The sequence below is a fragment of the Chryseobacterium sp. NFX27 genome, from assembly GCF_049887855.1.
GTDB lineage: Bacteria > Bacteroidota > Bacteroidia > Flavobacteriales > Weeksellaceae > Chryseobacterium.
Map to the genome: position 1 here is coordinate 172,896 of NZ_JAGEKK010000004.1, position 57,671 is coordinate 230,566.

56 protein-coding genes and 1 riboswitch (2 of these 57 cut by a window edge) are annotated in these 57,671 nt (G+C 37.7%); of the genes, 20 read left to right on the forward strand and 36 right to left on the reverse strand.

The features are described from left to right. The 5 genes from J4Q03_RS06390 to J4Q03_RS06410 form a co-directional block, all read right to left on the reverse strand. Positions 1-323: the 5' portion of a GSCFA domain-containing protein gene (locus J4Q03_RS06390; RefSeq protein ID WP_426047375.1), read on the reverse strand. Its footprint begins 637 nt before the window's first position; the window shows 323 of its 960 coding nt (coding positions 1-323); the start codon lies at positions 321-323; its stop codon lies beyond the left edge, outside the window. A gap of 86 nt (positions 324-409) precedes the next feature. Further along, entirely contained in the window at positions 410-1,381 is a 972-nt protein-coding gene (locus tag J4Q03_RS06395) for a polyprenyl synthetase family protein (RefSeq protein WP_426047376.1), read from the reverse strand. Between the two features lie 101 nt (positions 1,382-1,482). Next, positions 1,483-2,625, reverse strand: coding sequence for an anion permease (locus tag J4Q03_RS06400; protein WP_426047377.1), 1,143 nt, complete (start codon positions 2,623-2,625; stop codon positions 1,483-1,485). 19 nt (positions 2,626-2,644) lie between these two features. Further along, the gene (locus tag J4Q03_RS06405) at positions 2,645-3,283 is read right to left on the reverse strand and encodes a DUF47 domain-containing protein (protein ID WP_116013646.1); all 639 of its coding nucleotides are present in this window, start codon (positions 3,281-3,283) and stop codon (positions 2,645-2,647) included. 149 nt (positions 3,284-3,432) lie between these two features. Next, on the reverse strand, positions 3,433-5,142 hold the full coding sequence (locus tag J4Q03_RS06410; protein WP_426047378.1) for a DEAD/DEAH box helicase: 1,710 nt from the start codon (positions 5,140-5,142) through the stop codon (positions 3,433-3,435). A gap of 502 nt (positions 5,143-5,644) precedes the next feature. On the opposite strand from J4Q03_RS06410, the gene J4Q03_RS06415 reads away from it, so the two are divergent. Beyond that, positions 5,645-6,307 (forward strand): DUF2461 domain-containing protein, encoded by a 663-nt coding sequence (locus J4Q03_RS06415; RefSeq protein WP_426047379.1) that lies wholly within the window; start codon positions 5,645-5,647, stop codon positions 6,305-6,307. A gap of 246 nt (positions 6,308-6,553) precedes the next feature. Here the strand turns inward: J4Q03_RS06415 and J4Q03_RS06420 are convergent, their stop codons facing one another. From J4Q03_RS06420 to J4Q03_RS06470, 11 genes are all read right to left on the reverse strand, one after another. Further along, positions 6,554-7,612 carry a diphosphomevalonate/mevalonate 3,5-bisphosphate decarboxylase family protein gene (locus J4Q03_RS06420; protein WP_426047380.1) on the reverse strand — a complete coding sequence of 353 codons (1,059 nt, stop codon included), beginning with the start codon at positions 7,610-7,612 and terminating at the stop codon, positions 6,554-6,556. A 187-nt stretch (positions 7,613-7,799) separates the two neighbouring features. Next, positions 7,800-9,569 carry an AMP-dependent synthetase/ligase gene (locus tag J4Q03_RS06425; RefSeq protein WP_426047381.1) on the reverse strand — a complete coding sequence of 590 codons (1,770 nt, stop codon included), beginning with the start codon at positions 9,567-9,569 and terminating at the stop codon, positions 7,800-7,802. Beyond that, on the reverse strand, positions 9,566-10,579 hold the full coding sequence (locus J4Q03_RS06430) for an NAD-dependent epimerase/dehydratase family protein (RefSeq protein ID WP_426047382.1): 1,014 nt from the start codon (positions 10,577-10,579) through the stop codon (positions 9,566-9,568). Before J4Q03_RS06430 ends, J4Q03_RS06425 begins: the two co-directional genes overlap by 4 nt. 397 nt (positions 10,580-10,976) lie before the next feature. Further along, a complete protein-coding gene (locus J4Q03_RS06435; protein ID WP_426047383.1) occupies positions 10,977-11,981 on the reverse strand; it encodes an MvdD family ATP-grasp ribosomal peptide maturase in 1,005 nt (334 codons plus the stop codon). Beyond that, positions 11,974-12,930 (reverse strand): MvdC/MvdD family ATP grasp protein, encoded by a 957-nt coding sequence (locus J4Q03_RS06440; RefSeq protein ID WP_426047384.1) that lies wholly within the window; start codon positions 12,928-12,930, stop codon positions 11,974-11,976. The genes J4Q03_RS06435 and J4Q03_RS06440 overlap by 8 nt, the downstream gene beginning before the upstream one ends. Positions 12,931-13,011: 81 nt before the next feature. Continuing rightward, positions 13,012-13,239, reverse strand: a complete 228-nt coding sequence (locus J4Q03_RS06445) for a microviridin/marinostatin family tricyclic proteinase inhibitor (RefSeq protein WP_426047385.1) — start codon at positions 13,237-13,239, stop codon at positions 13,012-13,014. A gap of 53 nt (positions 13,240-13,292) precedes the next feature. After that, positions 13,293-13,529 carry a microviridin/marinostatin family tricyclic proteinase inhibitor gene (locus J4Q03_RS06450; protein WP_426047386.1) on the reverse strand — a complete coding sequence of 79 codons (237 nt, stop codon included), beginning with the start codon at positions 13,527-13,529 and terminating at the stop codon, positions 13,293-13,295. 38 nt (positions 13,530-13,567) lie between these two features. Then, positions 13,568-13,813, reverse strand: coding sequence for a microviridin/marinostatin family tricyclic proteinase inhibitor (locus J4Q03_RS06455; RefSeq protein ID WP_426047387.1), 246 nt, complete (start codon positions 13,811-13,813; stop codon positions 13,568-13,570). A gap of 114 nt (positions 13,814-13,927) precedes the next feature. Beyond that, on the reverse strand, positions 13,928-14,707 hold the full coding sequence (locus J4Q03_RS06460) for an alpha/beta fold hydrolase (protein ID WP_426047388.1): 780 nt from the start codon (positions 14,705-14,707) through the stop codon (positions 13,928-13,930). A gap of 114 nt (positions 14,708-14,821) precedes the next feature. Beyond that, positions 14,822-15,541 (reverse strand): pyridoxine 5'-phosphate synthase, encoded by a 720-nt coding sequence (locus J4Q03_RS06465; protein WP_426047389.1) that lies wholly within the window; start codon positions 15,539-15,541, stop codon positions 14,822-14,824. A gap of 136 nt (positions 15,542-15,677) precedes the next feature. After that, entirely contained in the window at positions 15,678-16,946 is a 1,269-nt protein-coding gene (locus tag J4Q03_RS06470; RefSeq protein WP_426047390.1) for a mechanosensitive ion channel family protein, read from the reverse strand. A 121-nt stretch (positions 16,947-17,067) separates the two neighbouring features. Between J4Q03_RS06470 and J4Q03_RS06475 the strand changes: the two genes are divergently transcribed. Together J4Q03_RS06475 and J4Q03_RS06480 are read left to right on the forward strand one after the other, a co-directional pair. Then, positions 17,068-17,559, forward strand: a complete 492-nt coding sequence (locus J4Q03_RS06475) for a DUF456 domain-containing protein (protein WP_426047391.1) — start codon at positions 17,068-17,070, stop codon at positions 17,557-17,559. 11 nt (positions 17,560-17,570) lie between these two features. Further along, positions 17,571-18,080: a hypothetical protein gene (locus tag J4Q03_RS06480; RefSeq protein WP_426047392.1), complete on the forward strand. Its 510-nt coding sequence runs from the start codon at positions 17,571-17,573 to the stop codon at positions 18,078-18,080. Here the strand turns inward: J4Q03_RS06480 and J4Q03_RS06485 are convergent. The 3 genes from J4Q03_RS06485 to J4Q03_RS06495 all read right to left on the reverse strand — a co-directional run bounded on the left by J4Q03_RS06485 (position 18,067) and on the right by J4Q03_RS06495 (position 20,379). Further along, a complete protein-coding gene (locus J4Q03_RS06485; protein ID WP_426047393.1) occupies positions 18,067-18,708 on the reverse strand; it encodes a uracil-DNA glycosylase in 642 nt (213 codons plus the stop codon). The two genes, J4Q03_RS06480 and J4Q03_RS06485, sit on opposite strands and share 14 nt — an antisense overlap. Positions 18,709-18,842: 134 nt before the next feature. Continuing rightward, a complete protein-coding gene (locus J4Q03_RS06490; protein WP_426047394.1) occupies positions 18,843-19,844 on the reverse strand; it encodes an acyltransferase family protein in 1,002 nt (333 codons plus the stop codon). 28 nt (positions 19,845-19,872) lie between these two features. Continuing rightward, complete coding sequence (locus J4Q03_RS06495) at positions 19,873-20,379, reverse strand: GNAT family N-acetyltransferase (RefSeq protein WP_426047395.1); 507 nt, start codon at positions 20,377-20,379, stop codon at positions 19,873-19,875. A 59-nt stretch (positions 20,380-20,438) separates the two neighbouring features. On the opposite strand from J4Q03_RS06495, the gene J4Q03_RS06500 reads away from it, so the two are divergent. The 4 genes from J4Q03_RS06500 to J4Q03_RS06515 all read left to right on the forward strand — a co-directional run bounded on the left by J4Q03_RS06500 (position 20,439) and on the right by J4Q03_RS06515 (position 25,273). Next, entirely contained in the window at positions 20,439-22,586 is a 2,148-nt protein-coding gene (locus J4Q03_RS06500; RefSeq protein ID WP_426047396.1) for an endonuclease MutS2, read from the forward strand. Between the two features lie 407 nt (positions 22,587-22,993). Then, positions 22,994-23,656, forward strand: coding sequence for an ATP-binding cassette domain-containing protein (locus tag J4Q03_RS06505; protein ID WP_426047397.1), 663 nt, complete (start codon positions 22,994-22,996; stop codon positions 23,654-23,656). 91 nt (positions 23,657-23,747) lie between these two features. Beyond that, on the forward strand, positions 23,748-24,545 hold the full coding sequence (locus J4Q03_RS06510; RefSeq protein WP_426047398.1) for a hypothetical protein: 798 nt from the start codon (positions 23,748-23,750) through the stop codon (positions 24,543-24,545). A 51-nt stretch (positions 24,546-24,596) separates the two neighbouring features. Then, positions 24,597-24,775, forward strand: a riboswitch (cobalamin riboswitch). A 114-nt stretch (positions 24,776-24,889) separates the two neighbouring features. Next, entirely contained in the window at positions 24,890-25,273 is a 384-nt protein-coding gene (locus J4Q03_RS06515) for an acyl-CoA thioesterase (RefSeq protein ID WP_426047399.1), read from the forward strand. A 159-nt stretch (positions 25,274-25,432) separates the two neighbouring features. Here the strand turns inward: J4Q03_RS06515 and J4Q03_RS06520 are convergent, their stop codons facing one another. Then, a complete protein-coding gene (locus J4Q03_RS06520) occupies positions 25,433-26,023 on the reverse strand; it encodes an HD domain-containing protein (protein WP_426047400.1) in 591 nt (196 codons plus the stop codon). Positions 26,024-26,040: 17 nt separating this feature from the next. Further along, positions 26,041-26,724: an XAC2610-related protein gene (locus tag J4Q03_RS06525; protein ID WP_426047401.1), complete on the reverse strand. Its 684-nt coding sequence runs from the start codon at positions 26,722-26,724 to the stop codon at positions 26,041-26,043. Positions 26,725-27,015: 291 nt separating this feature from the next. On the opposite strand from J4Q03_RS06525, the gene J4Q03_RS06530 reads away from it, so the two are divergent. The 5 genes from J4Q03_RS06530 (at position 27,016) to J4Q03_RS06550 (ending at position 31,644) form a co-directional block, all read left to right on the forward strand. Further along, a complete protein-coding gene (locus J4Q03_RS06530; protein WP_034728860.1) occupies positions 27,016-27,345 on the forward strand; it encodes a PadR family transcriptional regulator in 330 nt (109 codons plus the stop codon). Positions 27,346-27,356: 11 nt separating this feature from the next. Continuing rightward, the gene (locus J4Q03_RS06535; RefSeq protein ID WP_426047402.1) at positions 27,357-29,078 is read left to right on the forward strand and encodes a PspC domain-containing protein; all 1,722 of its coding nucleotides are present in this window, start codon (positions 27,357-27,359) and stop codon (positions 29,076-29,078) included. A gap of 309 nt (positions 29,079-29,387) precedes the next feature. Beyond that, complete coding sequence (locus J4Q03_RS06540) at positions 29,388-29,990, forward strand: 1-acyl-sn-glycerol-3-phosphate acyltransferase (RefSeq protein ID WP_426047403.1); 603 nt, start codon at positions 29,388-29,390, stop codon at positions 29,988-29,990. Between the two features lie 59 nt (positions 29,991-30,049). Beyond that, positions 30,050-30,481 (forward strand): PaaI family thioesterase, encoded by a 432-nt coding sequence (locus J4Q03_RS06545; RefSeq protein ID WP_426047404.1) that lies wholly within the window; start codon positions 30,050-30,052, stop codon positions 30,479-30,481. A 197-nt stretch (positions 30,482-30,678) separates the two neighbouring features. Continuing rightward, the gene (locus J4Q03_RS06550; protein ID WP_426047405.1) at positions 30,679-31,644 is read left to right on the forward strand and encodes a chorismate-binding protein; all 966 of its coding nucleotides are present in this window, start codon (positions 30,679-30,681) and stop codon (positions 31,642-31,644) included. Between the two features lie 182 nt (positions 31,645-31,826). Here J4Q03_RS06550 and J4Q03_RS06555 read toward each other — a convergent pair whose 3' ends face one another. The 11 genes from J4Q03_RS06555 to J4Q03_RS06605 form a co-directional block, all read right to left on the reverse strand. Continuing rightward, the gene (locus J4Q03_RS06555; protein ID WP_034728849.1) at positions 31,827-32,021 is read right to left on the reverse strand and encodes a hypothetical protein; all 195 of its coding nucleotides are present in this window, start codon (positions 32,019-32,021) and stop codon (positions 31,827-31,829) included. Positions 32,022-32,026: 5 nt separating this feature from the next. Then, positions 32,027-32,629 (reverse strand): MarC family protein, encoded by a 603-nt coding sequence (locus J4Q03_RS06560; protein ID WP_426047406.1) that lies wholly within the window; start codon positions 32,627-32,629, stop codon positions 32,027-32,029. A gap of 43 nt (positions 32,630-32,672) precedes the next feature. Further along, positions 32,673-34,412 (reverse strand): BatD family protein, encoded by a 1,740-nt coding sequence (locus J4Q03_RS06565; RefSeq protein ID WP_426047407.1) that lies wholly within the window; start codon positions 34,410-34,412, stop codon positions 32,673-32,675. Beyond that, entirely contained in the window at positions 34,412-35,161 is a 750-nt protein-coding gene (locus J4Q03_RS06570; RefSeq protein WP_426047408.1) for a tetratricopeptide repeat protein, read from the reverse strand. Before J4Q03_RS06570 ends, J4Q03_RS06565 begins: the two co-directional genes overlap by 1 nt. Positions 35,162-35,262: 101 nt before the next feature. Further along, a complete protein-coding gene (locus tag J4Q03_RS06575; protein WP_426047409.1) occupies positions 35,263-36,270 on the reverse strand; it encodes a vWA domain-containing protein in 1,008 nt (335 codons plus the stop codon). Continuing rightward, a complete protein-coding gene (locus tag J4Q03_RS06580; RefSeq protein WP_426047410.1) occupies positions 36,270-37,262 on the reverse strand; it encodes a VWA domain-containing protein in 993 nt (330 codons plus the stop codon). The genes J4Q03_RS06575 and J4Q03_RS06580 overlap by 1 nt, the downstream gene beginning before the upstream one ends. Next, positions 37,255-38,151 (reverse strand): BatD family protein, encoded by an 897-nt coding sequence (locus J4Q03_RS06585; RefSeq protein WP_426047411.1) that lies wholly within the window; start codon positions 38,149-38,151, stop codon positions 37,255-37,257. The genes J4Q03_RS06580 and J4Q03_RS06585 overlap by 8 nt, the downstream gene beginning before the upstream one ends. Before the next feature lie 44 nt (positions 38,152-38,195). Then, positions 38,196-39,059: a DUF58 domain-containing protein gene (locus tag J4Q03_RS06590; RefSeq protein WP_426047412.1), complete on the reverse strand. Its 864-nt coding sequence runs from the start codon at positions 39,057-39,059 to the stop codon at positions 38,196-38,198. 63 nt (positions 39,060-39,122) lie between these two features. Beyond that, positions 39,123-39,581 carry a GNAT family N-acetyltransferase gene (locus J4Q03_RS06595; protein ID WP_426047413.1) on the reverse strand — a complete coding sequence of 153 codons (459 nt, stop codon included), beginning with the start codon at positions 39,579-39,581 and terminating at the stop codon, positions 39,123-39,125. Next, entirely contained in the window at positions 39,581-40,585 is a 1,005-nt protein-coding gene (locus tag J4Q03_RS06600; RefSeq protein ID WP_426047414.1) for an AAA family ATPase, read from the reverse strand. Before J4Q03_RS06600 ends, J4Q03_RS06595 begins: the two co-directional genes overlap by 1 nt. A gap of 284 nt (positions 40,586-40,869) precedes the next feature. Further along, positions 40,870-42,165, reverse strand: coding sequence for a hypothetical protein (locus J4Q03_RS06605; protein ID WP_426047415.1), 1,296 nt, complete (start codon positions 42,163-42,165; stop codon positions 40,870-40,872). 135 nt (positions 42,166-42,300) lie between these two features. Here J4Q03_RS06605 and J4Q03_RS06610 point away from each other — a divergent pair, with 135 nt between their 5' ends. The 7 genes from J4Q03_RS06610 (at position 42,301) to J4Q03_RS06640 (ending at position 50,634) form a co-directional block, all read left to right on the forward strand. Further along, positions 42,301-43,638: a peptide-N-glycosidase F-related protein gene (locus tag J4Q03_RS06610; RefSeq protein WP_426047416.1), complete on the forward strand. Its 1,338-nt coding sequence runs from the start codon at positions 42,301-42,303 to the stop codon at positions 43,636-43,638. 220 nt (positions 43,639-43,858) lie between these two features. Beyond that, entirely contained in the window at positions 43,859-44,332 is a 474-nt protein-coding gene (locus J4Q03_RS06615) for a DinB family protein (RefSeq protein ID WP_426047417.1), read from the forward strand. Between the two features lie 117 nt (positions 44,333-44,449). Continuing rightward, complete coding sequence (rlmB, locus tag J4Q03_RS06620) at positions 44,450-45,199, forward strand: 23S rRNA (guanosine(2251)-2'-O)-methyltransferase RlmB (RefSeq protein WP_426047418.1); 750 nt, start codon at positions 44,450-44,452, stop codon at positions 45,197-45,199. A 97-nt stretch (positions 45,200-45,296) separates the two neighbouring features. Beyond that, positions 45,297-46,346, forward strand: a complete 1,050-nt coding sequence (locus J4Q03_RS06625; protein WP_426047419.1) for a DUF6263 family protein — start codon at positions 45,297-45,299, stop codon at positions 46,344-46,346. 154 nt (positions 46,347-46,500) lie between these two features. Then, positions 46,501-46,728, forward strand: a complete 228-nt coding sequence (locus J4Q03_RS06630; protein ID WP_426047420.1) for a hypothetical protein — start codon at positions 46,501-46,503, stop codon at positions 46,726-46,728. Between the two features lie 34 nt (positions 46,729-46,762). Further along, positions 46,763-49,303, forward strand: a complete 2,541-nt coding sequence (locus J4Q03_RS06635) for a YfhO family protein (protein ID WP_426047421.1) — start codon at positions 46,763-46,765, stop codon at positions 49,301-49,303. A 26-nt stretch (positions 49,304-49,329) separates the two neighbouring features. Then, positions 49,330-50,634 carry a glycosyltransferase family 4 protein gene (locus tag J4Q03_RS06640; protein WP_426047422.1) on the forward strand — a complete coding sequence of 435 codons (1,305 nt, stop codon included), beginning with the start codon at positions 49,330-49,332 and terminating at the stop codon, positions 50,632-50,634. A gap of 91 nt (positions 50,635-50,725) precedes the next feature. Here the strand turns inward: J4Q03_RS06640 and J4Q03_RS06645 are convergent, their stop codons facing one another. Then, entirely contained in the window at positions 50,726-51,370 is a 645-nt protein-coding gene (locus J4Q03_RS06645; protein WP_426047423.1) for a hypothetical protein, read from the reverse strand. A gap of 115 nt (positions 51,371-51,485) precedes the next feature. Between J4Q03_RS06645 and J4Q03_RS06650 the strand changes: the two genes are divergently transcribed. Beyond that, on the forward strand, positions 51,486-52,448 hold the full coding sequence (locus J4Q03_RS06650) for a YpdA family putative bacillithiol disulfide reductase (RefSeq protein ID WP_426047424.1): 963 nt from the start codon (positions 51,486-51,488) through the stop codon (positions 52,446-52,448). 69 nt (positions 52,449-52,517) lie between these two features. Here the strand turns inward: J4Q03_RS06650 and J4Q03_RS06655 are convergent, their stop codons facing one another. From J4Q03_RS06655 to J4Q03_RS06665, 3 genes are all read right to left on the reverse strand, one after another. Next, positions 52,518-54,548, reverse strand: a complete 2,031-nt coding sequence (locus J4Q03_RS06655; RefSeq protein WP_426047425.1) for a TonB-dependent receptor — start codon at positions 54,546-54,548, stop codon at positions 52,518-52,520. A gap of 62 nt (positions 54,549-54,610) precedes the next feature. Further along, the gene (locus tag J4Q03_RS06660; protein ID WP_426047460.1) at positions 54,611-55,780 is read right to left on the reverse strand and encodes an MFS transporter; all 1,170 of its coding nucleotides are present in this window, start codon (positions 55,778-55,780) and stop codon (positions 54,611-54,613) included. Positions 55,781-56,058: 278 nt separating this feature from the next. After that, positions 56,059-57,671: the 3' portion of a glutamine--tRNA ligase/YqeY domain fusion protein gene (locus tag J4Q03_RS06665; RefSeq protein WP_426047426.1), read on the reverse strand. Its footprint extends 61 nt past the window's final position; the window shows 1,613 of its 1,674 coding nt (coding positions 62-1,674); its start codon lies off the right edge, out of view; it ends in the stop codon at positions 56,059-56,061.

Here is a 57,671-nt window from a genome sequence, read left to right on the forward strand (position 1 = left end):
ATTCCGGCATTTATTCTGTCCAGAGTTTGGTGAACATATCTTCTGTCGAAGCTGCTGTGATGATCCAGAGAAATAAATTCGTCATTAAAAGTAATCAGCTCATCTTCTGTATAAAACTCCGAATCATGGAGTCTTTTAACGGCATTACTGATCGAAAACGGATTAAAAATAGTTCCAAACGGATTATTAACTGTCTGTAGCTGTCCCTGCCCCAGTAAATCGGTCATTTCTGAAGCAAAGCACGAACCTATTGAAAATATTTTATCTTCAATCTCAATCTTTTTTTCTGATTCCGGGATGTCAACTTCAGTTCTGAATTTCATTAGTAAGGGATTAGGGATTAGAAATCAGGGTTTAGGAAACTGCAATAAATAACTAATCCCTATGCCTTAATTCCTGCTACCTTTATTTAACTTTCTCTTCTCAACAGATAATTAGCCAGTTCTATGAAAGGTTTTTTCTTTTCTTCAGGAATGTTGATCTTCTCCAGGTAGCTCTGCCCTATTTCATTGTGCTTTTCGATCAGGCGCAATGCTTTCTCATCTACTTTGGTTCTTCTGAAGATCTTTTCCACTCCATATACTTTATCAATATTATCGGTTTTCTTACCATACCAATGATCCAGCTCTCTTCTTTCTTCCTCTGTTGCATGTTCTCTGGCTAAAAGATAAAGCACCGTTTTTTTATTTTCATAAATATCTCCGGCATGCTTTTTACCAAACTGAGCCTGGTCTCCGAATACATCAAGATAATCATCCATAATCTGGAAAGCAATTCCGATATGTTTTCCGAAATTGAATATCGCTTTGGCATCTTTAAAATTAGCTTTTGCAATAAGCGCTCCTATTTCAAAGGAAGATGCACTCAGAACTCCTGTTTTATAAGTAATCATTCTGATGTAATCATCATATGTTACATTCTCCTGGGTTTCAAAATTGATATCGTATTGCTGTCCTTCACACAGCAGAAGTCCTGTATGGGTAAAGATCCTGACACATGCCTTGAAAATTTCAGGCTCAAGGTCTTCGAAAAACTTATAAGCTTTCAGCATCAGCCCGTCTCCGGAAAGGATCCCAACATTGATTCCGTGAAGAGTATGGATCGTAGGTTTATTTCTTCTTAAAGGAGCCTCATCCATAATATCGTCATGGATAAGGGTGAAATTATGGAAAAATTCAATGGCCAGTGCAGGTTTTATTGCTTGTTTAAGATCTCCCCCGAACAGGTCGCAGGCCATCAGTACCATAATAGGACGAAGACGCTTTCCGCCATGGGAAATGATGTAGTTCATCGGGTCATAGAGTTCTGCAGGCTTGTCTTTAAAAGTATACTTAGTGATGGCTTCAGCAACAATCTGCTGGTATCTGTCTAAAAATTCCATAAATTTAATAGTTTAAACAAAAATACAATTTTTCAAGGCTTTATAAAACAAAAAACTTTGCCCGAGGGACAAAGTTTATATGATGCATCTGAATTTTTAAATTAAGTCAGAAATGTTACTATAAGGTACGTAATTCCTGCAACAATTGCTGAAATAGGGATCGTAAGTACCCAAGCCCAGAGAAGGCTTACTGTGATTCCCCATCTTACAGCAGAAACTCTTTTTGTTAATCCAACACCGATGATAGAACCTGTGATCGTATGCGTGGTAGATACAGGTATACCAAAGTGATCCGTGATAAATAATGTGATTGCTCCTGCAGTTTCTGCACTTACCCCTTCAAGAGAAGTTACTTTTGTGATTTTAGTTCCCATCGTTTTGATGATCTTCCATCCTCCGCTCATGGTTCCTAAACCAATAGCAAGGAAAGAAACTAAAGGAACCCAAAGGTAGTGCTGGGCAAAATAGTCAAAACGGCCCGCTGAAGGAATGCTCAGGTATACAGGATCCTGCAGCATCTCAACATGGTAGTAGATCAGCGCTGCCCCGATGATCCCCATTACTTTCTGGGCATCATTCAGACCGTGTCCTAAGCTGAATAAAGCTGAAGAAGCCAGCTGTAATCTTTTGAAAGACTGATCTGCCTTATGCGGATTTGACTTTTTGTACAGGTGAACAATAATTAACGTAATAATGATTGAAATAATCATCCCTATTACCGGTGCCATAAAAATGAACAGGAAGATAGGAATTACTTTCTCAAATTTTACAACACTCTGTGTCGTTACCTGATGAAGAGCATGCTTGCATGTCTCGAAGAAGCCTAAATCCGGTTGTGCTGCTGCCACATCATGATAATCCAGCATGAATGCGTTCATCAACGCTGCTCCTAAAAAGCCACCAATTAAGGTATGTGATGATGAGGAAGGAATTCCAAACCACCACGTTAAAAGGTTCCATGCAATAGCGGCAACAAGACCTGAAAATATAACTTCAAGGTTGATAAAATTCTCATTAACGGTTTTGGCAATGGTATTACCAATTTTAAATTCACCAATAATATAGGCTGCAATAAAAAATGCTGCGAAGTTCCAGAGCGCTGCCCAAAGTACAGCCTGAAAAGGAGTTAAAACCTTTGTAGAAACAATGGTTGCAATTGAGTTGGCTGCATCATGAAAACCATTAATATAGTCGAAAATTAAAGCCAAAGCAATAATAACCGTAAGTAAAATCGGAAATTCCATTTCTGTAAGTTATAATTGTTTAAGCGTATTTAATCATGATGTTCTCAATCGTGTTGGCAACATCTTCTGCTTTGTCAGTTACTATTTCAAGATAATTAAGTACAGATGAAACTTTGATAATGTTAATGGCATCATTAGTTTCAAAAAGATCTACCATTGAGTTGGAAAGCAGGTCATCTGCAATGTTTTCAATAGAGTTCACTTTGATACATGCTTCTTTTACCTGGTCCATATTCTTAAAGCCTTTAAGGTTTTTCATAGCATTCTGAATCTCAAGACAAGCCTTGTGGATCAATAATGAAAAATCTGAATAAGCCTTCATTTCAGGCGATTTGTATAGGAAGATGTATTTTGTGGAAGCATAGATGTAATCAGCGATATCATCAAGGCCGGTTGCCAGGGTGTGAATATCTTCACGGTCGAACGGCGTAATGAAGTTTTTTCCTAATTCAACAAAGATCTCATGGGTAAGTTCATCGTTTTTATGCTCATAGTCACTCATTCTTTTTAACATGGTATCATCGTTAAGATCGAAATCTTTGATGCCGTGATTAAAGTCTTCAGACATTGCAACTAGGTTCTCCGTTACTTTTTCAAAAAGCACAAAGAAGATTTTATCTTTTGGTTGAAAAGCGTGGAAAATATTACCAATTCCCATTTTTATGTATTTATAATTTGAGTGCAAATTTCCTAAAAAAGGATTTGCCCTGAAACAATATAACATTAAGTTTTGTTAACATTAGGTTAACACCTGATTATCAAATAAAAAAACCGGCTAAAAGCCGGTTTAATATATCTTGAGATGCCTTAGTTTGCTACTTCAGCTCTCATTTCTTTTCCTTTAAATTTCATTGAAGGAATATTACTCATTACATTTTCCTGGAATGATTTTTCCACTTCAAAGAAAGAGAATTTCTCCAGGATTTCAATATCACCGATTTCTGCTCTTTTTTTGCTTTTTCCGGCTGTCGCTTTATTGATGATATCTAATACATCAAGCTTTTTCAACTGATCTTTTTTTCCAAGGTTGAAGAAGAATCTCACCATGTTTTCATCCTTTCTTCTAGGTTTTCCTCCACGGTCTCTGCCATCTCTGCTTCCTCGGGTGTCACGATCTCCACGGTCTCTTCCTCTGTCCCTGTCTCTGTCACGTCCTCTGTCTCTTCTTGAGTAATCATCATCTCTGGTGCTCAGTTTCTGTTCAACAAGGTCGTGCTTATCTTTGTAGTACAACGCAAGATCTTTCAACTGGAACTGTAACAATTTATGAACAAGTTCTTCTTTAGTGAAAGCGCTTAGATCAGGAATTAAACTGTCGTTAAATTCAAAGATATCTTCTTCGTGCTCTGTAAATAATTTTTCGAAAACTCCTCCAACCTGAGCTTTGATAATATCATCACCCGTTGGAATAAATTTCTCTACAATATCAATCTTTGTTGTAGATTTGATCTGCTTTAATTTTCTGCTTTCTTCAGGCTTAATTAAAGAAATTGAAATACCGTCTTTTCCTGCTCTACCGGTTCTTCCGCTTCTGTGAACGAATACTTCCGGATCATCAGGTAAAGAATAATGGATAACGTGTGTTAAAGAGTTTACATCCAATCCTCTTGCGGCAACGTCAGTCGCTACAAGGATATCAATGTTTTTCAGTCTGAATTTCTTCATTACCGTATCTCTCTGCGCCTGGGAAAGATCCCCGTGAAGAGCATCCGCTGCATAACCATTCTGCATTAAGAAATCTGCCACTTCCTGAGTTTCCATTCTTGTTCTGCAGAAAAGAATAGAATACTGGTTAGGGTTTGCATCAATTAATCTCTTAAGAGCTTCTTTTTTCTGACGGTAACCTACCACATAATATTCATGCTTAATGTTCTTTTTAACCTCGTTAATAGAACCTACAGAAATACGGTGCGGGTTGGTAAGATAATTTTTAGAAATTCTCTCCACTTCTTTGTTCATCGTTGCCGAGAATAAGAAAGTCTGCTTTGTGTCCGGTGTTTCACTTAAAATTGTTTCCAACTCATCTTTGAAACCCATAGAAAGCATTTCATCAGCTTCGTCTAAAACTAACCAATGAATGGCAGAAAAATCAAGTGCTTTTCTGTTGATAAGGTCGATTACTCTTCCTGGAGTACCCACAATAATTTGCGGTTTGTCCTTTAAAGAGCGAATCTGATCCATAATACTGCTTCCACCGTAAACCGCTGTGGTTTTGATGTCTTTCATGTACTTGGAATAATTTTTTATGTCTTTAGAAATCTGAAGACATAATTCCCGTGTCGGACAAAGGACCAAAAATTGGATTTTGCGACTCGTTTCGTCAATCATATCCAAAATCGGAAGCGAAAACGCTGCTGTTTTGCCTGTCCCTGTCTGCGCAAGTGCGATCAAATCGCGAATATCTGAAAGAATGAAAGGGATAGTCTGTTTTTGGATTTCTGTCGGGCTTTCGTAACCCAGTTCGCCAACTGCCTTAAGGATATCAGGACTTAAATTGGACTCCGTAAATAAATTCATTAAATATTTTAAAATTTTTGCAAAGATACAACAAATATTTGATTTGTTTTTGAATAAAGTTTTAAATATGTAATCTTTAATTCAGAATCCTTTAATATTTTGTTATTTTTTTAAAAATTAAATCCAAAAAAACACGGCCTACGTTAAAAACATGTTAAACATTATTTTTTTTTATTAAATTGGATTGATTTTTTCGGTATTATTTATGAATTTTTAAAAATAACATGATTCATGGTAAATTTTTCTTTACAAACCTCTTTATTTCCGATCCAGATGATTTCCCTTAACCGTCATAGTTTTTAGATATTTATTGCTTAATCACTAAGTATAATTTTATTCTACATCCTGCTATTTTTTTAAATTATATTTATTTATTTTAACTGCAATAATTGCCTGCTTTTATTTTAAAGCATGGGCTGCATTCTTTAATTTTGCCAGCATAAGTTTATTTTTTAACTTGGTTTAAATAAATCCAACAGCGCAATCATCTAAACATTAAAACATGAATATTATAAAACCGGAAACCCTGACTTTTCTAAGAGGTCTTACTGTTAATAATAACCGTGAATGGTTTAATGAAAATAAAGCTGTTTATACGGCAGCACAGGAAAATGTTATTGCCTTTCTGGAGGGACTGATCAAAGAAATGTCCGGTTTTGATGAGGAATTAGGAAAAATTGACGGCAAAAAATCACTATTCAGAATTTACAGAGACACCCGATTCTCAAAAGACAAATCACCTTACAAAACCAATTTCGGAGCATCTCTCGGCATGGGTAAAGGAAGTCAGAAAGGAGGTTATTACCTTCATATGGAACCTGGAAAATCTTTTCTGGCGGGTGGTATCTATATGCCGGAATCTTCCGTTCTGAAGGAAGTGAGGAAAGAAATCTCATTGTACGGCGACGATTTCCTTAAAATCATTAACCAAAAAGACTTCAAAAAGCATTTTCCGGAACTCGATCAGGACGATAAGCTGAAAAAAGTTCCTCAGGGATTTGAAAAAGAAGATCCCATGGGTGAATATCTGAAATTAAAGAATTTTATTGTGATTTATTATCTTAAAGACGAAGAAATTCTGGATAAAAATGCCATAAAAAACATGACTAAGATCTTTAAGCTTATGAAGCCTTTCAATGATTTCTTGAATGCACCTTTTCAGTAAAATTTTGATTAACATTTTTTGCGTAAAAAACTGCATATTTTTTAACGCAAAGGTTATTTTTTAAGCTGGTAATTTTAAGGTTGCAAAGGCGGAATCAATTGCATTGATTCAATGAAGCTAAGGCTTATATTAAAGAATCTGCCTGACCTGCTAAATCTGCGAGTGAAAAATATCTCGCAGATTTAGCAGATTAAGCAGATTTTCTTTATTCTTTATTCTTTATTCTTTATTCTTTATTCTTTATTCTTAAAACTTCATTACATCTTTCACGACTCCATTTTTCTGGGTATGCTGTAGTAATTCTGTTTCGATAAATGCTTTAATTGTGTCTTCAGATCCGCTGTTCGGGAACAGTAGGTGAACATTGGCTCCTGCATCCAGTGTGAAGAATAACGGAAGACCTGTTTCCTTTCTAAAATCCCAAATTTTATTGATCACTTCCAGGGTTCCGGTTTTCATGAGAATAAAAGCAGGATCACTCATCATCATCATGGCGTGAAGGGTAAGTGCCTCGTGCTCCACCAATGTGATGAACCGTTCCATATCTCCGCTTTTAAGAATTTCCTTCATCGGAACAAAATTGTCCCTTGCTTCCTGAAATCTTCTTTCAGCATAAGGATTAGTGTTCATCAAACCATGTCCTACAGTTGAGGAAACACTTTTCTGACCTTCATGAATCAACAGCACCCAGTCGTTGAAGTTTTTAAATACATCATGAATTTCTGCATCAGGATATTTTACTGCAAACAGGTCTGAACTTCCTTCTACCTCATCTGATGTCCCCCAGACTACCAGTCCATTGTACAGGCTTCTGCATGCGCTTCCGCTGCCTAGTCTCGCTAAAAATGACGCTTTTCTTAATGATTCATCTTCGGATTGGTTTCCTGAAAATTCCGTATCCAGTTTCATCAGACATTGGGCTATAGCCCCGAATCCAGAAGCAGAGCTCGCAATTCCGGAACTGTGGGGAAAGGTATTTTCTGTTCTGATGATATATTTTCCTTTCAGGATCCAGGGAAGATACTCCTCAATCTTTTTGAAATATTTTTCTATTTTTTCAGCAAATTTCACTTCTTCATTTCCTGACAGGAAAGTCTGTACAGAGAAAGTTTCATCCGCCAGAAACTCCATGGAAGTATTGGTCTTACAATGATTCAAGGTGTAGCTGATACTCGGGTTCGCAGGAACCTGATTATCATATTTGCCCCAGTATTTAATGAGGGCAATATTGGATGGACAGCTTTCTGAAACTGTCCGGGTATGGATGGTAAAATTTTGTTTTCCCAGAAATTCTTGTGTTGTCATAGTCTGATTTCAAAATAATAAAACTCTTTATTTAACCACAAAAGGCACAAAAGAATCTTAACACTTTAGTTATTTTTAGATTAAAAAAGCTGCATATTAAAGACCACTTAAGTTTCTGAAAAATGTTTGATTTCACTTAAACCTTTATTAAAAGCTTTTATATCTTTTGTGACCGATTGAGCTTATTTTAATACATTTTTTCTATAATATCTGCATATTTTTTAAGAACCACATTTCTTTTAACCTTCAATGTAGGGGTAATTTCTCCGGTATTGATATCAAATTCAGCAGGCATCAAGGTGAACTTTTTCACTTTTTCATAATCCGCCAGATGAATCTGCAGTTCTTTAATTTTCTCTTTGTACAAGGCAATGATCTTCTCATTTTTCACCGCTTCTTCCCAATTGGTAAAAGAAATACTGTTTTTCTTCATAAAATCCTGCAGAAACTCAAAATTAGGAACAATAAGAGCTGAAACAAATTGCCTGCCCTCTGCTACAAGCATGATCTGCTGGATAAAATTATTATTGGTAAGCAGGTTCTCGATCTGCTGCGGGGCCACGTACTTTCCGTTGGACGTTTTCATCAGGTCTTTGATCCTGTCTGTGATGATCAGGTTTCCTTTATCGTCAAACTTTCCTGCGTCGCCGGTTTTGAACCATCCGTCTTCCGTGAAAACCTTCTGTGTTTCTTCGGGCTTATTGTAATAGCCTTTCATAATACCGTTTCCTTTGGCCTGGATCTCATCGTTCTCTCCGATGCGGATCTCTACGCCAGGTAAAGGTTTTCCGCTGGTTCCGTGTTCAAAATGGGTTAACGGGAAAAGTGTAAGTGTTGCTGTTGTTTCAGTCAGTCCATACCCTACTGTTACGTGAATTCCCACCGAGTCGAAGAATTTTGTAACTTCCGGTGACAGGGACGCTCCCCCACAAGGTAAGAACCAAAGCCTTCCGCCCATCTTTTCTTTAATTTTGCTGAAAACCAGCATATCTGCCACAGATTCTTTTAGCTTTAATCCAAAAGGAACTGTTTTCTCGTTTCTTCTCAGTTCTGCAGTCTGCCACCCTGTTGCCAACGCCCAGTCGAAGATCTTTTTCTTCAATGATGAACCTTCTTCTGCTTTTTCCAGAACTCCGGCATATACTTTCTGGAAAAACCTCGGTACAGCACACATCATGGTAGGTTTTACTTCCTCCAGAGTTTTGGCGATATTTTTGGGGTCTTCCAGGAAATATACTCTTGCACCGCCGTACAAACAAAGCAGACTCCAGCTTCTTTCAAAGACGTGACTCAAAGGGAGAAACGCTAATGACAGCTCTTCTTCAAAGTTTTTAAATTTAAAAAACTCAAAATGGGAGTCGAAAGCTCTGATGAAATTTCCATGGGTAAGCATTACGCCTTTTGGGGTTCCCGTAGTTCCTGAAGTATAGATCAGCGTTGCTGTATCGTCATATTCTTTCTTGCAGATCTCCAGCTTAGGAGAGGATTTTGCAATGAAGTCTTCGAGATAAAAGCTCTTGAATTCTTTCTTGATCCAAACAGATTTTTTGGAAACAATAATGATCTCCAACTGACTTTCTTCTTTCTGCAACATCTCCAGACATGCATCATACTGCTCCTGACTGCCAACAAGCACAGCCTTTGCAGAGGAATCACTGATAATATATTCTGCCTGTTCTGCATTATTGGTAGAGTAAACAGGTACTGTAACTGCACCAATGGCCAATGAGGCAAGGTCAAAAATCATCCATTCAGAGGAGTTGTCTGAATAAATGGCTACTTTATCATTTTCCTGAATTCCTGCATTTTTCAGTGCATTGGCTGTTTTAAACACAATTTCACCAAATTTTTTCCAGCTCAGCTCTTTCCAGGCTTCGTCTTTCTTTTTAAAGCCTATCGCGGATTTTACCGGATGTTTTTCTACATTTTTAAGGATAATTGCTGCTGCAAGATTCATGAATTCAGCTTTTTGTCGTTAATATAATTTTTAAGATGAAAATCTATGCTTTCCTTTACGGGAACAAACTGATAATCAATCTTTTCTTTAATTTTCTGGTTGGAAATGGTATTGAGTGATGAGATGGATTCAATATTGGATTTTGTAATGATCCTCAGCTTTGGAACCAGCCATCCTAAAAGTATATTCGCAAATCTGCCGAGATTGAGCTGGGATTTAGTGAGAATTTTTGCGTCTTTCAGGCCAAGCTGTGACCTGATCTGCTTTCCAAGTTCTGCATATCTTTTATTTTCGGAAATGAGAATAAAACGTTCCCCGAAAGCATTTTTTTCCATCAATTCAATGGAAATCTGCGCAGCATCTCTTACATCTATATAACTTGTTCCGCCGGAAAATGTAAAGCTGTTTTTTTCAAAAGTAGGAAAAATATCCCCACTGCTCTGTCCCCAGTTTCCACTTCCGATGATCATTCCCGGATTTATAATGATGGTGTTCAGCCCTTCAGCAGAAGCTCTCCAGACTTCCATTTCAGCAAGATGTTTGGAAACAGCATAAGCAGAATGTTCTTCTTTGGGATTAAATTCTGAAGTTTCGTCTAATTCTCCTATTTCATTAAAAATATCCAAAACAGCAATGGTGCTTACATGCAGAAATTTTTTCACTTCCGAACCTTCACATGCAAACAGCAGATTTTCTGTACCTTTTACATTAGTATGGTACATTTCTTTTGCATCATGAGGATGGAAACTTACTTTTGCGGCACAGTGATAGACTTCATCTACCCCTTTTAATGCATTCTGAAGAGACTCAAGATCATCAAAATCTACGTCTACCCATTCGATTTTATTAAAAAAATCATCGGGATTCTCTGTATAGAAGCTATAAGAATGCCTTACATCGTTTAAATTGCTGCCCGGTCTTTTGGAAGCACGCACGTTTCTTCCTTTTTTCAGAAGTTCCAATACGATTACCCTTCCCAGGATTCCGGTTGCACCCGTTACAAAAATCATTAATTATTTACTTGATTACTGACTAAAATATGACAAAATTTCTAATCCGGCAATTCTTCCTGTTTCTGTAAAGATTTATGAAAAACTGCTTATGCAAATTTGCGATTTTTAAAGTAGAATTCCACTTAATTTAATCAATATTATCATTATGAAGATCTTTATAATTCCATTTAGGCTGATAGAATTACACATTGATTGTTTCAGGGACAAAAGAAATGATTTTTTTAACGCTTTAGTTATTCTTTAAGAAAACAAGAGGTATCCCATTCAGCAAAGAAATATAAAATACTATTCCTGTGTATTGCTTTGCTCAGTGAAACTTTGTCTAACTTAAAAATCAAAAAAGTCCTTTAGATTTACAAAAGGACTTTTTTTAGCTTAAATAGTAACCCTGTTTTTAAGCCATAACCATATTGTTTCTTCTGGGAGCCTTATCACATAGAACATCTGCAATACTCTTCGAAATCAGATTTTCTTCTGTTAAATTATCTAACCAGAAAAATTCACCTGCGGCATTGATCTCGATGAAATAGTATTCGTCTTCGGGAGAAACAATAATATCTATCGCACCGTAATCGACATTGTAAACATCTAAAAGTTCCAGAAGCTTTGCTTCGATATCTGACGGAAGCTCTGTTCTCACCCATTTAGTAAGCAGGTTCACTCCATCTTTTCTCCAGTCGACCTTTGCATCTTCGGACTGCTGGGAATCTATTTCAAAAGCATATACGTCCTGCCCTACAATGGTAACCCGTAATTCTTTTTTCTTTTCTATTTTTTTCTGGAACTGCATCGGGCAATACACCAGTGAATCCAGTTCTTCAAGTTTATCTTCGTTAACCACATTGGTAAACACCACACTTTCCACCCCATCTTCATAGATGGCAAAACCGGTCTGCATTTTGGCTACTACATTCTGATGCTTAAGGATGAATTGTCTGGCTTCTTCAGGATTATTTGTAAGACAGGTTTCCGGAATTTTGAGACCTAATTTAACGGCAAGTTTCAACTGCTCTTCTTTACTGTCCAGCCTCCTGTAAACTCCCGGCTTTCCCAATGCATATGCATCTACAGATTCTATAAATCCAAAAAGCGTGTTACGGATTTCGCCCATGGCGGCGCCGTAGAATTTTTTATCCATTTCTTCTTTTACCCCGTTTCCGATGTTGTAAGCTCTCCGGTACCAGACCGCAGCAATGTCATCAAGACGGTATTTTGACTCTTTGGTTTCAAGAATGCTCACCCACTCACCATCCTGGAATACAGTAGAGAGTTTATTTTGTATAGGATACAGGTCTACATCGAAACGAATGACCTCGCAGCCATTTTTTTCTATATATTCTGTTACTTTTTCAATTGAAAAATTATCTTGAGTATGCGTAATGATTAGTATTTTATTCATGTTTATTGATTCTTTTTATAAGGTTATCAGCAATTTTTTCTGCGATGGGAAATCCAAGTTCTTTCTGGAGCATTCCCCATTCACCCTGAGGATTTACTTCAAGGAAATAATATTCTCCGTCTTTTCCTCTGATCATATCTATGGCTCCGATATAAAGTCCCATTTTTTCCATCATGGAAGCAAGACCGGTCCTGACATTTCCCGGTAATTCATAGGCGGACCATGCGTAATTTCCGTGAGCCACTCTCCAGTCTGCATTTTCACTGTTATTGATTTTTCCGGTAAAAAATTCTCCGGCTATGTACACAATTCTTAATTCATATTCTTTATCCACATAAGGCTGAAAGATCATTGGACAGTAAGCGATGTCTGCCATATGCTCCAGGGTATCTTTTTCAATGATCATGGTTGAGATCAGATTTTCTCCATTCATCGTTTTAGCAGTCAGACTATGAAGTTTTGCAACTGCTTTACCATTGCAGAATTCGTGAAAAAAGGCAGTAATCTTTTGGTCATCGTTGGAAAAAATGGTTTTGGGAATGGTCAAACTACTTTCTTCTGCTATTTTCAGCTGCAGCATTTTATTCCCATCGATCTTTCTTTCATTTTCAAAGGGGTTGATCCATGGAATATCTTCCAAAACAGTGATCAGGTTATGGCGGAGATTTCCGTATCCGCTCAGAAACATCTTTTTATAGTCTTCATCCAGTTCCTCGGGAACGGTTATTCCCCAGGCTTTTCTGTGCCACACTGCTTTGATATCTTTAGAATGAATTGTGTTTCCGGATTCATCGGTCAGTTCAAATGAATTTTCGGTCACACTGATTTTCTGAAGATGGTTCATACGGTCAGAATTCAGTCTGAAATAGGGAATATCCTTAGAAGCAAGATATTCAAAGAAGATATCAATATTATAAAAATCCTTCGAGTGGGTAATGCAGAGAATCATTTGCCGGTTTTTATTAAAAAAGGAAACTTAGTGGTAAGTTTCCTTTGAGACGATTGTATTAATACGATTATTTTTAAAGTATTAGTCTAATGGTACTGTTGGAGAATCATCATCCCCGTCAGAAGGATATTTCATGGTAACCTGAAGATCATCTGCAGGAGAAGTTACTGTGTCTATTGATGGTTTTGTGATCACATCTCTTTCGGGAATCGTAATCTCGCCTCCTCCTTTCACTGTTTCAGGATCTTTTAGCTGCTTTTCTAAAAATGACGCAAAAAATGGTTTTTTTTGTGAATTTTTGTCTTTCATAATAATTTAGTTTTTGGTTAAAATATGCTTGTAATTTCTTATTCTATGGAAATCTAAACAACATCGTCATCACCGTCAGAAGGGTACTTCATAGTAACCAAAAGATCCTTACTTGGATGGGTTACGTTGTCAAAAATCTGTGCTGTAACATTATCGACTGAAGGTGCCGTAATGATGTCGTTATCAGTGTTTGTAATAATTCCGCCCCCTTGGATGGTTTCCGGATCCTTGATCTGCTTTTCCAGGAATGAAGCAAAAAAAGGCTTCTTTTTTGAATTTTCGTTTTTCATGGTCTTTGAGCTAAGTTAATATTTCTTAGTAATTCTGATTACAAAGTGTCTAACTCTCCGGCCTCATCACTGTCAGAAGGATACTTCAGTGTCACCAGATGATCTTTTAACTGCGAAGTTGCATTATCAAGAAACGGCGAAGTGGTAACAGTATCTCTGGTGGGTACAGTAAGTACATCAGTAGTAGGTGTCGTAATTCCACCTCCCTGAATTTTTTCAGGATCATTAATTTGTTTCTCTAAAAATGAAGCAAAGAATGGTTTTTTTGAGTTTTTCTTTTCCATAAGTTATTATATTTAGTTTTATGCAAACTAAAGTACAAAAAATTTCAATACATGGGGATATATTGTTTTATTTTAAGAAAATTTTAACTAAACCATCAAAAAGACAGAATTAAATCAACCCAGATTCAAAAATCCCTTAACAACCTTCGCGAAATCAAACGGATTTTCAGCCTGAACCCAATGCCCTGCATTTTTTACGGTAACCATTTTTGCTTTTGGAAACTGCTGTTTGATCCCGTATTCATCCTGAGGAAGGATATAATTAGATTTTTCGCCGGCAATAAATAAAGAGTCACCTTCAAAAACTCCAAATTTTACAGCATTAGAAACAAATTCGTTATATTTTTCAGATAAAGTTTTAAGATTGAATCTCCAGTTCAGCTTTTTATTGTCGTCCCAGTATAGATTCTTTGCTAAAAACTGGATTGTCGATTTTTCAGGAATGTATTGGCTTAATACAGCTTCTACATCACCACGCGAGGCAACTGTATTAAAATCTACTGTCTCAAGGGCTTTAATAATTCCCTGATGATGCGGAGGATATGCTTTTGGTGAAATATCAACAACAATTAGTTTTTCAACTCTTTCAGGGTATTTTAAGGCAAACTGCATCACTGCTTTTCCACCCAAGGAATGTCCCAAAACATGGGCTTTCTGAATACCGTAATGATCCATATAACGGGCAATATCATCTGCCAGATCATCATGCGACATGCTGTCGGAATGAAAACTTCTCCCATGATTTCTAAGGTCAATAAGATGGACGGGCAGGTATTCACCTAAGTCTTTTCCGAAACTTCCCCAGTTGTCAAGCATTCCAAACAGTCCGTGAAATACAAGAAGCGGCGTAGCTGTAATATTTTCGCCAAATATTTTTGAATTTAAGATTTCCATTTTTTTAGATTTTAGAAGTTAGAAGCTAGAAGTTAGAAATTAGAAATTAGAGGCTGGGTTATTTAAAGTACGTCTTTAACACTAACTTTGAACCTCTAATTTCCTACTTCTTCTTTACCATTTTGCCAGTCTCTTCAAATAAGCCTGAACGGTATTTTCAAGTCCCATATAAAGAGCTTCAGAAACCAAAGCGTGCCCAATGGAAACTTCAAGAAGGTTGGGAATATGATCGGCGAAGTATTTCAAATTTTCCAGACTCAAATCGTGTCCGGCATTGATTCCCAAACCGAATTCAGTAGCGATAACCGCTGTATCATAATAAGGTTTTATAGCCTGTTCTTTATGGGTAAGATAATTTTTAGCGTAGGCTTCCGTGTACAGCTCAATTCTGTCGGCTCCTGTTTTTGCAGCATGTTCTACCAACTCCGGCAGCGGATCAAGAAAAATAGAGGTCCGGATTCCTGCATTTTTGAACTCTGCAATAATGTCGGTCAGAAAGTCTAAATGCTTTTTAGTGTCCCAGCCGGCGTTGGAGGTAATGGCATCATCTGCATCAGGAACTAATGTTACCTGCTCGGGCTTTACTTCCAGAACCATATCAATAAAAGAGCGGTGAGGGTTTCCTTCAATATTGAATTCAGTGGTAACCAGCGGTTTCAGATCGTATACATCTTTTCGTGTAATGTGCCTTTCATCAGGTCTTGGATGGATGGTAATCCCCTGTCCTCCAAATTCCTGAATTTTTACGGCTGCTTCTGTTACGCTGGGTGTTTCACCTCCTCTTGCATTTCTTAATGTCGCAATTTTATTAATGTTTACGCTTAGTTTTGTCATTTCTTTATTTAGATGTTATTTTTTAAGAAATCAGATATTAGAGGTAGAAATTAGTTTTGGAGTTACTACTCTAAAGCCAGATAAAAGTAAAAGGTCGAATCACTACCTTCTAATCTCTAGTTTCTAACTTCTCTATTTATCCCTTAATGCTTATCTGCATCACCTGAAGATCAAATTCTTTAGAAGCTACCAGGAGATGGTCGAAAATATCAGCCTGAATCTGCTCAAAATGTTCCCACTTGGAATCATTTGCAAAACAATACACTTCAAGCGGAAGCCCCTGTGGAGTAATATCCAGCTGGCGAACCATTTTAGCTCCTTTTTGATCTACATCCGGATCATTCTCGATATATTTTTGAGCATAATATCTGAAGACGCCAATATTGGTAAGCTGTCTTCCGTTAATCGTCTTATCATTATGCTTCAGGTCCTGTTTTTCTTTTTCTATCTCCAGTGTTTTTTCTTTCAGATAATCTGAAATTAAATTGATTTCTTGTAAACGTTCAATATCTTCTTCATTCAGAAATTTAAAAGAATTGATATTAAAATAAATAGATTTTTTGATCCTTCTTGTATTGGATTCGGACATCACCTGAAGGTTTCTGATCTCAGTAGTCAAAAGGTCATAGGTAGGAATTGTAGAAACGGTTTTATCAAAATTCATAATCTTCGTTGTCAGAAGACTGATATCTACAATATTTCCTTCCATACTGTATTTCGGTATGCTCACCCAATCTCCTACCTTCAGATTTTTAGAGGTAGCAACGTGTATCCCGGTTACAAAACCTAAAATCGTATCTCTGAAAACCAGCACCAATACAGCAGTAATAGCTCCTAAACTCCCAACAATAGTGGTTCCTTTAATCCCAAATATGACGCATATTCCCACCACGGAAAATATAAAGATTCCTAAGATCTTTACCGTTTCTGAAATGGCATTCAGTGCCATGATCTTATAAAAGTCCTGCTTTATGGTAAAATAATTCCTGAAACCCGTTAATGACCTGTAAAGCATTCCGGCAAGAATAAGCACAAGCCCCAAATTGATAGTTCTGTTGATAAAAATATTTGTTTTGGGAAGTGCCGTTGCAGGAAATATGGAAGGATGTATTCCTCCTACCACCAGAAGCGCCGCAAAATGAGCCACAGAATTGGAGATCTTAGACTGATAAATTGACCGGATGACCGGATATTTTTCATCATTCCGGAAAAATCTGAAAATAAAATTGATCGCAAATTTAAAAACAAAATCTACCACTAAAAACACGGCACACAAAAGCGCCAGCTTGATAACAATATGAACAATCCAATCCATTCCGCCTGGCGTTACCTGGCTGATATAGATGTATAGCTGATCACTAATTTCCTGTAAAAAATTCTTAGTGTCTTGTATTTCGTCTTTCATTACAGCAAATTTATAAATTAAGTATGATGATCTTACTATTGACAATCAATTTTCATCCCAAATATTAAAAAGGCTTCTGCAAATTTTCTTTTTTCCTATCTTGCATTGATAATTTAAAAGAATGGATACTACCTTAATTAATATTCTCTGTCTTATTTTATTGGTTCTCGGAATGCTGGGAACTTTCCTGCCTGTACTTCCGGGGCTTGTGCTAAGCATCTGCGGGCTTTTAATTTACAAATTCGGGACAGATGCCGATCTGCCGATGATCTATATCTGGGCATTTGGGCTCCTCACCGCTGTTTCTGTAGTTTTAAGCTACGTAATCCCAGCAAAGACCAACAGAAAATACGGCGGAACGCGCTGGGGAAGTATCGGATCAATCATCGGAACCATTGTAGGAATTTTCATTCCTATTCCTTTAGGATTCCTGATAGGAATGTTTGCGGGGGTATTTATCGGGGAACTTCTTCACGACAGTAAGGATATGAATAAGGCATTACAGTCTACTAAAGGCGCGTTTATCGGCTTCATTTACGGAACAGGCTTTAGCCTTGTGGTAGGTGTGGCAATGTTTTTGGTAGTAGTTTTAGATATGCTTGATATTATTTAAAAAAAGAAAATATGTTCCATAAAGCCATCATATTCAGTCTGGGAATGCTCACTTTAGCAGGATGCAATGCCCAAAAGAAAACAAAGACTCCGGAATCAGCTGCCGGAACAGCTTCCAATTCTTCAGGAACCAAACCGGAATTACAGAAAGAGGGTATCATTTATTTTAATCAGGGGGAAAATAAATTCCTTAAAGAGTATGAAATGAATGTGACCTTCAAAGGCATTTCTGAAGACAGCCGCTGTCCTGAAGGAGTAGCATGTATTTGGGCAGGAGTTGCTGTAGCACAGGTAGAAGTAATGGGAACCTACACCCGCCCTATGGTTTTAAACCTTGCTACCATGGATAACACGGGACGAGATTACCATAAGTCAGCAGAATTCAACGGATATACCATTTCACTGGAAGAAGTAACGCCTTCCCGGAAAGCTGAAGCAGGAGGAAAAGATCTGAATGGAAAATACAAGATCGGAATCAAAATTACAAACGCTGATGCAGCATCCAATTCTACCAAGAAATAGGCTCTTTCCCTTTTGAAACAAGATATTCATTGATCTTTGAAAAGGGTTTGCTCCCATAAAAGCCTCTATGTACAGAAAATGGTGACGGATGCGCCGATTTTAGAATAAAATGCTTAGCCGGATCAATGAGTTCGGCTTTTTTCTGTGCAAAAGCTCCCCAAAGTACGAATACGACATTCTCTTTTTTATCTGAAATTTCTTTGATGATAAAGTCTGTAAATTTTTCCCAGCCTAAATCTTTATGGGAATTCGGTGAATGGGCGCGGACGGTTAAAGTGGCATTCAGTAGTAAAACGCCCTGTTTTCCCCAGTCATCCAGTTCTTTTGATGTTCTTATGATTCCCAGGTCATCCTTTAATTCTGTGAAAATATTTTTAAGGGAAGGAGGTGCCGCTACCTGCTCCGATACGGAAAAACACAAACCATTAGCCTGATAATCATTATGATAAGGATCCTGACCGATGATCACCACCTTTACCTCTTCGAAAGGTGTGATTTCCAATGCTCTGAATATTTGACTTTTAGGAGGAAATACTTGGGTTGTTGCATATTCTTCCTTTACTTTTTCCCAAAGGCTGGTAAAATATTCTGTGCTTTTTATCGGGGCTAAAACTTCTGTCCAAGTCATGGGATTGATATGATAATTTGATGTTTAATATGATATAATTTTCTTTTGCTGGAAACTATATTACAAAAATATTCTTTAATTCCTAGATGACCAAATCCGGTAGGATAATGTGGTTATTGAAATGGCTGGATGAGCTATGTTTTAAATATTTTCACCTTTCTTTCAATAAGAAGATAGGAAAAATAAGACAGTAGAATAGAAAAGCCAATCAGAAGAAAATTATTGAGATGATAGGAATCTACAATGACTATTTTCTGTCTCCTTACAATATAATGGATAATATATAATGAATATGAAATATTTCCTAAAAAGTAAACGGCCTTTGTTTCTAAAAAGCTTTTGACAAAACTTCTTTTTTCTGAATAAAGATGCTTAATAATAACTGCTGACAACAACGGAATAAAGAATAAGCCTCTTGCGGTGTAAAGCAGTAAAAAGGATAGAATAACGACACCATAAACAAAAAAATTGCTCTTCTTTATTTTTATTTCCGGTAAAAATGCAATCCCGATTCCTATAAAATAGCAAGACACCGTTCGCACTAAAGAACTCACTCCAAAAACGATATCCAGGTATTGCGAGGATCTGTCAATCTCAAGCGGTGCATCATCAAAATACATGTCCGGCAGATAAGAAACAATACCTCTTAAAGCTAAACCTGCTATGATCAGGAACCAACTGTTTATTTTAAATTTAAGTATGCTCCATAGCAAAAAAGGGAATATCAGATAACAAATCCATTCTGTACTCAATGACCAGTACACTTCATTTAATGAATAATTGGGATTAAAAAAGCACTGTAAAAGTGCTGCATTAACTAAAAATTCAGACCATGAAGGATCTTTTGCGATAAAAAGGATGATAAAAACAACGGACAAAAAATAGACGGGATAGATCCGGTTAACTCTTTTTTTATAAAACCTCTGCACTCCGTCAAAAGTCAGATGATGAAATTTCCCGGAATAGGATACAGCAAGGAGAAAGGCACTCAGTACAAAAAAAATATCTACTGCTACATACCCCTTCCCATTCACTGACTGAATCCAAAAACTTCTAAAGTAACTGAAATGGAAAAACGTAACCCATAACGCAACAATCCCCCTAAGCCCGGTTAATGATTTTATTTCATTTTTCATATGCTAAAACAATGCAGTCTGTAGGGAATTAATTATTTTTCTTTAAACTAAAAATAATATTGTCAGGAAAACCTTCATCCGTTCTGCCTTCTTCCAAAATAAAATGATGTTTCAAAAGGAGTCCTTTCGAATTTTCATTGTATCTGCTGGTAAAAGCTAAAATTTCCTGCAGATGTAAATTATTGAATCCGTAATTTAAAACAGCTTTTAAGGCTTCAGACATAATTCCTTTTCTGTGATAGTCCGGCAGTAATTCATAGCCGACCTCAGCCGTTTTCCGGTCTTCAGAAAAATTCCAGAGGCAGATAGTTCCAATAAGATCAGGCTGATTTTTATAGGTGATTCCCAGATAAAGCGTTTGATTATTTTGGGTTCTTTCTTTAATCGTTAAAATAAACTGCAAAGCATCGTAGTTTGTTTTTGGAGAAATCCTTTTCACAAACTGATTAATTATTTCATTGCTTCTAATCTTCAGGATGTCTTCTACGTGGCTTTCGTTTATTTCTTTTAATATTAACCGGGCTGTTTCAATCATTAATTTCGTAAATATCTCAAATATACATAATAATCACATTTTCTCACTAAATTTGCAGTGTGTATATAAATAAAGAAGATTTAAACGAATTAGAGTTTCCGCAATTGCTCGCGGAGATCTCTCCATTTGCGTATTCTCCGAAAACGAGAGAAAAAATTCTTCAACTTCGTCCCATGGAAATTGACGAGGCGGAACTTTTACTGAAAAAAACATCGGAATATCTTTCGAGTTTTGAAAGTTCAAATGCAATTCCGTTCGATGAATATGAAGATATCGAAAGTGAGCTGAAATTAATGCTGATCGAGAATTACCGTCTGGAAAACAGTGCTTTCATTAAAATAAAAACCTTAACTGAACAGATAGGAAAACTTCAGAAGTTTTTCCCGACCATGCCCGAAACCTTCCCTACTTTGATAGGTGATGTTTCTGTGCTGGAATTCAAAAAAGAAATCATTGATAAGATTGATAAGGTCTTTAACCGTTTTGGGGAAGTAAAAAGTGATGCGTCTCCTATTTTAAAAGAGCTCAGAGCTGAAATCCAACATGCTAAAAAGGCAATTCAGGAGAATTTCAACCGTGCACTGTTCAATTACGGACAAAGCGATTTTCTGGATGACATCCGCGAAACCATTATTGAAGATCAACGGGTTTTAGCTGTAAAATCCGGATTCAAGAAAAGAGTGGCAGGAAGGGTTTTAGGAATTTCAAAAACAGGATCTATCACTTATATCCAGCCGGACAGCGTTGTAAAGCACTATTTTAAGCTGCGTGAAAGTGAAGAGGAAGAGAAAAAGGAGATAGACAAGATTCTCAGAAAACTGACTGCTGAACTGGCAGAATTCCAACCCCAGCTCTGGAGATACCAGATCTATATTTTTGACCTGGACCTTACAAGAGCAAAGGCTAAATTTGCTGAGCTTGTCAACGGAATACTTCCGAAAATCAACCGTCACAGGACATTAAAACTTAAAGACGCGTACCATCCGCTGTTATGGCTCAGGAATAAAGCTGAAAACAAAACGATTCATTCTCAAAGCCTGTCATTGACGGACCACAACAGGATTATCTGTATTTCGGGACCTAATGCAGGAGGAAAATCCATCACCCTAAAAACCGTTGGGTTGCTTCAGCTGATGATCCAGAGCGGAATTCTGGTTCCGGTACATCCAAGGTCTGAAATGTTCTTCTTCGAAAAGATTATGACGGATATTGGTGACAATCAGTCGATAGAAAATCATTTGTCAACCTACTCGTCAAGACTTAAAAAAATGTCCGGGATCATCCGTGAAGCTGATGCCAACACACTTTTGCTAATTGATGAATTCGGAACCGGATCGGATCCTGAACTTGGGGGTGCCCTTGCGGAAAGCTTCATGGAGTATTTCTATGACAAAAAGAGTTTCGCCATCATTACCACGCACTATACGAATATCAAACTGGTGATAGAACAGCTTCCGAATGCTGAAAATGCAGCGATGCTTTTTGATGAGGAGACACTGGAACCGATGTATAAGCTGGAAGTAGGACAGGCAGGCAGCTCATTTACTTTTGAAGTAGCTGAGAAGAACAGAATTCCGAGATTTATCATTCATGCCGCCAAAAAGAAGGTGGAACATGATATTGTCAATCTTGATAAGACGATCGTAAAACTTCAGCAGGAAAAATTTGAGGTTGAAAAACTGAAAACCGATCTTGCCGAAAGGAAGGAATCTGTGGAAGACAAACGCGACAACCTTCAGAAGCTGAACGAGCAGCTGCAGCAAAAGCTTTTCAGCTTCCAAAAACTATATGAAGAAGAACACCGAAAGCTTCAGTTTGGAAATAAGATTGAAACGTTTATCGACAGCTACGTAAAGGGCAAATCGAGAAAAGACGTTGTAAAGGACTTTGTGAAACTGCTGGAACAGGAAAAATTCAGAAAAATAGGCGCTGATAAAGATGAATCGAAACGTCTTCAGGTTGTTAAAAGAAAGATCACACAACAGCTTAAAAAGGAAGATGTAATCGAGAAGATTGCTGAAACCAATGAAAAGCTGGAAGAAAAACGTAAAACCGACCGTGCCGTCTGGATGAAAGAAGGTCAGCGTGTCCGTATTCCGGGAAGTACCAGTGTTGGAACCATTGAGAAAATTTCCAAGAATAAAGTGATCGTGAACTACGGGACTTTTAAAACGACAATTAATGCAGATGAGCTGGAAAGGATCTGATGATTTGTAAATTTACAGCTTAAAACTTATAAAAATAGCGCTGATTTTTTCAGCGTTATTTTTTTTAACAATAAACAGCTGTGATATATTTAAACATAAAATATGCAGATGAATTTTTATTATTTTTGAATTATGATTAAAAGCCTTACGGTACTTTGGATTTTTTATAGAAAATTAATAATTCCTGCCGTCTTATTTTCTTTTTTGGCCTTATTTTTAAGTCAATTCAATATTGAAAATTTTGGTCTGTGCTTTTTTCTGATCTTTCCTCTCCTCCACTTCTATATTTATGATATAAGGCTTAAAGATGAATACTTTTTTTATGCCAACTTTGGATTTTCAAAATGGTTTTTGTGGGGAATCACTTTATCATTAAGTTTAATTATTAAAATTGCTGCCAAATTCCTATGAGCAGGCTGCACATTGACAGTGTCACCAAATCTTTTGGTGGAAGAAAAATCCTGCAGGACATTTATTTGAGCTGTGAAACCGGAAAAACCACAGGTATTCTCGGCCCGTCAGGCAGTGGAAAATCGACCCTATTAGAAATCATCTTTGGAACAATTAAAGGCGATACACAGTTTGTCAAACTTAATGACACCATTCTTAAAAACCAGTCCGACAGGAAAAATAAAATCGCCTATCTGCCACAGCGATCCTCTTTTCTTCCGAAAGAATGCAAAATCAGAAAGCTTATTCCTTTATTCTGTACCAGGGAAAACACAGAAAAGCTTTACGACCTAAAAATGATACAGCCTTTTTTAAATAAAACCTCAAGAAACCTTTCAGGCGGTGAGAAAAAAATTGTTGAAACATTGATCATCACCTATTCTGATTCAGAGTTCGTGATACTGGATGAGCCTTTCAGCGGAGTTTTCCCAAAAGCCGTGGACGAAATGGAAATAATTATTAAAAGCCAGACACCAAACAAAGGAATCATCATCTCCGATCATAATTATATGAGCATTCTAAATATGGCTGATGATACTTATCTTCTCTCGGACACTTATCTGAGAAAGGTAAAAGATCTTAAAGAACTGCAACAATTTAATTATCTTCCTAAAAATTAAGAATTTTATCATTTTAATTAAATACCATTATATTTTATTAAACAAAAAAACATTTAATTTATATATTTGAGGGATCAAAAAATTTCATCAAATGATTTCCATCAACAAAGCATTGTACCTCTCCGCTTTCAGTCTTTTTTCCGTAGCATTTGTCAAAGGACAGAATAAAGTTCCTTTTGGTGTTGTAAAAGCTGAAGAAGGCTATGCCAACGTACGTGTCCACAAGGATGACTACAGAAAAATTGTAGATAAGATCCGGATGCGTAAAGGTGATGTATTTGTTTATGTAAAACCTGCTCCGGGAGAAACGGAATGGGTATGGATAAAATATCCTGAAAAGCAGGATGATGAAAAACCTTTTGTGAGATATGAGAATCTTGAGAAGGAAGGAATGGTCAACAAGGAGCGTATTGCCTTTATAGACCAGCTTCCTCAGTTTACTCCTTCTAAATCCAAGAACGGAAAATCACTGATCTTCACAGACAACAGTAATCCGAAAATACCTACTTCACAGAGAACCAAGGTAGTTATTGATGTTTATCCATCCAATGCCGGTTATAGAAAGCAGGAAAAAGATGCTGATGGAAAGATCCTTACGATTGATAAAGTAAAGCCCTGGGGGATCAAAAACGGGCTTCCGGAAGGGATGACGGAGATTAAATCCATCAGAGTTCAGCAGCCGGGAAGAGGCTCAGTATTTGTAAGGGAAGCTATTAAAAATATGTTCCAGCCTACCATGGATTTCAATAATGTTGGAGTAACGGCTCTTGACAAAGATCATATTTATCTTTATATGATCAACGGCTCGGGTGAGAACAGATATGTCACGCTTTGGACCATCAAGGAAGGACGCGTGATGAGCCAGATTATCTACAATAGTCCGGAATAATTGTCATTTTTCACTTTAATATTCTTATTTTTGCACTGAAAAAGTTAACGCTAATTCATCACAGAAACTGGTTCTGCTTAACGCAGATTAAAAGGGAACCGTGTGAAAATCACGGACTGTCGCGCAACTGTAAGTAACTGAAATCTTTATCAAGGATCCACTGTGCAGGGCACGGGAAGGAGATAAAAGATGTTACAAGTCAGGAGACCTGCCTATTTCTTTAAACAAGAAACTTTCGCGATTTGAAGTTATTGATCTGATGGACTGCTTCAGGAATTCCTATAATTCCTGTCACTGTTCTGTTATTTTGATCTATTTCATTTCGCATTAATTAATAATGAAATATGACTACAGAAGAAAGAATTGCAGCATCCGAAACCAGCATTTTTAAAGCGGTTTTCCCCAACACTACCAATCATTACGATACTCTTTTCGGAGGTACTGCCATGCAGCTGATGGATGAAGTAGCTTTTATCACGGCAACCCGTTTTGCAAGAAAAAGAGTGGTAACCGTGAGCAGCGATAAAATTGATTTTAAAAAGCCTATTCCCGCAGGAACTATTGTAGAACTGATCGGAAAGGTATCCTATGTCGGAAAAACAAGTATGAAAGTGAATGTAGAAATCTATACAGAGCAGATGTACTCTTATGAAAGAGAAAGAGCCATTGTAGGTGATTTTACTTTTGTGGCTATTGATGAGTTTAAAAAACCGATCAGAATAATGTAAATAAATAGTTTCGGGCGGCCTTTGGCCGCCCGAAACTATTTATAAGGTATAAATACAATTGTATTTATAAAAATTGTATTGCATTGATAAGTTAAAGGCCTTTATTTATCTTAAAAAAGAACGGCAATTTAAAAATCTCAGTTTTGCTTTGAGATAAATCTACCGGACAACTTTTTCAGTATCCAAACTTCGGATCAGTAATGCCTCAAAAGCCTCTCCCATCTCATCTGATGCCCTTCTAATAGCATTTTCCAGCATATTTCTGATCTGCTTTTCAGTAACACCTGCTTCCGTCCAGCTTTTTCCTGAAGTGTGAGAATTTAAGATAAACGGCATGATACGGTCAATGGAACAGGCAAAAATAGCGTCCGGTGTTTTTTCTTCCTCAAATTCAAGCCATAATTCAAAAAACTCGGTCTGTAAAGGTTCATCCAGGATTCCGAAGATTTTCTGCGCTGAAATTTTTTCCCTTTCAAATTTCCCTACCATCGCTTTTTCATCAAAAAGAAAAGTATCTCCTGCTTCTATCTCCACTAAATCATGAATAGAAAGCATTCTTATAACTCTTAAAAGATCAATATCTGCACGGTTTTTAGCATATGGATAAAGAATCTGCGCCAAAATAATGATCTGCCATGAATGTTCGGCTGTGTTTTCCCTTCTTGAATCATCGGCATTATAATTTCTTCTCTGTACGTTTTTCAGGGCATCAACTGCCAGGATAAAATCGATCTCCTTCTGTATTCTCATTTCTATTTATTATACTATTAATATTCGGTTGATTTTTTAACCACCCACTTGTTATTAATCTTTTCTCTTATGGTTACTTTTGGAGGTTCTTCACTGAAATCTCCAATTTTTTCGTAAACCAGATCTAATCCTTTATTGGGAATCACCTGATATTCGTAGGTGTAATGTAAGGAAGCCCCAGATCTGGCATAAGTGGTCAATCGTTTCCGCTTGGGATCTACATCAAACATTCCCTGGTAGGAACTGGCAATTTCAGTAAGTTCTTTACTCAGGACGAATTGTTTCTTCGTGGAATTAAAAACATACACATCAAAGGAAGCGCTGCCATAGTTTCCGCCACTACCGTTTCTTATGCCTACATCTTCTGTCCCGTCAAAATTAAAATCTCCAAAAACCAGAGGATCATCGTGGACCATTTCGTGAGTTAGTGTTACTATACCAGTGTTGGACGGCTTTATTCCTTCTTTAAAATACATGATAAAATCTCCGGAAGCAAGAGTCTGCAGCTTCTCTCCACTTTTACTGAACAGTATGATAGCAGCTTTATTCCTACAGGCATCAGTCTGACATTCTTCAACGGTAACCTCTGCATTATACTTCTTGGATGCATCTTCAATGGCAAAACGATATTGCCCGAAGCACACAGGCCCGAGCAACAGCAGCGTATATAAAGACCGGTAAAAAAGAGATGTATTTATCATTTGGTGTACATTAATTGAAATCCGTACAATTGAAAACAAAAATACGAATCATCAGTCACAATTTGTTATTTTTTCGGTTGATTTTAAATTTATTCTCAATTATATAAATTTCAACTTAAAATTTATTAATCTGAAAATCAATACTTTAAACTATTTATTTAAAAAATTTCACTACTTTGTATTGCATATTACCATTTTAATTACATATCTTTGTAATGTAAAATCGGAATAGGTTCATCTAGCTAGGAACATTATTCTGAAACTATAACTAATTAACAAAACTTATTAAAGATGAATACTGAAAATACCAAAGCGCAAATGCGCAAAGGAATTCTGGAATTCTGTATTTTAAGTCTCATCAACCATCGTGAAATGTATGTTTCCGACCTTATCGATGAACTTAAAAAAGGAAAACTGGATGTAGTGGAAGGAACCCTCTATCCTCTCCTTACAAGACTGAAAAACGGCGAGTTCCTTTCCTACAGATGGGAAGAATCTACAGGAGGACCACCAAGAAAATATTACCAGATTACAGAAAAAGGAAAGCTTTTCTTGGATGAACTTCAAAATACCTGGGCAGAGCTGACAGCGTCAGTAAACCAAATTACTCAAAAAATTTAAAAAACAAAGCTATGAACAAGACACTCTCAATAGGACTCGCAGGTTTTTCTTTCACTATAGAAGAACACGCATATATAAAGCTCAGCGATTACCTGAATGCACTGAGAAGCTCATTGGATGCTTCAGAGGAGGAGGAGGTAATGCATGATATAGAAATAAGAATGGTAGAAATCTTCAGAGATTCTTTAGGAAAACGTGAAGTTGTAAATGATTCTGATGTAGAAAGAGTAATTGCACAGATCGGAACCCCTGAAAAGATCGAAGAGCAGGAAGAAGCTTATTTTTCTGAGAAAAACTCTAAAAAGACCCACACTTCAGGTACTGAATATACAGATAAAAAGCAATTGTTCCGTGACCCTGAAAGACAAAAAATCGCCGGGGTATGTGCAGGACTTGCTTATTATGTAGGAATGGACATTACCGCGATGAGAGCTATCTGGCTGGGAATCTTCGTATTGGGAATCTTCACAGCAGCTATTTCTTCTTCACTGATTGGCCTTCTTTATGTAATTCTCTGGATCGTACTTCCAAAAGCAGAAACAGCTGCAGATTTCCTGAAAATGAAGGGAAAGCCTATGAACTTCGACAATCTTAAGAATGAGTCTAATAAGTTGGTTCAGTTTGCCAACGAATCTACTCAGAGAGTCGGAGAAATTTACATCGAAAACAAACCTTATATCAACAATGCAGGAAGCGGAATCTGGAATGTAATAAGATATATCCTGGGAGGAATCTTCGCATTAATGGCATTCGGAAGTTTATTAGGTGCATTTGTAGCATTTGGATTTATGGGAAATAATGATTTTCCTCCTATCAATCATATGAATTATTTGTTTGATGACGGAAACATGAAATATATACTGATGGCAATGATCATTATTGGAAGTTTAATTCCTGCAATGATATTCGCACTGTTAAGTATCAAACTTATTTCACCAAAAACTAAATTAAGAAATACAGGATGGGTTTTAGGAGCATTATTCCTTGCATTAATTGCATTCTCCACTTATTTCGGAATTAGTATGGCGAAAAAAGAAATGTTTCTGAAAGGACATAAGGAAGATACCGAAGAGATTTCTATTAATACAACTTCTGATAGTTTGTATGTAGATTTGAAACAGATATCTATTCCACAAAACTTTACAGGATACGATGATGATCTTTACTCTGACAAAGTCTCTGTGTTTGAAAAAGACTGGGTACATGTAGAAGTTACAAGAAAAGCGGATATTAAAACACCTTACCTGATTATTAAGAAGGAAGCCAAAGGATATAATCTTCCTCTTAATGTAAATGTTCCGGTAGAAATTGTTAACAATAAAGTAATTCTTCCAAATTATATTAAATATCCTTATGAGCACAGATTCAGAGATTACAGTATTAATTACGAACTGGTAATTCCTCAAAATGCAGTAGTAATTCCGTTGAAAAAAGACAAAATGGATTTTGACGGAGATCTGAACGGAGACGGCATCAATGATGACGAGCAGAATCAGGATGAGGATGAGAACGGTAATATCAGAATAGAAAAGAATAAGATTTCTGTCAACGGTTCTACCATAGAATATAACTCTAATGACAAAGACAGCATCATTATCAATGGTAAAAAAGTTCCGAATTCTCAGGCCGACCAGGTAATTGATTCTATGAAGTCTACGCTTAAAAAAGCAAACAAAAATGTAGACATCAAAATTAAAGACGGAAAAGACGAAATTTCCATACAAACTAAATAATTAACTTCAGAGAGTGCAGAAGGTGTGAATGGAGGGCAACCGTTTGAAATTCACACTCTTCTTCTCTCAGAAATCAGAAAAAATATTATTATTTAGTTCGCTATGTTAAAAAAATGTTATACATTCGTATAGTTAAAAATAATTAACCAAATCATTAAAAAACACCTTAACCATGGTACAAGTTGCACTAGAAATTGTAATGAAAATCGTAGATTTAATAAGCGGTTTGTTTTAAGAGCGATAATATTTCAATATATTTGTAAAGTATAACCTGTTTGGTTATACTTTTTGTTTTTAATCTAAAGATATATGAAAAAACTGATAGGTAAATTAATGTTAAAGATCTTAGGCTGGAAAGTTGTCCTGCAGGGCGATGCTAAAAGTCTGGACCGATGTATCCTTGTGGTTGCACCTCATACGCACAACATGGAATATCTGTTAGGAAATCTTGCCTATTGGTCTCTGGAAAAACCATTAAAAATCATTATCAAAGATGCCCATACAAAAGCATGGTACGGAAGCCTTGTAAAAGGACTTGGCGGTATTGGCATCGACAGAAGCCAGAAAAATGACCTGGTAAATTTTGTTGCGAGACAGTTCGAAAAAGAAGATTTCAGCCTTGTAATCACTCCTGAAGGTACCAGAAGCTGGGTTCCGAAGTGGAGAAAAGGATTTTATCATATGGCATTGGCTGCAAAAGTACCGATTGTTCTTGCTGCAGGTGATTTTAAAAGAAATATTGTGTATTTAGGCTATACCATACCTTACGAAAGGATCGCTTCAGTTCCTTTCTCCGAGATCATGGAGGAAATTCAGGATTATTATATAAAAAATGATATTGTTCCTAAAATACCGGCGAACTGGAACCCGAATATTATGGGAACGGGCAGCGAGGAGGAAGTTAGAAGTTAGAACAAAATTACTTACCTATTTAGATAATCATTTATCATTCATTATTTATCACTTATAAAATGAAAGGTCAGACTAAAGAAGAGCTCCTTACGTTCTTAAACAACTGGGGAGACAATATAACATTAGCAAAAACGCTTGAAATACAGTTCATCGATATTGACGTTGAAAATGAAACTTTAACGGCAACCATGCCGGTACAGCCAAAGGTACATCAGCCTTTCGGGATCCTGCACGGAGGAGCGAGCTGTGTGCTTGCTGAAACCTTGGGTTCAAGCTTGTCCAATATGTTTATTGACGGCAGCAAGTATTACGGGGTAGGAACCAATATCAATTCCAACCACCTGAAAAGTAAAAAAGAAGGGATTGTAACAGCTACAGCACGATTCATCAGAAAAGGAAAGACCATGCATGTTTCCGAAATTGAGATCAGGGATGAAAAAGGCGTACTCATCAACCATACTACCATGACAAACAATATTCTTCTGAGATAATTCAGAATATCAACAAAAAATAAGAGACTCAAAAAATTTGGGTCTTTTTTAATGCGCTTATGCGAAATATTAGTTAAAAACAGCTCTTTTAATTTTGACAGTTTTAAGACTAGTAATACCTTTGCTGAAAGGAAAATCAACTTGGGAATTTCCTACTGTATTTCCGGGTAATGATTTTCAAAACCTATCCATAACCCATGATTTATTTCAAACTTCCTTTTAACGAAACATTATATTCCACTGACCCGAAGACCAACGGGGAATCCGTCAGTTTTCATTCATTTGACCTGTTGAGACAGATTAGTTTTGAAGGCAGTATTATCAATGCTTCCGGACAGTTTGGACAGGCAATTATCTCCAATGACATCCTGCTGAAAGATGACAGCTTTTTCAATGGAGAAACAAAAGAAGAGTATATCAACAGACTTCATCAGGTTATTCATGTCATTAAAGACCATCAGCTTCCAAAACTGGTATATTCAAGAAGGAAAATATTCAAAGATTTCAACCGGATAGATTTCAAAGAAAGTTTTAAAAAACTATGTGCATCCTACCCTAATGCATTCAGATATATCTTCAATGACGGCCAGAATGCCTGGATGGGAGCTTTTTCAGAGACTCTGGGAAAATTCAACAAGGCAACCCATGAGTTTGAAACCATGAGCCTGGCAGGAACCCTACCTGTAACCGAAGCGTGGACAGAAAAAGAAATTGAAGAGCAGAAACCTGTCACCTCCTATATTCACGATACGCTTAAAAACTATTCAGGAAACATAGAAGTATCAAATACCTACGACCATATTTCAGGAAATATCAAACATCTCAGGACAGATTTTAAAGCCCATATCAAGCCTGAAGATCTGGACAGCCTTATCAGTGATCTCCACCCTACCCCTGCAGTCTGCGGTATTCCAAAGGAATTCTGTAAAAAAAGTATTCAGGAACTTGAAAAATTTCCCCGCGAACTGTATTCCGGATTTATTAAAGTGGAAACGGATGAAGATATCATGTATTTTGTTAACCTGCGGTGTGCAAGACTCTACAAAGATTCTGTACATGTATTTGTAGGCGGTGGTATTACTGCCCTGAGCAGCCCTGAAAAAGAATGGCGGGAAACGGAACTGAAGTCGGAAGCTGTTTTAAAGAACCTGGTGGTTTATTAAAATACAGGCAATGGTGGCTTCGGGAGCCTCAGCCACCTACTTATTCTCATCCTTATTATCAATCCAATATAAAAAATTCGTATCTATTACTGGTGGCTGAAGCTCCCGAAGCTACCTCTCTCAAACAAAAAACCTCCTTCCAATGAAAGAGGTTTTATATATTAAATAATGTAATTTTTAAATTATTTCTTCACTCCAATCCTGCTCCATGTATCCAGTACAAAAAGCAAAATCAGGCCAAGAACTGCTGAAGCAATTGAAAATACAAACTTCAGGTTATCTTCTGATAAAAGGTCTGTCTGCCAGTCCAATGCATAAAGATTGATGGCAATAAAAACGATAAACACAACTAGAAATACTTTATAAAACTTCTGCATGATTCTTAAAAATTAATATAGTTCAGCACCAATTGGGCAAAGTTTGCGGTAAATAATTTTATTGAAATAGCCAAAAGGATGATCCCGAAAACCTTCTGAAGAATAGACAGGGTAGCCTCCCCCATTTTGTTTTCCAGCCATTTCGCTGATTTCAGCACCAAATATACGAAAATTGTATTGAGAATAATCCCCAAAATAATATTAATATCATGAAATTCAGCTCTGAGAGATAAGGTTGTTGTAAGCGTTCCGGCTCCTGCAACCAGTGGAAATGCAATAGGGACAATGGATGCAGCCTTTGCTTCGGTAGTTTTGTTGATCTCAATACCTAATATCATTTCAAGGGCTATGATAAAAATCACAAAAGCTCCGGCAATGGCAAAGGAATTCACATCTACCCCGATCAGCTTAAGAATTTTGTTTCCTACGAAAAGAAAAACAATCATAATGACACCGGCAGTAATGGAAGCTTTCCCCGCTTCTATCTGCCCAAACTTCTGCTGAAGGCTTACCACAATAGGAACAGAACCAATAATATCGATTACGGCAAAAAGAACCATAAAGCAGGTAACGATCTCTTTAATAGAAAAATCATTAAATATTTCCATCTCTTTGTATTAATAATTTCGCAAAAATATGAAAAAAAAATGACTATTTGCTAATCCTTGAATACAAATCAACAACTGTTTTTAGAAGTTCCTCCATTCCTTCTGCTGATTTCAGAGGTGAGTATTTTTCCATTTGAATCCTCTGAAGCAAATTTCTGTATTCTTCTGCAACAGAAAGTCCTTTATAACTTTCCAGGAATACTCTGAAATCCTGTGAAGAGCTTTGGAAATACTTTTTTCTGACATCCATATCCATTTCTTCCAGGGTATCAAAGAACTTTTGATAATCTCCGTTATCTTTTAGATTCTCAAGATAGCTGAAATAATCGTCGATATCCGTTTTCAGCGTTTCTCTTATCTGTTTTTCGGTTTCAGCGACAGAGCCAAGTGGTTTCGGAGATGCTGTTTCTTTAACTAACGTTCGTTTTTTTTGCCATGTCTTAAATAACAGGTACATAATAAATAACCCGATAAGAATGGAAATATTGGTTAAAAGAATATTCCAGTGGAATTTACTTTTTTCCTTTACTTTAAATGTTGTTGTTTTCAGAACAGGAGTATTTACCGTTTCCAAAAGCGTGTTGGTGTATTCGTTTACCTTCTCAACTGTGGTACGGGATTCCAGAATCTGATCATGAGAAAATGCATTCAGGGAAAGGGTTTTATTTCCAAGATCTACATATTCGCGGCTGGCCGGATCAAAAAATGCAAACTGCTCGGTCTGGATCGAAATAGCACCTGCTTTTTTAGGAATAATTACATAGTTAGCCAAAATCTCTCCTTTCATCCCTGTGGTTCCGGGAGCCACTTTGGATGTAATTTTAGGGGCAAAGACTTCATAATCCGGAGATGAAATAATCTTGGGAAGATGCATATCGGGAAGATTTCCTTCTCCTGAAACTTTAACAATAACGTTGATCGGCTTGTTAACTTCTATTTTATCCTTTGATGCATTATATACAGTCACCTTGAAATTACCTACTGCATTTTTAAAATATTCAGGGGATCCCTCCGGAAGTTTTTTTACATTAAGCTTTACTCTGTTGGAAACAATTTTATTTTTATTCGAATAAGAGCTTACTGATGCCGAAACCGATGGAACATCTACATACCCTGATTCGTTAGGAAATACCATAAATACTGCGACCACCTGGGAAGCCATATTTCCGGCACCCGAAGGATCTATCTCCGATTTGTTTAAGTTTATAGGATGTACATTAAGATTTTCCTGGCGCGGAAGACGAACATCTTTCACCTTTCTGAAATTGTCCATGTTTTTGGAATACACCCTCAACACAGCTACTGTAGCCTGATCCTGATAAACCTCACGGTCCTCGATCTCCATATTAAGATAGACTTCGCTGGCAAGATTGCTGGCAAGAGACCTTCTTTCAATGATCTCTTTTATATTAATATCAAAAGGTTCTGTTTTGTAGATCTTATTATTGACTGTTACCAGTACGGAACCAATCTTGATTTTCCCTTTCTTTTTGGGCTCAAGAGCAATTCTGGATATTTTCTGGGTAATAAGTGTATTGGTGGCGGGATCGATTAATGTATTTGTCATTGATCCGCTTCCTATAATATTAAATTTTGAAAGGTCAGGAAGCTGAAAACGGGTTTGTGGTTCAAGATCGATACCATTAAGCTCCAAAACAATCGTAAGGTTTACAATATCCTTTCCGTTATATTCTGATTTATCAGGTTCCATAAACAGATTGACCTGTCCGTAAGAAATTACGGATGCAAAAAGGAATAATATGTAAATCAGTTTATGCTGCATCACCAATCTTTCTCGTTGCTTTGGGGCATCGAATAAGAATTCTTATTTAAGATTTTTCTGGCGGTTTCTTTTTCTTTTTCGTTGACTTTATCTAATATCGCATTTTCAAGATTCTTAGGCATTTTCCCTTCATTCTCCTGGTTCTGCTTAGGAGTATTTCCCTGGTCGCTTTCCCCTTCATTCTGTTGCCCATTGCCCTGATCCTGCTTTTGATCTTTTTGGTCACCTTTCTGATCATCATTTTTATTCTGATCATTTCCTCCTCCGCCTTTTCCTGAATTGTTCTGTTCGTTTTTCTGCTGTTGCTGTTTTTCTTTTTCTTTCAGCTTGGCAATTTCATAATTCTTTCTGGTCGCTTCGTTATATGGATTTTGCTTCAGAGCCTGCTTGTAATAGTCAGCCGCTTTTTCCGGCTGGTTCATCTGCATGTAGGTATTGCCCAAATTATGAAGAGCGGCTGTTTTATCCGGCAGAGTCTGCGAAAGCTTCTGAGCCTTGTCAAATTCTGCTTTAGCCTCTTCATACTTTTTGCTTTTATACAATGCATTTCCCAGGTTATAATGAGCTGTAAAATCTTTTTCATTTTCTTTTACAGCTTCCATATACTTGGAAGACGCTCCGTCATAGTCCTTACCGTTAAATTTCTGATTACCCTCATACACTAAAGTTCTATAGTTTTCCTGCCCCAACAGTGTGTTTGAGAATGAGAAAGCAATAAAAAACGATAAAAAAATGATTTTAGTATTCATTACCTGCAAAATTATTCCTTTATATGTTAATAAACAGACTTCTATTTGTTAAAGTTCGGTTAAAGTACTTATTTAAAATCTTGATAAACAAAGTATAAAAACTAAATGTTGAAATCTTTTTTCGGATTCAAGATATAAATTAAAAAGAAAAAGAAAATAGAAACTATTAAAAAATATTGATAATAGTGATTGGCATTCTGAGACTTTACCAAAGTCTGTGCAGATGAAGATTTTTTGTTAACAGCATCAATGATCTTATCAGGAGCTTCATTGATATTATTTCCGTCTACGTAATCTCCTCCTGTAGATTCTGCCATTTTTTTAAGAGCTTCCGTCTGTCTCTTGGAGATCACCGTTCCGCCATCCATATCGGTCTTATAGCCCATCAGCTGTCCGAAGACATATTCCGGAACCGGCGCCCCTTCATCCGTTCCTATTCCTACCGATGTTATGGTGATTCCCTCTTTATTAGCCAGTCTTATGGCAGCATTATCATTTCCTTCATTATCTTCACCGTCACTCAGCAGAATAACTTTTCTTGAGCCTTTGCTTACATTTTTAAATTTTTCTGCTGCAGCCTGCATTCCTTTCAGAAAATCAGTTCCCTGGATTTTCATAGAGCTTGTTTCTACTGCACTTATGTAGGTTTCAGCGGTCCCGTAGTCTGTGGTAAGCGGCATAATAGAAACGGCTTCACCGGCGAAGATCACAATACCTATCTTATCATTCTTCATCTTCTGCATCGTGCCCAGCATCAGATTTTTCGCCTCTGTAAGACGGCTGGGATCAATATCTTCCGCATTCATAGAATTGGAGACATCCAGCATAAAAATTACATTATTAAGCCTTTGGTTGGTCTTCACGTCCTCAGAACCGTTCAGTAAATCTATAATCGAAAATATAAGGAAAAGCGTTCCCAAAAGATACAAAGCCGGAAAAAATTTTGTAAACCCGGATCTTTTTTCGAACAAGCTGTCATGAAACCTGCTGTCTGCGAAAATCTCTCTTTTTTTCTTTTTCCATCTCAGAAAACGGATCAGAAAGAAGGACAGCAGCGGCAGAAGCAACAGCAAAAATAAATACCAGTAATTTCCTAAAGACCAATTCATCAGCTTAAAAATTTATATAGCACCCACCGCAACAATGCATCAAAAAACAGCATTCCCAATGCGATCCAAAGGAAAATTTTAAAATATTCGTCATAGTTGTACAGTTTGGCAACCTTGATATCAGTTTTCTCCAATTGGTTGATCTCATCATACACTTCTTCCAGGCTGCTATTGGAGGTCGCTCTGAAATATCTTCCGCCTGTAGTCTGAGCTACTTCTCTCAGTGTATTTTCATCAATCGTAACCTCTGTTTCTGTAAAAATAAGGTCTCCAAAAATATCCTGTGAAGTAGGCATCAGTGCAAAACCGTTGGTTCCTATCCCAATGGCATATACTTTTATATTATTGTTTTTGGCAAGCTCTGCAGCAAGCTGGGGAGGAATTGCGTTCTGAATATTGCTTACTCCGTCTGTCATCAGAATCACTACCTTACTTTTAGCTTTGCTTTTCACAAGATGATTCACCGCCACAGAAAGCCCTTCTCCAATAGCCGTTCCCGGCTCAAGGCCCGCAGAATTAAGGTTTTTAATTTCTTCCATAACCACCTGATGATCAGAAGTTACCGGCACTTTTGTAAATGCTTCTGCGGCATAGGCTACCACTCCTATCCTGTCATTCGGACGTTTCTGGACAAATTTTACGGCAATATCTTTTAACGCAGTAATACGGTCCGGATTAAGGTCTTTGGCCAGCATACTCAGGGAAACGTCTATGGAAAGCATAATATCTACACCTTTGGTATCATCCCGGTCCTGGGAAACCGTAAAAGTTCTCGGCCTGGCCATCGCAATAATCAATGCAGAAAGAATAATATATTTTGAAAACTTAAGCAGGCCAAGCACGGCACGGATTCCCCCATTGCCTTCCATATTCCGGACTGTAGGGACTTTTATGCCTTTCTTCCGCTTTCCACCCGCATCTTTAATAAAAAGAGGAATGAACAGCAGAAAAAGCAACAGGAACCATGGGCTGTAAAATTCAAAATCAGGCATCCTTTCTCAAATTTTCAAATTCTAAATCTTTTGATGATCTCTTCACAAAATCGCGGATATCTGCAAAATCTTTTTCCATGGTAGTCTGATCAGGAAAGGTCTTGGCAAATTTCACAAGATCTCCTCTTAAAAAGACATCTTCCACTGTCTTTTCATTTTCCTGGGAAATGGTATTGTTTTTCTTCATGACATCAATAAGATCATCTGTAAGAAGAACATCCGCCGGAAGATGATATTGTTTGGCAATGAATTTTCTGGATATGTCTATCAGTTCAACATAGAACGAACGAAAATCACCTTCTTCAATATATTTTTTCTTTTTCAGGGAATCCAGTTCCTTTAAAGTCTGGTTAGTGGCAACAGCCGGTGAGCTTTTAGATTTCCTCCCCCATTTAATAAACATAATGATGGCAATAATCAGAGCGATACCCGCTAAAGCAGCGAGAATATAAAATTTATAAAGCTCCCAGTAATCTTTTGCTTCAAGCTCTACTTCCTTATTGTTCATGATATCATTGATCTGATCTGCCTTTTGGGCGGTATTTACCACATCAATTTCATAAGGAATGGTTTTTAAAATTTTACCTCCTACATTAAATTCCAGCTCGGGAATGGTAAATTTCCCTTCTTCATATACAGAAAATTCAATTTTCCTTTCGTAGGAATTCTGATTCTGTCCGATGCTGTCTTTAATTTCTTCAAAATGGAAAGGCAGGAGTTCGTTTTTAGGGGCAGCCACCACCTGCAGTTCATGGACATTGTCTATTTTAATAACCAAACGGTTGACCTCACCCAAGGCAAGTGTTTTCTTTTCCAGATTGGAAGATAATAACTGCGAAAAAGCGTTTCCACAGATTAAAAAAGAAAGTATGAATAATATTTTTTTCAATTTCAAATAATAATAGTTGAGGCCGGAGCCTTTGTTATTGATATTTACTTCTTCTGGAAATAATTATACAGCATTTTAGAATAATCGGCACCGGTACTCATATTCATAAAGCTGGCAGAGCTGGTGGCAAAATCTTCTTCCAGAGCACGGACTTTCTGCTTCTGGGCTTCAGCAAATGTATACCTCCATCTTGCACTGGAAGTATTGGCCCAGACTTCTTTCCCTGTTTCAGCATCATACAGAAGAGCATAGCCTACATCAGGAATTTCATTATCTTTTTCGTCATAGATCCTCATTCCCAGGAGCTGATGTTTTTTTGAAACCACCCTAAGCATTTTGGAATCATAAGGATCTTCAAAATCTGAGAACAGAAAAACGAGAGACTTTCTTTTGAAAATCCCCATCATATATTCCATTGCCTTATCCATATTTGATATAGCCGGAACATAATCTGCCGTCAGAATATTACTGATAATAGAAAGAATATGTTTTCTGCCTTTCTGGGGCGGAATCACTTTATATACTTTATCTGCAAACAGGATGAGTCCTACTTTGTCATTATTTCCGGCAGCTGAAAACCCAAGACTGGCCGCGATTTCTGCTACATATTCCCTTTTCAGCTGGCCTTTGGTTCCGTAATCCATGGAGGCGGAAATATCTACCACGATCATCATGGTCAGCTCCCTTTCTTCCTCCATCACTTTCACGAAAGGTTCGCGGAAGCGGGCTGTTTTGTTCCAGTCGATCCTTCTGATTTCGTCTCCGAACTGGTACGGACGGACTTCGGAGAAAGTCATCCCCTGTCCTTTAAAAGCACTGTGATACTGTCCCATAAGTGAAGCTTCCGTTTTCTTTCGGGTACGGATCTCTATCTGCTTTACTTTTTTTACAATATCTTTTATTTCCATAAATGTGTTGCGTATTGTGAGATTCGGTTGCACTTCAATCTCCCATCTTCCTTACTTCTCACTTTAATCTTTCAATTCAATCGAAACATTCAGCCATTCATTATCAAATTTAGGGCTGTATTTCTTATAAAAGTTAATAGCGGGTTCATTCCAGTTTAATACCTGAAAAACCATTCCGCTGTACTGGTTAGATTTTCCATATTCCAAAGTGGCATCAAACAGAAGTTTTCCTATCTGTTTTCCTCTCATCTTTTCAGTTACCACCAGATCTTCAAGATACAGTCTTCTTCCTTTCCAGGTCGAAAACCGGTCATAATATAGGGAAATCCCAACTATTTCATTATTCAGTTCAGCAACAAAAGCTCCCCAAACCGGAGATTTCCCGAAGCCGTCCTCAATAAAATCATCCAAACTTATAGTCACTTCATGAAGTGCCTTTTCATATTCTGCCAGCTCCCGGATCAGCTCCAGCATGGGAGCACAATCTTCCTGAACAGCTTTTCTTATTACCACTTCACTCATTAGGGTGCCTGAATTTTAGCTAAGATCCTGTTGATGATCTCTTCTGATGAAATTTCTTCTGCTTCTGCCTCAAAAGTAAGACCAATTCTGTGTCTTAAAACATCCTGAGCCAATGCTTTTACATCTTCAGGAATTACAAAGGCTCTTCCCTTCAGGAATGCATAGGTTCTGGATGCAATGGCAAGATTAATGGATGCTCTGGGAGAAGCTCCGAATCCAATATAATTTTTAAGTTCAGAAAGTCCGTAATTTTCAGGATAACGGGTTGCAAAAACCATATCCAGAATATATTTTTCGATCTTTTCATCCAGATAAATCTGGTTGATGAGTTCTTTGGCGTCTACAATATCCTGCAGTGATATCACAGGTTTTACAACAGGCTGATGGGAGGTTGAAACCATTCTCATCACCGTTCTTTCGTCTTCAAAATTTGGGTAATCAATCTTACATTTCAGCATAAAACGGTCACTCTGTGCTTCCGGAAGCAGATAAGTACCTTCCTGATCAATCGGGTTTTGAGTAGCCAGCACCAAAAACGGCTTCGGAAGTTTCATGGTTTCATCACCAATTGTCACCTGTTTCTCCTGCATCACTTCCAGCAATGCAGACTGTACTTTTGCCGGGGCACGGTTGATCTCATCCGCCAATACAAAATTGGCAAAAACAGGACCTTTTTTTATTGAAAAATCGTTGTCTTTGATATTAAAGATCATGGTTCCCACCACATCTGCCGGAAGCAGGTCGGGAGTAAACTGTATCCTGGAAAACTCGCCATGAACAGCTTCTGCCAGGGTTTTGATCGCTAAAGTTTTTGCCAGTCCCGGAACTCCTTCCAAAAGGACGTGTCCGTTCCCTAAAAGACCCACCAAAAGTCGGTCTATCATATATTCCTGGCCAATAATCACTTTATTGATTTCCTGTCTCAGTAGGGAAAATAAGTAATTCTTTTCTTTTACTTTTTCCGTCAACTGGCGGATATCTTCAGCTTGATAGGTATCTGACATAGCTTTAATTAAAAATAGATGGTAAATTTCTGATAAATACTGGCATTAATCAACATAATGAATGCCATTTTAGAGTTAAAGTTTGTTAAATATTCCTTTATTTATAATGGATCCAGGTAATGAATCAAAAAAAGAATTCCCACAAGATGAGTCAAAAAGGGAAAAGCATTGATATTAATTGTTTAAAGCAGTCTGTTGGATCAGCCTATTTTTTATCTAAAAGACATATTAATCCCAATGACAAATCATAATTATCATTAGAAAATTGCAGGATACTTTACAGATTAAAGCTTAGTAATGGTAATCGTAAAGGTGTTTTCAGGCATATCGACTGTTTCCTCATAAGCCCCGACATTTATAAAATATTCTGTTCCTGCCGTTGTTGTGAATGTATAGGTTTCCGCAGTACCGCCGCCACCGTTATCCACCGCACTTACGCAGGCCAAGCTGCCGCATGCGCCGCTGTATAAATCCATTTGGGGATCATAAGCACTGCCCGAAGGCATGGTTATTTTAACCGTAAACTGACCGCCATCGCCGGTAAACTTAAACCACGTTCCGTCATTCATTGCATCAGCACATGTAGTTATAAATCCACCATTGTTAGTAGCAGATACAGCATCATTCTGAGTATAGGTATAGGGAAAGACCGACGCTGCTAAAGCCCCGGAACATGCATCATTAACAGGTACAGGAGGTATTGTAGTAAAAACAACATCTGTACAGCCGGAAGATACAAGACTGCCGGTAACTGAAGTAACTTTCAGATAATAAGTAGTATTCGGATTAAGAGGAGCTGACGGAGAAAAGGATGTACCGGCTACTGCCTGTTGATTAATAACATCAGTTCCTCCTGCACTTGTTCCTAATGATATTGTATAGGAATCGGCCCCGGAAACAGGAAGCCATTTAAAATTCGGGGTTAAAGATACAAACTGAGCATTGTTCACCGGATAATTAACAAAAGGACACGCAGGTGTAGAGCTGGATGTTAATCCAGAAATTGTCACTGCAGATTTATAATCCGCTCTTATTCCTCCGGGCGGCGTTGCAGGATCAACAATCATACGGTCTCCTTTATAATAAAGTGTTGAATACGGGATATGCGGATACACACGAAAGGCTTCATCAAAGTTATTAATATCAATACTTGGAGCATTTTCTTTTGCAGCAATCACTAAGTTATCACTGTTGTTATAGGCAAACGGGGTGGTAAAAATAACTTCAACCTTATTATTAGTTTTCGTCACAGTACCGGCAAATACCTGGGTAAGCTGTGCTGAAGGAATCCAGTCTGTTCCGGAAGTAAATCCGGTCTTTGCGGTATGTCCAAGATAAACGGTCCAGTTTGAAGAATCATTAATCGTAGCCGAAGGGTCTACATAAAAGGTGAGCCCTGTAATATTGCCAGCAGCTGCTGCATTTAGTTCCTGTCTGGGATAGATCTGCTGAACATATGAATATGAAAAAAAACTACTTATAGGAGCCGTTCCGACACTTGTACTTGTAATGTTTAAGTTTATTTGAGCATTAAGCATTAAAGCTATCGATAACAAAATTAAAAGTAAAATTTTTTTCATTTTTGATTAATTAGTATTGAACATTGTGCTAATTTAATTATAAAATTTTAATTTTTCAAATAAATGTGAATTTCAACACCTTATTAACAAAATTTTATACGAATATTTAATACATTTGCATCAAACACCGACAATATGTATCAAAAGCTACTTTTTCTAAGCATCCTTTTGGCAGGACTTTTAAAATCACAGACAACAAGCAGAATGAATCTGATTTCAGATGCCGTGTATTATGACGGTTACGCAGCTACAGTATCGGATCCTGTTCCTGCCGGTCTCATCAGGCTCTCAAATACCAGATACGCAAGAAAGCTTACGGATGCCGAATTGAATTCTTTTAAGGCTAAAATTGCCATGAGAGTGACCATAGGTGCTTTGTGTGATAATTATGACCGTCTGGGAAGTGTTTATTTAACAATGGTACCTAAAAATCAACCTGCTTATACAATTAATGATACTAATGTAAAACGAATTGAGGTTAGCCGGTACATTACTCCGTTTATGAATAAAAACCGCACTCCTGCAGAGGTTCCTTATACCTATGACTTAAGCAATCTATACAGCATATTTCATGATACTGCATTGCGTACTGCCTACGATATGTATATGGAACTTGATGTTTTCGGTGTTCCTTATGCAGCACAGACCCAGGTTGCAGGATGTGCCGGCAGAATTGATGTTTTTTCCGGAACGCTTACTTTCTTTTCGACGGATGCGGGAGCCACTCCCACAGACTACAATGCGCTTGTTCCTATTTTAACCTATAAGACATTAAACAACTATAACAGTACTGATGTCCCTGGTGAAACGGTTAGGATTGTCACATTTAACCTTCCCAATGCCGTTACCAATGCCCGCTTTTATGTCATATCCACTCCTCATGGTGCCAACAGTGGCGGCGAAGAATATGTAAGAAGACAAAATTACACCTATATAGATGACGTACAGATGCTCACCTACACTCCCGGAGGAATTTCCTGTGAGCCATTCAGGGTATACAATACACAAGGTAACGGGATCTATGGTGCTGTCCCGAAATCATTTGCAGAGTGGACTTCATGGAATAACTGGTGTCCGGGTAATTCGGTTCCTGTCAGAGGATTTACTATGCCCAGCATAGCCGCCGGAAACCATACTTTAAAACATACGATACCTACCGCAGTTTTTAATCAGCAGCAGGGAGATGTCTATTTATCGGTCTATATGCAGGGGAAAAGCAATACGGCTTTGGATGTAAAAGATATTAAGACCGTAGATGTAAGTATATATCCTAATCCTACTTCAGATTTTGTTAATATAAGATCAAAGATAGATGTAGCTTCGATAGGTCTTTTCAGTATTGACGGCAAAAAACTGGCTGAAACTCACGGTGAAAACAGGATAGACATTTCAACGTATACCGCAGGAGTCTATTTTCTGAACATTGTCATGAAAGATGGAATAACATTCAAACATAAGATCATTAAAAAATAAAAAATTACAATCACGATAAATCGTATTCAGATCGTTTGAATTTGAAAAACAGTAAAAACTCCTTTGAAATACTTTCAGTGGAGTTTTTTTATGATCGATAAAGAAACAAACAATTAACATCTTTTTTCAGGATTTAAGAACATTTAATTCAATCCCTTATCCAAAAAATTGTCGCTTCCAGTTTATTAAACTATTTTTGGTGATTAAAAATTTTTGCAAAATGAATTATCATTTTCAAGCACACAGACAAGTGAGAAAGAACCTTTTAAGTATTCTGCAAAACACTTCCCATGAAGATCTTCTGCTGATTCCTGACGGGTTCAACAACAATATGTACTGGAATATTGCCCATACGGTTGCTACACAGCAGCTCCTGCATTATTATCTGAGCGGAAATCCCTTCAGAATAGATAAATATTGGATTGAAACCTACAAAAAAGGAACCCTTCCGAACCTGAATGTACAAAAATCTGAAGTGGAAGACCTTGAGTTTTTACTCACTGAAACTTCAAAGATTTTGATGAAAGATTATGACAGCGATTTCTTTTCAGACTACACACCGTACACGACCAGTTTCGGCATGGACCTGAAAAGCATCCAGGATGCCATCATCTTCAACAATATGCATGAAAGCCTGCATTACGGCTATATCATGGCACAGAAAAGAGCAATACTTGGAGAGAATGGAAGGTAAGTGAATTTTTGCTACGCAAGTCAATGATCAGATGTGTGAATTGTACAGCTTTCAAATTTGACTTATGAAGTAAAATTCACTATTAACTATTCACCATATAATTTATAATAAATTTCAATGAAAGACGATTTTATTTTCGGGCTGCGTCCCGTAATTGAAGCAATTGAAGCGGGAAAAACGATTGACAAGATCTTTGTGCAGAATGCACTGCAAGGTCCTATTTATGCTGAGCTGAAAACGATTTTAGCCAAAAATAAAATTCGTCCCAACTATGTTCCAATTGAAAAGCTGAACCGTTTTACAAGAAAAAACCACCAGGGAGTGGTTGCCTTTATTTCAGATGTTCCGTTTCACAGAGTGGAAGATCTCGTTCCGCAGTTATTTGAAGAAGGAAAAACACCTTTTTTACTGATCCTGGACAGGCTTACGGATGTAAGAAACTTCGGGGCGATCTGCAGAACAGCAGAATGTGTAGGCGTAGATGCTATTATCCTACCGGAAAAAGGAGGAGCACCGATCAATTCGGATGCTATCAAAACCTCTGCGGGAGCGCTTTACAATATTAAGATCTGTAAGGAACCGAATCTTGCGCATGCAGTAGATTTCCTTCAGCAGAGCGGTATTTCTGTATTTGCAGCTACCGAGAAAGCTCAGAAACTGATTTATGATGTAAATTTCACAGAGCCCTGCGCCATTGTGATGGGAAATGAGGAAACCGGAATTTCTAAAGAAGTCATGCATCATTCAGACGAAAAAATAAAGCTTCCTATTGAAGGAAAAACACAGTCGCTAAATGTTTCTGTAGCATGCGGAGCCATTTTGTATGAAGCGGTAAGACAGAAAATCGTAGCGGCTCCAAATCTGTAATCAGACAGGACCTAAGTATTTTATCGTGATGTTTTGTGGTATCGTTATTGATGCACAGAACGGAAATATCAGTAAAATTTAACTTAAAAAAAATCAAATGAAAAACGTAGCAGCATTCATGCTTATCTCATCTATAGCTCTTGTATCTTGTAAAAAAGAAACAGCAACCATCACTAAAGTAGATCCTAAAACTGGGAAAACAGTTACGGTAGAAGTTCCTGCCGATTCTGTAGCTAAAGTGGCGGAAAACCCTGCCATCAAAGACTCTGCAGGAGTTTTCACTCAGACGTTTAAACTGGAAAAAGGAAAAACCTATCCTCTTACCACGTACCAGAGAGATGTGAAAACAATGGAAGATCCTCAGGGAAAAACGATTACAGCAACCAGCGAATCTACGGATGAAATGAACTTCACCGTTAATGATATCAAAGGTAATGTATATGATATGACCCTTAATCTTGTCGCTAAAAGAAATTCGCAGAGTGCACAGGGCAAAACAGTAGTTGTAGATACCAAACTGGCTATTCCGAAAGAAGATGACCTGAAGATGATCTGGAATATCAACAAAGCACTGACCGGCAACAAGCTTAACATGAAAATGGATACTAAAGGAAATGTGGTTTCTATTACAGGTTTTGATGCTGTTTATACCAAAGTTACTGCTGCCGTAGGAACTCTTATCAAAGATGCTAACCAAAAAGCAAGCGTTGTGGCCAGTCTGAAGGAAACCTTCAATGAAAAGGTATTAAAAGACCAGCTGAATAAAAACTTAACGATTATTCCTAAAAAAGGAGTGAAAATTGGTGAAAAATGGACTACTTCTGAAAACGCAGATCCAAGCGGAAGCATTAAAGTAACTTCAAACTATGTATTGAAAAGCGTAGGAAACGGTGCCGCAGAAATTTCAGTAACGGGAGGAATTCCTAAAAAGACGGAAAAGAAAACGCAGGGAACTATCACACATAGCCTTAGCAGCGAGCTTGCCCAGAACGGAACCATTAAGTTTGACCAAAGTACAGGATGGATCACCAATCAGAATATCGATGTAAAAACAACACAGATTGAGACTATTTCAGACGGAAAACAGTCACAGTCTATGAAAAGCACATCCAAATCTTCTGTAATGGTCAATCCTTCTGCAAAATAATTGAATTAAAGACGTTTTAGGGTCAGAGTGTTTGAGAGTGAGAGCATTTGAGAGTAGGCTTTTATCGTAGATAATAACTTTCAGGATAATTTTATAACCCTTGAACTGCAAACTCTGAACTTTAAATCATACACTTGAATTTAAATTAGAAATTATGAAGTACATTCTTGAGTTAGTGCTCTCTGCCATCATTATTTTCTTTGTCTGGAATATCCTGAAAAGGGTGTTCTTCAAGACTTTTTACAGTTACAGATTTGATAATAATAAAAATAATAACAGGCAGCAGGATCTAAACAGCTCGAATAAGAATAAACAGAATCTCAACTGGGATGCAGAAACAGTTGACTATGAAGAGGTAAAAGAAACTAAAGACAAAAGGTAAAAATTCCAAAGGAAATAAAAAGATAATAACCCGTATGGCTAAAAATAAAAACTTAATTTATATTGCAATTTCATTAGTTGTATTTATAGTTTTAGCATTTTTATACTCCACTCCTGTTTTCTCCGGAAAACAGCTTTTTCAGCATGATATCGTACAGTACAGAGGAGGTGCAAAAGAACTCCTGGACTATAGAGCTGATACCGGAAATGAAACCTACTGGAGTGACTCCATGTTTGGCGGGATGCCGACCTATCAGATGGGAAGCCAGTTCAAAGGTGACATCATTAAAAAGATCGACAGCAACCTGAACTTCCTGCCAAGACCGGTCAATTATCTATTTCTCCTTTTTGCAGGATTTTTCTTCCTCGGAATGGTAGCCGTCAGAAACTGGAAATACGCTTTACTGGGTGCCACTTTCTTCGGATTATCCACCTATTTTTACATTATTATAGCGGCAGGGCACAACGGTAAAGTAAATACCATAGAGTATTTCGCACCGCTTCTTGCCGGAATTATATTAGTTTATATCAGGAAACAGTACATCTGGGGATTCATTGCAACAACCCTTTTTATGGGACTTCAGATTGCAGCCAACCACCCTCAGATGACATACTACCTGTTTCTCGCATTAGGATTTTTATTCCTGTCCGAGCTGGTAAGAGCCATCCAGAAAAAGACTCCGATGAAGCATTTTCTTATTTCATCAGGAATTATTGCGGCTTCATGCGCAATTGGTGTCGGGATGAACTCCCAAAGGATCATGGCCAATTCCGAGTACATCAAAGAAACCGTACGTGGAAAGCAGATTCTGACGAATGACAGTCACACTTCAGGAGAATCAGGGCTGGATAAAACCAGTATCCTGATGTGGAGCTACGGAAAACTTGAAACACTGAATCTTTTCATTCCAAGGCTGATGGGTGGCGGAAGTCAGGAACCTGAAGCTAAAGAAATGATGAACAGGGTTCAGGAGCTTATCCAGGAAAATGTAGGTTCACAGGCTGAAATGGACAGAATTTCCAAAGGTTTCAACGGGGTTACCTACTGGGGAGACCAGCCGGGAACCTCAGGCCCTGCCTATCAGGGTGCTGTAGTATGTTTCCTTGCTTTATTGGGATTCTTCTTTGCATGGAAAAAATACCGTTACTGGATCCTCGGAGCTTCCATTCTTACTGTTCTACTGGCATGGGGAAGCAACTTTATGCCACTGTCCGACTTCTTTATCGACTATGTTCCTTTCTACAGTAAATTCAGAGCACCATCTTCCATATTGGTGGTCGTGGAATTATTATTCCCTTTAATTGCTGTGATAGGAATCTACAGGTTCTTTACGGACGAAAAACTGACCGAGGAATACAAAAAGAAAATTCTTATGTATGTAAGCGGTGGAACTTTGGGACTGTTATTAATCCTTCTTCTTTTTGGAAAATCACTGCTTGGTTTTTATACCGATGGAGAAAAAACATATTTCCCGCCATTCCTGTTGGATTACCTTGCTGATGAGAGATTCAAATTATTCAGAATTGATGCCATCAAAGCATTAATTTATGTTGCTATAACGGCCACTGTTCTTTTCATGGCTATGAAGAAAAAACTGAGCCAGAATATTGCTTTGATCATCATCGGGGCTGTGAGCTTATTTGATCTTTGGACGGTAAACAAACGTTACCTGAATGATGAAAATTATGTAGACAAAGTCTTTGCTGAAAATCCATTCCAGACAGAAAGTTCAGATCTGCTGGCTGAAAAAGTTCAGGGAAATCCGAACTTAGAATCTATTCTGGCCAATGTCAACGTTAATAAAACGCTTGAAACCATTGCTGAAAAAGACAAAACACATTACAGGGTTTTCAATAATATCTTAGGAACATTCAGTGAGACCAATACCTCTTATTTCAAATCTTCAATCGGAGGTTATCATGCCGTAAAGCTGAGAAGATATGATGATGTGATCAACGAATATTTCCAGGTCATGGACTCTGTAAAAGTGCCGAATATCCTGAACCTTCTTAATGCCAAATACTGGGTGATGGGAGGACCGGAGCAGCCTCAGGCAATGCCGAATGCAAAAGCCAACGGAAATGCATGGTTTGTAAGTGATCTGAAATTTGTGAATACTCCTGACGAAGAAATTAAGTCTATCGGAGTGATCGACAGTAAGAAAACTGCTGTTATTGCATCATCTGACAGATCTTATTTCAACAATAAACCTGTTCAGGCAGATTCTGCGGCATTTATCAATCTAACGAAATATCAGCCGAATGAACTGGAATTCAAATCTCAGTCAAAAACACCTCAGCTGGCTGTCTTTTCTGAAATCTACTATCCTCACGGATGGAAAATGTTTGTGGATGAAAAAGAGGTTCCTTACATCAAGGCAGATTATCTTCTGCGTGCGGTACACGTTCCTGCCGGAAACCACAACATCAGAATGGTTTTTGAGCCTGAAGTGATCGAAAAAGGTAAATGGCTGTCTCTTTTATGTTTCGGACTATTTATTGCGCTGAGTGCATTCGGGATCTTCTGGATGAATAAAAATAAAAAAAAGGAACAGCTTGTTGAAAAAACTGTTTAACGTTTAAAGTTTATTGTTCAAGGTTAATGGAACAAAAAAAAATACTGATCATCACCTATTACTGGCCTCCTGCGGGAGGTCCTGGTGTTCAAAGATGGCTGAAGTTTGCAAAATATCTGCCGGAATCCGGCTGGAATCCCGTGATCTACACCCCGGAAAATCCAAGCTATCCCCTACTCGATGAAAGCCTTTTAAAAGACGTTCCGCAAAATATAGAGATTGTAAAAACCAAAATCTGGGAACCTTATCAGCTGGCTGAAAAGCTGAACAAAAGCAATAAAAAGTTCAAAGCCGGACAGTTTGATGTCGGCAAAAATCAGAGCTGGAAATCCAGGCTTTCGATCTGGGTGAGAGGAAACTTTTTCATTCCGGATGCAAGGGTATTTTGGGTAAAACCTTCCATCAAATTTTTAGAACAGTATTTAAAAGAAAATAAAATAGATGTGGTGGTGACTTCCGGTCCGCCCCATTCTCTTCATATGATCGGTCTGGGACTGAAAAAGAAGCTTCCTAATCTGAAATGGATCGCTGATTTCCGTGATCCCTGGACTGAAATCTCTTATTATAAACATTTAAAGCTCACCAAAAGTTCTGACAGAAAACACCGTCAGCTTGAAAGTGCCGTTTTTAAAAATGCAGATATAACATTAGCGACAAGCTATACTGATGCTGAAAACTTCAGAAAATCAGGAGCCAATGCAATATGCATTACGAATGGGTTTGATGAAAGTGACGCTTCAACTCCGTTCAGTGCTACAACAGAAAAAATACAGCAACAGAAAACTTTTACCTTAAGTTATATCGGTGTTCTTGAGCAGTTAAGAAACCCTGAAAAGCTATGGAAAGCTCTTGATGAATTGGTGAAAGAAAATAAAGAGTTTGCAGATCATTTCACTTTAAAATTTGCAGGAAGAGTTGATGATAAGATCCTTCAGTCTATAGAAAGTTCAAATCTGAAAAATCATATCCTGAATCTGGGTTATATTTCTCACGATAAAGCCGTTGAAGAGATGGCAAATTCAAATCTTTTACTGATCACCAATTTCCCGAATGAATCTTCTAAAGGAATTATTCCCGGAAAAATATTTGAGTACCTGGCAACCGGAAAGCATATTATTTCTTTCGGGCCGACTGGAGCCGATGTTTCAAGGATACTTGCAGAAACAGGTGCGGGAAAACATTTCGGTTATGAAGATTCCAAAGCTGTTAAAGATTTTATCCTTGAGAAATATGAACTCTGGAAAAAAGGAAACCTTCTAAAAAACACCCAGAATATTGAACAGTTCTCAAGAAAAAATTTGACTAAAAAGCTTGTTGAAATTCTAGGTTAATCTAAAAAAATCCTTGTCAAGGTTTTAAGCCTTGACAAGGATAAAAGACCAATAAATTTCAGCCTTTAATTTTAATTCTTACAGCATTATATTAAATCGTCCATTGGTCATTGACAACAGCTATCAGATATTGTTTTCCCTGGAATTCTTCAAAAACAAAACGGATGGTTTTCCAATCCATTCCGCCATTCTTTTCGGTTCCTTTTATATAGTTTTCAGTAAAATCTTTACCGGGAAATATTTCCTTTACATTATTAAGTGAATTTCCGCCAGCCTGGAATTTATTTAATGAATACTGTGCAGTGGTAAAATCTTTGGAGAAAACCCATTTTGCAAAATAATCATTAATGCTTGCTTTGTATGGATCTCCTGAACCATCCTGAGCACCCCAGGTAAATAACGTCTTTGTCGGCTGAAATTTCACAAATTCCTCTTTGGAAAAATGCTGGTCTTCTTTTGGATTAACAAATCCATACATTGAGAAGCTAATGCCTTTTTCCGGATGAATGAATGACGCAAAAGTTTTATAATCTTTACTTTTCAAAGCCTGCAAAATCCCGTCGTTAGCTACCTTTACAGCAACCTCATCCGTTTTTTTCTTCTGCACTGCTGTCTCCATAGTCTTTTCCCTGGCCTGGGCCATAGAATCTATCACATTGGGAATAGGCTTTTCAGGGCTTTTCTTACAGGCTGCCAGCAGGGTTACTGCCAATACAGGAATAATGAAATTTTTCATCTTTTCAATTTTAATTCATAAAAACACCAAAACTGATGCCAATACAATACCTCTGATAGATAAGTTCTGTTGTCAATTTTCCGTTTAATAGAGTGCTTTTAAGTAAATTTGTTCTATGGAAATTTTAGATATCCTTATTATCGGAGGCGGGCCTATAGGTCTCAACTGTGCGCTTGAAGCACAAAAAAATAATCTGACCTATCTGATCGTGGAAAAAGGAACCATCGTCAATTCATTATACCATTATCCTTTATATATGCGTTTCTTCTCCACGGCAGAAAAACTGGAAATAGACGGCATCCCGTTTATTTCTGCTGCTCCCAAGCCTGGAAGACAGGAAGCCCTGGAATATTATCAGGGGATCGCCAGACAGAGGAACATCAATATTAATCTCTATGAAAAAGTCCTGAAAGTTTCCAAAACCGGAGATATTTTTGATATTGAAACCTCAAAAACAGCTTACAGAGCTAAAAATGTAGTGATTTCCACAGGATTCTATGACATCCCGAATCTGATGAATATTCCGGGAGAAAACCTTCCAAAAGTGAAGCATTATTATACAGAACCTTATCCATATGCAAAACAGAAAGTAGTGGTAGTAGGATCAAGTAATTCTGCAGTGGATGCAGCCTTGGAAACTTATCGGAAAGGAGCCGATGTAACCATGATCATCCGCCATTCAGAAATTTCCAAAAGTGTAAAATACTGGGTAAAACCGGACATTGAAAACAGAATTACGGAAGGAAGTATTAAAGCTTATTTTAACTCAGAAATAATAGAAATTACCGGAAATTCTGTCATTTTTAAAGAGGAAAGCGGACAGATTAACGAAATTGAAAATGATTTTGTCCTTGCCATGACCGGCTACCTTCCCGATTTTGAGTTCTTAAGGAATTCCGGACTGGAACTGCAGGGCGAATGTCTGAATCCGCTATACAACCCGGAAACCATGGAAACCAATGTTCCGAATCTTTATCTGGCCGGCGTTGTCTGCGGTGGAAAGGATACCCATCTTTGGTTTATTGAGAACTCACGCGTTCATGCGCAGATGATTGTTGGAAATATACTTTCTAAGTAATATTAATTAATTGTGCCTTTTATATATTTTTGAACTGAGTTTTGCGAGTTCTGATGTAATAACGGCCTGTTAAAATTCAACATTCGCTCCGAAGATAAAGTTCCTTTTTGCGGCAGGATTATAGAAACGGCTTCCAAAAGCATTGGTATCAAAACCGGCAACATAATCTGTATTGTAAAGGTTCTGAATCTGCAGATGCAGGATCAGTTTTGCATTATCAATCTGTAATGGAAATCCTAATCTGAAATTTCCTACCAGGCTTGGTTTTGACCAGACAGAATTGGCATCATTCAGAGGTACTTTTGAGATATAATAATGAGAATAGTCTACACTAAGCTTTTTTAAAAAAACAAAATTAAATAAACTGTTTACCGTTGTGTCCGGTACTCCTATAACTTCATTTCCTGAAAAATCATTCTCCAGCTGTTTGTAATTTCTGAATTTGAAATCATAGAAGCTTCCGGAAAACCGAAACTTAAAGCTGCTGAATATTTCATTTTTAAGATGAAAGCTTTTAGACTCTAAGAGAACTTCTACCCCTTTCTGGACGATATTCCCCTGATTGGCAAAATATTCCTGCCCGCTTTCATTTTGCCTTCTTACAATGGCATCTTTCATTCTGAAATCAAAATAACTTCCCTCAATAAAAATAATATTGCCAAACTGCTTTCTGAAACCAATCTCTTTATTCCAGCCGTATTCAGGAACAAGATTTACATTAAACTGCTGATTGGAAGACCGGATTTCTTCACTTGTAGGAGCTGAATTTCCTTTTCCTATTTTTCCCCTTATTGAAAATCCTTTTCCCAGCAGATAGGTAATTCCCAGGTTAGGAAGCCACTGTTCTTTAAATTTTATACGACCCTCTTCCGAAGCCGGATACACTCTCTCCCATTCGTAGGAATGGGAATTTAGGCTTATCGAAATATCGGTAAAGAGCTTTTCATTAAAATTCACTTTTTGTGACAGAAAATAAAAGCCGGACTTATTTTTTAGCTGATCGAAATTCTGAGGGTTGCCCGGTATTCCTTTATTGTTGTTATAATTCTTAACCAGAATATTTTGATCCCCTCCTTCAAACCCTAACCTCAACGCCAGGGAAATACTGTTCCAGTTTTTTTCATAATTAAAATGGGTCCTCAAAGCAAAATTCCTTTCAAATCTGTTTTCAAAATTCGTGATGAAAGGATTTTTAAAATCTACATAGGAACCCTGTACTAAAATAAAGTGTGAAAAATTTGGGTTGATAGCAGTCTCATGTGAAATTCCTGCTAAAATCATTTTATTACGGATTCCTGCATTCTGTTCCTTTGCACTCAAAAACCCTCCGGCAGCTGGCCTTGCCTGTTTTCTGTCAGATTCCATCTGTTGCAGGGTAAGTCCGCCCGGGGTTTCATAATTCAGATCAGAAAGTAATAATACAGCATTCAGTGAAGCCCTGGAAGCATATTTAAAATGATCTTTAAGATAAATCTGCTGTCTCTTTACAGCCGACTGTTCACGGTAAGAATCTGTCTGATAATAATTCTGAAAAAGCTGAAAAAAATGTTTTCCTTTCCGACGGGCAACATCCAAACTCTGTTCAAAAGTCCCGTAACTTCCTATAGAAATTCCGGCAGATAAGTGATCTGATTTCCTGGTTTGCAAAAGCACTGTTCCCCCGGTTACAGCTCCGTAATCTCCACTTTCCGGGCCTTTATAGATCTCCATTCTGTCAATAAGTTTCGGAGATATGATATTAAAATAAGTATTCCCGGACACATCCGACAAAATGAAATCATCCAGATAGACTTTAATATTCCTTACGCCAAAGGGAGATCTCAGGGTACTTCCACGGATTGATATCCTGTAGCTGGCCGGTGAACGCTCTTCCATTCTGGCTCCCGCAATTTGATTGACAGCTTCCAGAAGTCTTTCCGGAGGATTCTGCTCCAGAAGATTTTCAGAAACAACCGCTACGGATTTCGTAGAGTTCATAAAAAGAGCCGGCTTCTTATAGGCATCAATTTTCACCTCAGATATCAGAACAGCAGTATCCTTTTTCTGCGAAAAGAAAAACGACACCGTGAGAATAAAAAAGAAGGCTAATAATCTCGTCATCAGCACAAAGCTAGCAAAGTTTTATTGTATTTTTAATGTGTAATTTAAAAAAAACGTGGCATTTAGCTGTCAATTTCTCTTTTCTTAAGCATCCAGGGAATCACAAAATAAAACCCGGCAGCAATGCCCACAGCTAATAGTCCGGTTCCTATCCACAGCGCATTGAAGCCCAGCTTATCAGCAGTCAGGGTCCCGAGATAGGGTGTAATAATAAAAGCTATAGAAACGGCTATTCCGTTCATTCCCATATAAGCTCCTTTGTTATTTTTTCCGGATCGCAAGGCTGTTATTGTAGAAATAAACGGAAGCGTCCAGATCTCGCCTATACACAATAAAGTCATAGAAACAACTAATGTAAGAATGGAATAATCAAAAACAAGCATTACATAAGAAATCCCACATAATATAGTTCCTATGAACAAAGTAAAAGCAAGGTTGAAATATTTTTCTGCGATCTGTACAAAGCCCATTTCCAGAAGTACAATCAGGAAGCCACTATAGCCAAGAATATAGCCGATACTCTGCTGGCTCAGATGTGCGGTATCCTTATAAAAAATAGTCAGTGTGCTGAATAACTGGAAAAAACAGATGGCGAACAGCATACAGAAAAAACAGTAAAGCAGGAATTTTCCATCGCGGTATGGAGAGTTTTCTTTTTTAACAGCAATAGCCTCTTTTACTTTTTTTGTCTTCACTGAGGCCAGCTTATTCCGTTTTCCGAAAAACCTTATATACATCAATCCCGCCAGTAGTGCGGCCAATGCATTACTGAAGAATAAAAATTCATAGGAAATAGCGGATAAAATCCCTCCCAATGCAGGACCTATCGAAAATCCCAGGTTAACAGCCATTCGGTTGAGTGAAAAAGCCCTGGTGATATTTTCAGGCTTAGCATATTTTGTAATCGCTACTGAGTTGGCAGGACGGAAAGTCTCGCTCACAATGCTTTGGATCAAGATAATCGCAGCCAGCCCCACTTCTGTTTTAAAAAGCGGAATCAGGCAGAATAAAGGCACACTCAGAAGCAGGCTCAGACTCTGGACACGGTATTCTCCGATTTTATCGGTAATTAACCCACCCAGCCATGAGCCCAATACGGAACCTATCCCGAAAAAGCTGAGAATAATTCCTGAGTTTTCAATACTGAAATGAAGATGCCCTGTCATATACACTCCCAAAAACGGAAGTACCATAGAGCCCGCACGATTGATGAACATGACCAGCGCCAGCATCCAGCTCTCTTCTGAGAGTCCTTTGAAAGAACTCGTATATACGCTAATTAATTTCACAATATTATTTTTAGGGGAGAAAATTGAGTGAGGCACAAAAATAGGCAAATTGGCCAAGAATGCCCATTAAAAGGCACCTTTTTTATCAATTATATTAATAGAGATAAGAATATAACCCATTAACGGGAATTAATACAAATGATTTAAGGTTCTGATTTGATCATTAAACAAAAAAAGCAGGACCTGTTGAAGGTCCTGCTTTATATTTGATCATTTTAAGATTATTCCGGTTTAAAAGAATCTTTCAATGTTACCGTACGGTTAAATACCAATTGAGAATCCGTAGAATCCTGATCTTTTGTAAAGTATCCGATTCTCTGGAACTGAAGCGGTTCTCCCACAGCGACATCTTTTAAGCTTGGTTCAGCAAATCCTTTAATGGTTGTTACCGATTCCGGATTGATGAAGTTCAGGAAATCTACATCCTTCTCTGCATCAGGCTGCTCTACGGTAAATAGTTTTTCGTAAATTCTTACATCTACAGGAATTGCATGAGCTGCAGATACCCAGTGAAGTGTCCCTTTTACCTTTCTCAGACTTTCTTCGGTTCCGCTTCCGGACTTGCTCTTTTCATCATAGGTTGCATAGATCGTAGTGATCTCACCGTTCTCATCCTTCTCTACCCTTTCCGCTTTGATGATGTAAGCTGATTTCAGGCGAACTTCCCCGCCTAATTTCAGTCTGAAGAACTTATTATTAGCCTCTTCTTTGAAATCTTCTCTTTCAATATATAATTCTCTGGAGAAAGGAACTTCTCTTGTCCCTGCATTTTCCTGTTCAGGATTATTTTCAGTTTCAAGCCATTCTTCCTTACCTTCAGGATAATTTTCAATGATTAACTTAACAGGATCTACAACTGCCATCACACGTTTGGCAACCTTATTCAGGTCTTCACGCACACAAAAGTCAAGCAGCTGGATCTCGATAAGATTTTCTCTTTTGGCCACCCCTACTTTTTCAATGAAATTTTTGATCGATGCGGGCGTAAAACCTTTTCTTCTCATTCCGGAAATAGTGGGCATTCTCGGATCATCCCAGCCTGTCACTGCTTTTTCAGCCACCAGCCTTTGAAGCTTTCTTTTGGAAGTGATCATATAAGAAACATTCATCCTGGCGAATTCTCTCTGCTTAGGCGCTATTTTAGATTCGTCGTATACCTGCTCAAGGTACCAGTTATATAACGGTCTGTGATTTTCAAACTCTAATGAGCACAATGAATGTGATACCTGCTCCAGATAATCTGATTCACCGTGTGCCCAGTCGTACATGGGATAAATTTTCCATGCCGTTCCCGTTCTGTGGTGAGGTCTTTTCAGGATTCTGTACATTACAGGGTCACGTAAATTCATGTTCGGAGACACCATATCGATCTGCGCACGAAGAGACATAGAACCTTCCTCAAATTCTCCGTTTTTCATTCTTTCGAACAGGTCAAGAGATTCTTCTACCGGACGGTTTCTGTACGGCGATTCTATTCCCGGCTCTGAAGGATTCTTTCTCTGCTCCGTGATCACTTCAGAAGGCTGCTCATCTACGTAGGCTTTTCCATCCTTAATCATCTGTACGGCCCATTCATAAAGCTGCTGGAAGTAGTCGGATGCATACAGCTCTTTATCCCATTTGTAACCCAACCATTCCACATCTTTTTTGATAGAATCCACGAATTCCTGCTCTTCTTTCTCAGGGTTCGTATCGTCGAAACGAAGGTTTACGGGAGCGTTGTATTTTTCGCCCAGCCCAAAGTTGATGCAGATGGCTTTTGTATGGCCAATATGCAGGTATCCATTAGGTTCAGGGGGAAAACGGAAACGGATCTGTTCTTTTTTCAGACCGT

Excerpts from the sequence above, each read along its gene's own strand:
- J4Q03_RS06545 (WP_426047404.1), top strand. The coding sequence starts at position 30,050 with ATGAAAGGTCAGACTAAAGAAGAGCTCCTTACGTTCTTAAACAACTGG.
- J4Q03_RS06480 (WP_426047392.1), top strand. The coding sequence starts at position 17,571 with ATGTTCCATAAAGCCATCATATTCAGTCTGGGAATGCTCACTTTAGCA.
- J4Q03_RS06450 (WP_426047386.1), bottom strand. The coding sequence starts at position 13,529 with ATGAAAAACGAAAATTCAAAAAAGAAGCCTTTTTTTGCTTCATTCCTG.
- J4Q03_RS06510 (WP_426047398.1), top strand. The coding sequence starts at position 23,748 with ATGATTTCCATCAACAAAGCATTGTACCTCTCCGCTTTCAGTCTTTTT.
- J4Q03_RS06505 (WP_426047397.1), top strand. The coding sequence starts at position 22,994 with ATGAGCAGGCTGCACATTGACAGTGTCACCAAATCTTTTGGTGGAAGA.
- J4Q03_RS06405 (WP_116013646.1), bottom strand. The coding sequence starts at position 3,283 with ATGGGAATTGGTAATATTTTCCACGCTTTTCAACCAAAAGATAAAATC.
- J4Q03_RS06515 (WP_426047399.1), top strand. The coding sequence starts at position 24,890 with ATGACTACAGAAGAAAGAATTGCAGCATCCGAAACCAGCATTTTTAAA.
- J4Q03_RS06435 (WP_426047383.1), bottom strand. The coding sequence starts at position 11,981 with ATGAATAAAATACTAATCATTACGCATACTCAAGATAATTTTTCAATT.
- J4Q03_RS06470 (WP_426047390.1), bottom strand. The coding sequence starts at position 16,946 with ATGAAAGACGAAATACAAGACACTAAGAATTTTTTACAGGAAATTAGT.
- J4Q03_RS06645 (WP_426047423.1), bottom strand. The coding sequence starts at position 51,370 with ATGAAAAATTTCATTATTCCTGTATTGGCAGTAACCCTGCTGGCAGCC.
- J4Q03_RS06535 (WP_426047402.1), top strand. The coding sequence starts at position 27,357 with ATGAACAAGACACTCTCAATAGGACTCGCAGGTTTTTCTTTCACTATA.
- J4Q03_RS06420 (WP_426047380.1), bottom strand. The coding sequence starts at position 7,612 with ATGACAACACAAGAATTTCTGGGAAAACAAAATTTTACCATCCATACC.
- J4Q03_RS06580 (WP_426047410.1), bottom strand. The coding sequence starts at position 37,262 with ATGCCTGATTTTGAATTTTACAGCCCATGGTTCCTGTTGCTTTTTCTG.
- J4Q03_RS06610 (WP_426047416.1), top strand. The coding sequence starts at position 42,301 with ATGTATCAAAAGCTACTTTTTCTAAGCATCCTTTTGGCAGGACTTTTA.
- J4Q03_RS06625 (WP_426047419.1), top strand. The coding sequence starts at position 45,297 with ATGAAAAACGTAGCAGCATTCATGCTTATCTCATCTATAGCTCTTGTA.
- J4Q03_RS06595 (WP_426047413.1), bottom strand. The coding sequence starts at position 39,581 with ATGAGTGAAGTGGTAATAAGAAAAGCTGTTCAGGAAGATTGTGCTCCC.
- J4Q03_RS06445 (WP_426047385.1), bottom strand. The coding sequence starts at position 13,239 with ATGAAAGACAAAAATTCACAAAAAAAACCATTTTTTGCGTCATTTTTA.
- J4Q03_RS06530 (WP_034728860.1), top strand. The coding sequence starts at position 27,016 with ATGAATACTGAAAATACCAAAGCGCAAATGCGCAAAGGAATTCTGGAA.
- J4Q03_RS06655 (WP_426047425.1), bottom strand. The coding sequence starts at position 54,548 with ATGACGAGATTATTAGCCTTCTTTTTTATTCTCACGGTGTCGTTTTTC.
- J4Q03_RS06635 (WP_426047421.1), top strand. The coding sequence starts at position 46,763 with ATGGCTAAAAATAAAAACTTAATTTATATTGCAATTTCATTAGTTGTA.
- J4Q03_RS06430 (WP_426047382.1), bottom strand. The coding sequence starts at position 10,579 with ATGATTTTTGTAACGGGTGCAACCGGAATCCTGGGAAGGGTAATCGTA.
- J4Q03_RS06660 (WP_426047460.1), bottom strand. The coding sequence starts at position 55,780 with ATGCTGGCGCTGGTCATGTTCATCAATCGTGCGGGCTCTATGGTACTT.
- J4Q03_RS06600 (WP_426047414.1), bottom strand. The coding sequence starts at position 40,585 with ATGTCAGATACCTATCAAGCTGAAGATATCCGCCAGTTGACGGAAAAA.
- J4Q03_RS06465 (WP_426047389.1), bottom strand. The coding sequence starts at position 15,541 with ATGACAAAACTAAGCGTAAACATTAATAAAATTGCGACATTAAGAAAT.
- J4Q03_RS06565 (WP_426047407.1), bottom strand. The coding sequence starts at position 34,412 with ATGCAGCATAAACTGATTTACATATTATTCCTTTTTGCATCCGTAATT.
- J4Q03_RS06525 (WP_426047401.1), bottom strand. The coding sequence starts at position 26,724 with ATGATAAATACATCTCTTTTTTACCGGTCTTTATATACGCTGCTGTTG.
- J4Q03_RS06605 (WP_426047415.1), bottom strand. The coding sequence starts at position 42,165 with ATGAAAAAAATTTTACTTTTAATTTTGTTATCGATAGCTTTAATGCTT.
- J4Q03_RS06475 (WP_426047391.1), top strand. The coding sequence starts at position 17,068 with ATGGATACTACCTTAATTAATATTCTCTGTCTTATTTTATTGGTTCTC.
- J4Q03_RS06440 (WP_426047384.1), bottom strand. The coding sequence starts at position 12,930 with ATGATTCTCTGCATTACCCACTCGAAGGATTTTTATAATATTGATATC.
- rlmB (WP_426047418.1), top strand. The coding sequence starts at position 44,450 with ATGAAAGACGATTTTATTTTCGGGCTGCGTCCCGTAATTGAAGCAATT.
- J4Q03_RS06570 (WP_426047408.1), bottom strand. The coding sequence starts at position 35,161 with ATGAATACTAAAATCATTTTTTTATCGTTTTTTATTGCTTTCTCATTC.
- J4Q03_RS06590 (WP_426047412.1), bottom strand. The coding sequence starts at position 39,059 with ATGGAAATAAAAGATATTGTAAAAAAAGTAAAGCAGATAGAGATCCGT.
- J4Q03_RS06415 (WP_426047379.1), top strand. The coding sequence starts at position 5,645 with ATGAATATTATAAAACCGGAAACCCTGACTTTTCTAAGAGGTCTTACT.
- J4Q03_RS06615 (WP_426047417.1), top strand. The coding sequence starts at position 43,859 with ATGAATTATCATTTTCAAGCACACAGACAAGTGAGAAAGAACCTTTTA.
- J4Q03_RS06520 (WP_426047400.1), bottom strand. The coding sequence starts at position 26,023 with ATGAGAATACAGAAGGAGATCGATTTTATCCTGGCAGTTGATGCCCTG.
- J4Q03_RS06640 (WP_426047422.1), top strand. The coding sequence starts at position 49,330 with ATGGAACAAAAAAAAATACTGATCATCACCTATTACTGGCCTCCTGCG.
- J4Q03_RS06540 (WP_426047403.1), top strand. The coding sequence starts at position 29,388 with ATGAAAAAACTGATAGGTAAATTAATGTTAAAGATCTTAGGCTGGAAA.
- J4Q03_RS06485 (WP_426047393.1), bottom strand. The coding sequence starts at position 18,708 with ATGACTTGGACAGAAGTTTTAGCCCCGATAAAAAGCACAGAATATTTT.
- J4Q03_RS06425 (WP_426047381.1), bottom strand. The coding sequence starts at position 9,569 with ATGAATCTTGCAGCAGCAATTATCCTTAAAAATGTAGAAAAACATCCG.
- J4Q03_RS06555 (WP_034728849.1), bottom strand. The coding sequence starts at position 32,021 with ATGCAGAAGTTTTATAAAGTATTTCTAGTTGTGTTTATCGTTTTTATT.
- J4Q03_RS06400 (WP_426047377.1), bottom strand. The coding sequence starts at position 2,625 with ATGGAATTTCCGATTTTACTTACGGTTATTATTGCTTTGGCTTTAATT.
- J4Q03_RS06550 (WP_426047405.1), top strand. The coding sequence starts at position 30,679 with ATGATTTATTTCAAACTTCCTTTTAACGAAACATTATATTCCACTGAC.
- J4Q03_RS06650 (WP_426047424.1), top strand. The coding sequence starts at position 51,486 with ATGGAAATTTTAGATATCCTTATTATCGGAGGCGGGCCTATAGGTCTC.
- J4Q03_RS06630 (WP_426047420.1), top strand. The coding sequence starts at position 46,501 with ATGAAGTACATTCTTGAGTTAGTGCTCTCTGCCATCATTATTTTCTTT.
- J4Q03_RS06495 (WP_426047395.1), bottom strand. The coding sequence starts at position 20,379 with ATGATTGAAACAGCCCGGTTAATATTAAAAGAAATAAACGAAAGCCAC.
- J4Q03_RS06560 (WP_426047406.1), bottom strand. The coding sequence starts at position 32,629 with ATGGAAATATTTAATGATTTTTCTATTAAAGAGATCGTTACCTGCTTT.
- J4Q03_RS06575 (WP_426047409.1), bottom strand. The coding sequence starts at position 36,270 with ATGAATTGGTCTTTAGGAAATTACTGGTATTTATTTTTGCTGTTGCTT.
- J4Q03_RS06395 (WP_426047376.1), bottom strand. The coding sequence starts at position 1,381 with ATGGAATTTTTAGACAGATACCAGCAGATTGTTGCTGAAGCCATCACT.
- J4Q03_RS06410 (WP_426047378.1), bottom strand. The coding sequence starts at position 5,142 with ATGAATTTATTTACGGAGTCCAATTTAAGTCCTGATATCCTTAAGGCA.
- J4Q03_RS06460 (WP_426047388.1), bottom strand. The coding sequence starts at position 14,707 with ATGGAAATCTTAAATTCAAAAATATTTGGCGAAAATATTACAGCTACG.
- J4Q03_RS06455 (WP_426047387.1), bottom strand. The coding sequence starts at position 13,813 with ATGGAAAAGAAAAACTCAAAAAAACCATTCTTTGCTTCATTTTTAGAG.
- J4Q03_RS06490 (WP_426047394.1), bottom strand. The coding sequence starts at position 19,844 with ATGAAAAATGAAATAAAATCATTAACCGGGCTTAGGGGGATTGTTGCG.